This window comes from Kitasatospora sp. NPDC001309 (genome assembly GCF_042896295.1).
In the GTDB taxonomy this organism is placed as follows: Bacteria; Actinomycetota; Actinomycetes; order Streptomycetales; family Streptomycetaceae; genus Kitasatospora.
This window is the reverse complement of the sequence record NZ_JBIAXC010000061.1, coordinates 1-52,185: the sequence shown is the minus strand read 5'-3', so window position 1 is coordinate 52,185 and position 52,185 is coordinate 1. Positions and strand designations below refer to the sequence as shown.

The window sequence follows — 52,185 nt, the reverse complement described above, 5'->3', positions numbered from 1 at the left end:
CTCGTACTGGACGTACTTGGGCGATTCGGGCGTGCGTCCAGGCGGGATGCCCGGCGTCGCGCGCCTGGCAAGATCCGCCGGACAGGCCCTAGCCGTCACCCGCCCGAGTGGGTGCGGCTGGCCCGGCGTGCGGGCCGCTGGCACGCTGCGGCCCAGGAGACGGGAGAGGCCCGGTGGCTCGATGGGAGTGGTGGATGGCCGACGAGCCGGAGCTCGAAGCGAGCGCCGAGTACGGCGGGACGCGCGAACTGGCCGGGGGCCAGCTCATGGACGCCGAGCCGCCGGCCCCGGAGCCGGCGATGATCACCACCTGGCTGCGGCTGCCCAAGCCGGTGATGGACGAGGTGCGACGACGGGCGCAGGAGCGGGAGACCGAGCCGGGCGTCCTCCTCCGGGAATGGGTCGAAGCCACCGTCGTGGACCCGGGCGGGACCGTGCCACTGAGCGTGATCACCGCCGCCGTCGCGCGTCACCAGCAGGAGCATGCGGCCCGGACCGGTCGGCACTTCGAGCGGGCGCGGCACTGGGAAGCCGTCGAGATCGCCGCGTACGTGCACCGGGCGGAGACGGAGGCACGCTGAGCCGGACTCCGGCTCAGGCGCTCAGCGCCGGAACCGTTGCCGCCGCCCGACGGGCCTCGTCGTAGCGTTCCAGCAGCAGAGCGGCCAGCTCCGGGGCGGCGCCGAGGACGTCGGCGACCAGGTCCGCGCCCGCCGCAGCCGCCGCGATGCGGTCCGGCAGCAGGCCCGGGGCCAGCAGGTACGGGGCGACGGCGGTCCGCTCGGCGCCTGCCGCGCGCAGGGCGGCGAGGGCGTCGGGCACGCGCGGGCCCGCCGCCGAGGCGTACGCGACCTCGACGGCGGCCCAGCCGCGGGTGCGGCGCCACTCGGCGGCGACCCGGCGGGTGGCCGCGTCGGCGGCCGGGTCGGAGGAGCCGGCCGCGGCCAGCACCACACCCGTACGGGCGCGGACCGCCGCCGAGCCGACGTCGAGCCCGGCCCCGGCCAGCCGGCGGTCCAGGGCGGCGAGCAGCAGCGGGGAGGGGCCCAGCACGTCCGCCACCGGCAGGCCCGCGCCGGTGGCGCGCAGCGCGGCGGGGATGTCGTGCTTGGCGTGGAAGGCCCGGTTGAGCAGCAGCGGGACGGCCACCGCGTCCGCCGCCCGCCCGAACCGGCCGGACCGCCCGACCAGCTGGGGGATCCGCGGCGCGCAGTGGTCCAGGTAGGCGGTGGCGACCTCCAGGGCGGGCCGCTGGGCCCGCACCTCCCGGACCAGCGCGGCCACGGTCGCGGCGTGCCGCGGGTCGCGGCTGCCGTGGGCGATGAGCAGGAGGGCGGGCACCGGCGGCCGCCTCACTTGCCGGAGGCCAGCAGGCCGCGGTTGCGCAGCACCCGGCGTTCGACCGGGGTGAAGACGAGCAGTTCGATGGCGATGCCGACGAACAGGATCAGGATGATGCCGAGCAGCACCCCGGACATGTCGGAGAACTCGCGCTGGTCCTCCAGGAACCGGCCCAGGCCCCGGCCGAGGTCGGGGGAGGAGGCGACGAGCTCGGCGGCCATCAGGGAGCGCCAGGAGAACGCCCAGCCCTGCTTGAGGCCGGCCAGGTAGCCGGGCAGCGCGGCGGGGATGAGCACGTGGCGGGCGCCGGTCAGGCCGGTGGCGCCGAGGGTGCGCCCGGCCCGCAGGAACAGCGGCGGGACCTGGTCGATGCCGGCCACCAGCCCGTTGGCGATGGACGGGACGGCGCCGAGCAGGATCACCGCGTACATCATCTGGTCGTTGATGCCGAGCCAGATGACCGCGGCCGGCACCCAGGCGACCGAGGGCAGCGACTGGAGGCCCTGGAGGACCGGGCCGATCGCGGTGCGCACCGGCTTGACCCGGGCGACGACCAGGCCGATCGGGGTGCCGATGACGACGGCGAGCAGGAAGCCCGACAGGCCGCGCCAGACGCTGGTCCAGATGATCGAGAACAGCGTGCCCTGGTACCAGAGGTCCTGGAGGGAGTGCCACACGTCGGTGGGGCTGGGCAGCTTGTACGAGGAGGTGAGGTGCAGGCTGTACGCGCCCTGCCACAGTGCCAGCACCACCAGCACGCCGATCAGCGGCGGCAGGGCCTTGCCGCGCAGCACCTCGCCGAGCGAGCTGCGCCGGGCGGTGACGGAGTCGAGGGCGTCCAGGCCGGCGCCGACGTCGGCGCTGTCGGAGACGCCGTCGGAGACGGGGTTCTTGTCCAGGACGACGGGAGCGGTGTCAGTGCTGGCCATGGCGACGGATCTCCCCACGCAGTTCTTCGGTGATCTCGATGGACAGGTCGGCGACGCCGGAGGACTCGATGCGGCGCGGCTGCGGAAGGTCGATCCGCCACTCCCGGGCGACCCGGCCGGGGCGGGAGGAGAGCAGCACGACGCGCTGGGCCAGCCGGACGGCCTCGCGCACGTTGTGGGTGACGAACAGGACGGACAGCTGCCGCTCGGCCCAGATCCGGGTGATCTCGTCGTGCAGGACGTCCCGGGTGATGGCGTCGAGGGCCGCGAAGGGCTCGTCCATCAGCAGCACCTTGCTGCCCTGGGCGAGGGCGCGGGCCATCGCGACGCGCTGGCGCATGCCGCCGGACAGCTCGTGCACCCGCTTGCCGTACGCGCCGTTCAGGCGGACGAGTTCGAGCAGGCGCTCGGCCTCGGCGCGGCGCTCGGGGCGGGGGACGCCGGCCAGCTTGAGGGCCAGTTCGATGTTCTTCCCGGCGGTGAGCCAGGGGAACAGGGCGTGTTCCTGGAACATCAGGGCGGGGCGGCCGCCGGACACCTCGATGCTGCCGCGGGTGGGCGCGTCGAGGCCGGCGACCAGGTTGAGCAGGGTGGACTTGCCGCAGCCCGAGGCGCCGAGCAGGGTGACGAACTCGCCGGGCGCGACGTCGAGGGTGATGTCGTCCAGCACGTGGGTGGCGGCGCCCGGGCGGCCGAAGGACTTGTGCACGTGCGAGATCCGGACGGCGGGGGTGCCGCCGGTGGCGTCGGCGCCGGGGGCGTCCGCCGAGGTGGTCAGTGCCGGGGTCATCCGGGCACCTCCTGCGTGAGTGGTCTGGCGGTCTGGCGGTCTGGCGGGGCTGGCGGGGCTGCGGAGCGGGAGGCCGGGTCCGGCCCCGCCCGGCCCGGTGGGCATCGATCGGGGATCGACCGGGCGGGCGGGGGCCGGACCGCGGAGCTGCGGGGCGCCGGGCTACTTGGCGCCGAGTCCGGCGTCCGCCACGGGCGCCTGGCCCTTGGCCGCGAGGACCTTGTTCAGCAGGGTGAGGTCGTAGATGCCGTTCAGGTTGGGCTTCTTGAGGAGCCCGGCGGTGACGGCGTGGTCGGCCTCGGCCTGGAGGGTGTTCGCCAGCGGGTCGTCCAGGAAGTCGATGTCGGACCAGGCCGGGTCGAGGACGGCCGGCTCCAGCGCGTTGCCGGCCTCCTTCTTGATCGCCTCGTTGGCGTCGGCCTTGGCCTTGTCGGGGTTGGCCTTGATGAAGGCGTTGGTGTTCACCGAGCCGCGCAGCACGGCCTCCACCACGTCCGGGTGCTCCTTGAGGAACTTCTGCGAGACGATGATGTTGGTGATCACGAACTTCTTGTCCGGCCAGACGTCCTTCTCGTTGAGCAGGACCTTCGCGCCGAGGGTGACCAGCTTGGAGGCGGTGGGCTCGGGCACCCAGGCGCCGTCGATGGAGCCCTGCCGGTAGGCGTCGGGGGTGACCTTGTTGTCGGTGCGCACCACCGAGACGTCGCCCGCGCCGGACGCCGCGTCGACCTTGTAGCCCTTGCCGGCCAGGTAGTTGAGCAGCGCCACGTCCTGGGTGTTGCCCAGCTGCGGGGTGGCGATCTTCTTGCCCTTGAGGTCGTCCAGCGAGCCGATCTTCTCGGGGTTGACCACCAGCTTGACCCCGCCGGAGGCCGAACCGCCGATGATCTTCAAGGACTTGCCGTCGGACTTGGTGTAGCCGTTGATCGCCGGGGAGGGGCCGATCCAGCCGATGTCGATCGATCCGGCGTTGAGCGCCTCGATCTCCGCCGGGCCCGCGTTGAAGACCTGGGTCTTCACCTGGGTGGCGCCCAACTCCTTCTGGAATATGCCTTCCTGGAGTCCGACCAGCGGGGTGCCGTGGGTCAGGTTGGCGAAGTAGCCGATCTTCACCGTGTCCGCGGTGAGCTTGGGGCCGGACGCCGAGCTCCCCACGGTGGCCGCGGTGTCGGCCTTGGTGTCGGCCTTGGAGCCGTAGCTGCAGGCCGACAGCAGGGCGACGGCGGTCAGGCCGGCGGCGGCGGCCGCGGCCGTGCGTCTGATCCGGCCGGCGTTGGGGCGGGCGGGCCGATCGGAGGGGGTGCGGTACGAGGGTGCCTGGTGCGGTGCCATGGTGGGTCCTGTTCGCGGACGGACCGTCAGGAAGCGGTCCCGGGCGGACGGTGGGAAGGTGGCGCTTGCGGCAGGGGGTGTGCCGGGCAAGCCGGGCGGCCGTGGGGAGCGGCCCGGTGACGGGGCGTTCTCAGCCCCGTCGGCCCGCACATCGGGTCAAGCCGCCCTGGCCGCTGCCGAGGACGCCGCTGCCGATGCGGCCGCCTTCCTTGTCCATGCCCGAGAACGCCTCGCTGGGCATCAGACCCAGTCCTCCTCTTCGGGCGCGCCGGGCGCGCCGTCGGTGCGTACGGTGGCGAAGGCCTCGCCCGCCATGCCGGCGGTGAGGGTGGTGCCGTCGGCCGGGTCGATCAGCAGGAACGAGCCGGTGCGGCGGTTGTCGGTGTAGTCGTCGAGGGCCAGCGGCTCGGCGGTGCGCAGCTTCACGTGGCCGATGTCGTTGACGTTCAACCCCTCGGTGCCGGAGCGCTGTTCGAGGGTGTCGATGTCGATGCGGTAGGTGATCTCCTTGACGAGGGCGCGCACGGTGCGGGTGGTGTGCTTGAGCAGCACCTTGTCCCCGGCGCGCAGCGGCCGCTCGTTGAGGTGGCTGACGGTGGCCTCGATGTCCTTGGTGGGGGCGGGGGAGGCCCCGGCGGTGATGAGGTCGCCGCGGGAGACGTCGAGGTCGTCGGTGAGGCGGACGGTGACCGACTGCGGGGCCCAGGCGAGGTCGGCGGGGCGGCCGAGGGCGTCGATGGCGGCGACGGTGGTGGTGTGGCCGGAGGGCAGCACGGTGACGGGGTCGCCGACGCGCAGCACGCCGGAGGCCAGCTGGCCCGCGTAGCCGCGGTAGTCGGGGTGCTCCTCGGTCTGCGGGCGGATCACGTACTGGACGGGGAAGCGGGCGGGCTCCGCGCCGGGGTCGCTGCCGACCGGGACGGTCTCCAGGTGCTCCAGCAGGGTCGGGCCGCCGTACCAGTCCATCTGCGCGGACGGCTCGACGACGTTGTCCCCGGCGAGGGCGGAGATCGGGACGGCCAGCACGTCCTTGACCCCGAGCGAGGCGGCGTAGGCGGTGAACTCGGCGGCGATCGCGGCGAACACCGGCTCGGCGTAGTCGACCAGGTCCATCTTGTTGACGGCCAGCACCACGTGCGGCACCCGCAGCAGGGCAGCGACGGCGGCGTGCCGGCGGGTCTGCTCGACGACGCCGTTGCGGGCGTCGACCAGGACGACGGCGAGCTCGGCGGTGGAGGCGCCGGTCACCATGTTGCGGGTGTACTGCACGTGCCCGGGGGTGTCGGCGAGGATGAACCGGCGCCGGGGGGTGGCGAAGTAGCGGTAGGCGACGTCGATGGTGATGCCCTGCTCGCGTTCGGCCCGCAGGCCGTCGGTGAGCAGCGCGAGGTCGGGTGCCTCCTGGCCGCGGCTGCGGGAGGCGTGCTCGACGGCCTCCAGCTGGTCGGCGAGCACCGACTTGGAGTCGTGCAGCAGGCGGCCGACCAGGGTGGACTTGCCGTCGTCGACGGAGCCGGCGGTGGCGAAGCGCAGCAGGGAGGTGGCGCTGGTCCCGACGGTCGTGCTGGTGGTGCTCATTAGAAGTACCCCTCGCGCTTGCGGTCTTCCATCGCGGCCTCGGACAGCTTGTCGTCGGCGCGGGTGGCGCCGCGCTCGGTGAGGCGGCTGGCGGCGATCTCGGCGATCACGGCCTCGATGGTGGTGGCGTCGGAGTCGACGGCGCCGGTGCAGGACATGTCGCCGACGGTGCGGTAGCGCACCAGGCGCCGCTCGACGGGCTCGCTGTCCTTGGGGCCGCCCCACTCGCCGGCGGTCAGCCACATGCCGCTGCGGGCGAAGACGTCCCGCTCGTGGGCGTAGTAGATCTCGGGGAGTTCGATGCCCTCGCGCTCGATGTACTGCCAGACGTCCAGCTCGGTCCAGTTGGACAGCGGGAAGACCCGCACGTGCTCGCCGACGGCGTGCCGGCCGTTGTACAGCGACCACAGCTCGGGGCGCTGGCGGCGCGGGTCCCAGGCGCCGAACTCGTCGCGCAGGGAGAAGACGCGCTCCTTGGCGCGGGCCTTCTCCTCGTCGCGGCGCCCGCCGCCGAACACCGCGTCGAAGCGGTTGGTCTCGATGGCGTCGAGCAGCGGCACGGTCTGCAGCGGGTTGCGGGTGCCGTCGGGGCGCTCGCGCAGCCGGCCGTCGTCGATGAAGTCCTGGACGTGGGCGACGTGCAGGCGCAGGTTGTGCTCGGCGACGGTCCGGTCGCGGTAGGCCAGGACCTCGGGGAAGTTGTGGCCGGTGTCGACGTGCAGGAGGGAGAAGGGCACGGCGGCCGGTGCGAAGGCCTTGAGCGCCAGGTGCAGCATCAGGATGGAGTCCTTGCCGCCGGAGAACAGGATCACCGGGCGCTCGAACTCCCCCGCGACCTCGCGGAAGATGTGCACCGACTCGGCCTCCAGCGCGTCCAGGTGGGACAGCGCGAAGGGCCCCCCTGAATCCTGGCCGGCGTCCTGGGTGCGGACCGGGCTGTCGGTCGCGGTGGTCATGCCAGACCCCTCTCGGTCAGGAAGGCGTGCAGCTCGGCGGCGGACTCGGCGACCGCGCGGCCCTGCGTCTGGAGGCGCAACTCCGGTGCGGCCGGGGCCTCGTACGGGTCGTCGACGCCGGTCAGGCCGGAGATCTCCCCGGCGGCCTGCTTGGCGTACAGGCCCTTGACGTCGCGCTCGGCGCACAGCTCGACCGGGGTGGCGACGTGGATCTCCAGGAACTCGGTGCCGGCCGCGGCGTGCCGCTCGCGTACCGCGGTGCGGGAGTCGGCGAACGGGGCGATCACCGGGGCGAGCACCTTGACGCCGTTGGCGGCGAGCTTCTCGGCGACGAAGCCGATCCGGGTGACGTTGGTGTGCCGGTCCTCGCGGGAGAAGCCGAGGCCCTTGGAGAGGAACTCGCGGATCTCGTCGCCGTCCAGCACCTCGACCTTGTGGCCCTCGGCGCGCAGCCGCCCGGCCAGTGCGAAGGCCAGGGTGGTCTTGCCCGCGCTCGGCAGCCCGGTCAGCCACACGGTGGCGCCGCGCTCGCAGGGGGCGGCCGCGGGGGCCGCCTCTGCGGCTCCGTCGGCGGCCGGGGTGTGAGCTGTCACGGTTCGTTCCTTACGCGGTGGTTGACGGACGGTCAGGAGGCCGGGGGCCTCAGAGGTGGATGCCGCACTCGGTCTTGCCGGAGCCGGACCAGCGGCCGGCCCGGGCGTCCTCGCCCTCGCCCGGCTTGCGGGTGCAGGACAGCGGCGAGCAGCCGATGGACGGGTAGCCCTCCCACAGCAGCGGGTTGAGCAGCACGCCGTTCGCGGCGACGTAGGCGTCCACGTCCTGCTGCGTCCAGCGGGCGATCGGGGCGATCTTGACCTTGCGGCGCTTCGGGTCCCAGGAGACCACCGGCGTGTTCGCCCGGGTCGGGGACTCGTCGCGGCGCAGCCCGGTCGCCCACGCGTCGTAGCCGGCCAGGCCGCGGTTGAGCGGCTCGACCTTGCGCAGCGCGCAGCACAGGTCCGGGTCGCGGTCGTGCAGCCGCGGCCCGTGCTCGGCGTCCTGCTCGGCGACCGTCCTCAGCGGGGTGAGCGTGATGACGTTGACGGGCATGGTCGCGGCCACCGCGTCCCTGGTCCCGATGGTCTCCGGGAAGTGGTAGCCGGTGTCCAGGAACACCACGTCCACCCCCGGGAACACCGAGGACGCGAGGTGGGCGACCACCGCGTCCTCCATCGAGGAGGTGACGCAGAACCGCTCGCCGAAGGTGTCGGCGGCCCAGCGCAGCACCTCCTGCGGGGTGGCCTCCTCCAGCTCGCGGCCGGCCCGGACGGCGAGCTCCTCGTGGTCAGTCGTGGCCCGGTCGGTCATGCGACGCACCCCCGTTGGTCGGTGACAGCAGGCCGAGGAACTTCAACTGGAAGGCGCGGCGGCAGCCGTGGCACTCCCAGGCGCCGTGGCCGGCCTCGGACGGGCGCAGGTCCTCGTCCCCGCAGTACGGGCAGAAGAACGGCGCGGCTCGCTCACTCATCGCCCACCTCGCTCCGCTCGGCGTTCGCTTCGCGAACAACGCCCTGCCTACCGGTTCGCTCGCTGCGCTCGCTCACGACAGCTGCTCCTCGGTGGCGCGGGCCGTCCACTGGGCGAAGCGCTCGCCCTCGGCGCGGTCGGCCTGGTAGCGAGTCAGCACGCGCTCGACGTAGTCGGGCAGGCCGGCGCTGGTGACCTTGAGGCCGCGGACCTTGCGGCCGAAGCCGGCCTCCAGGCCGAGCGCGCCGCCCAGGTGGACCTGGTAGCCCTCGACCTGCTCTCCGTGCTCGTCGGTGACCAGCTGGCCCTTGAGGCCGATGTCGGCGACCTGGATCCGGGCGCAGGCGTTCGGGCAGCCGTTGATGTTGATGGTCAGCGGCTCGGCGAACTCCGGCAGGCGCTGCTCCAGTTCGTCGATCAGGGTGCGCCCGCGCTCCTTGGTCTCGACGATGGCGAGCTTGCAGTACTCGATGCCGGTGCAGGCCATGGTGCCGCGGCGGAACGGCGAGGGGGTGACCCGCAGGTCGAGCTCCTCCAGGCCGGCCACCACCGAGTCGACGTGCTCCTCGGCGATGTCGAGGACCAGCATCTTCTGCTCGGCGGTGGTGCGCAGCCGGTCGCTGCCGTGGGCGGCGGCGAGGTCGGCGATCCGGCCGAGCAGCTTGCCGTCGACCCGGCCGACGCGCGGGGCGAAGCCGATGTAGTAGCGGCCGTCCTGCTGCTTGTGGACGCCGACGTGGTCGCGCCAGCGGGCGGCGGGCTCGGCGGGCGCGGGCCCGTCGACGAGGCGGTACTTCAGGTACTCGTCCTCCAGGACCTGACGGAACTTCTCCACGCCCCAGTCGGCGACCAGGAACTTGAGCCGGGCGCGGTTGCGCAGGCGCCGGTAGCCGTAGTCGCGGAAGATGCCGATGACACCGCCGTAGACGTCGGCGACCTCGTCCAGCGGGACCCAGGCGCCCAGGCGCACGCCGAGCTTGGGGTTGGTGGACAGGCCGCCGCCGACCCACAGGTCGAAGCCGGGCCCGTGCTCGGGGTGGACCACGCCGACGAAGGCGACGTCGTTGATCTCGTGGGCGACGTCCAGCTGCGGGGAGCCGGAGACCGCGCTCTTGAACTTGCGCGGCAGGTTGGAGAAGTCCTTGTTGCCGATGAAGCGGCGCTGGATCTCCTCGATGGCCGGGGTGCCGTCGATGATCTCGTCCTCGGCGATGCCGGCCACCGGCGAGCCGAGGATGACGCGCGGGGTGTCGCCGCAGGCCTCGGTGGTGGACAGGCCGACGGCCTCCAGCTTCTGCCAGATCGCCGGGACGTCCTCGATCCGGATCCAGTGGTACTGGATGTTCTGCCGGTCGGTCAGGTCGGCGGTGCCCCGGGCGTACTGCTCGGAGACCTCGGCGACCGCGCGCAGCTGGGCGACGGTCAGCCGGCCGCCGTCGATGCGCACCCGGAGCATGAAGTACTCGGCGTCCAGCTCGTGCGGGTCCAGGATCGCGGTCTTGCCGCCGTCGATGCCCTCCTTGCGCTGGGTGTAGAGCCCCCACCAGCGCATCCGGCCGCGCAGGTCGGCGGGGTCGATCGAGTCGAAGCCCCGGTGCGCGTAGATCGTCTCAATACGTGTCCGCACATTGAGACCGTCGTCGTCCTTTTTGAACTGCTCGTTGGCGTTCAGCGGGGTGAAGTGCCCCATGCCCCACTGGCCCTCGCCGCGGTGGCGGGTCACCTTGCGAGCCGCGGCGGGGCGGGGCGCGACCGGGCGGTCGGCCGTGGGCTCGGCAGTCTCGGGAGAGGTGGCCATGGTGAAGTCCTTCTGGGCAGGTGGCGCTGGCGCCGGGTGGGTCGCGGGGCGTGCTCGGCCGTGCGATCGCTGCTGTGACCTGCGGGTTTCTCAGGGCCGGGAGAGCAGCTGACCGGGCCGGGCGGGCGCCTGCGCATCCGCTCGTGCGGGGATGGCGGGGTGGACGGCGCCGGGTGCGGTGGTGCGGCGGGGTGGGAGCTCAGGTCACCGGACAGATGGCGCTGGACACGCGAAGGAGATCGACGTGGAGTCGACCTACTAGGGTGGTTCCGGCGCTAGGCATGGCAAGAGATTCGCACGGCGCGGGACTCGCGGTCCACTAACATCCGCATACTGGACTCCGGAGTTTCGGCATCTGGGACACCCGGGCGTTCCCGCCGCTCCCGGCCGGGCCTCCTGACGGGCGCTCGGACCGCGGTCCGGTGCGGCGGCCGACGCGGCGGTGCGCACGTGTCCGGACGGCAGCCCGCACGGCCGGGGCGCACGCGCCCGCACCCCGGGGGAGATCAACCGGAGCGACCCGGCCCGATACCGTTAGCCCTGTGCAAGCAGCAGGCGATACGAGCAGACCGAACCCCGAACGGCCCTCCCGGCGCCGGGGCAAGGGCTCCCGGCGCGCGGCCAAACAGGGCCTGTGGCGCCGCACGGCGTGGGACTTGGTCAAGGACACCACCAACACCTGCGTCGAGTACCGGGTCACCGGCCTCGCCGCCGAGGCGGCCTTCTTCACCCTGCTGTCCATCCCGCCGCTGCTGCTCGGCCTCGCCGCCACCCTCGGCTACCTCGACGGGTTCCTCGGCGCGGGCACCATCGAGCGGCTCAAGCACGACATCGTCTCGGCCTCCGGAACGGTCCTGTCCGACTCCTCCGTCAACGAGGTCGTCAAACCGCTGCTCAGCCAGGTCTTCGACCAGGCCCGGCCCGACCTGATCTCGATCGGCTTCCTGCTGTCGCTGTGGTCCGGCTCCAGGGCCCTCTACATCTTCATCGACACCATCACCGTCATGTACGGGCTGGACGGCAAGCGCGGCATCGTCAAGACCCGGCTGCTGTCGCTCGGCCTCTACCTCGGCGCCCTGGTGATCGGCTCACTGGTGCTGCCGCTGCTGATGGCCGGGCCCGGACTGGTCGAGAACGCCGTCCCCGGCGCCGCCGGACTCGTCGGCGCCGCCTACTGGCCGGTCGCCATCCTGCTGCTGATCGTCTCCCTCACCACCCTCTACCACCTGGCCGTGCCGGTCTCCACGCCCTGGCGCGAGGACATCCCCGGCGCGCTGGTCGCCCTGGTGGTGCTCGTCTTCTGCAGCGTCGGCCTGCGGCTCTACCTGGTCAGCTCGGTCGAGGGCCCCTCGGTGTACGGCTCGCTGGCCGCGCCGGTGGCCGTCCTGCTGTGGATCTTCGTGGTGGCCCTCGCCGTACTCATCGGCGCCGCCATGAACGCCGCCATAGACCGCCGCTGGCCCACCCTGGAGACCGCCGACGCCCGCGCCGAGAACGAGCGCGCCCACGAGGAGGCCGCCGCCGCGGTGGTCCGCGAGGTCGCCGCCCGCCGGGCCGTCGAACGGGCCCGGCGCGCCCGCGAACTCGGCCTGGCCGAGGGCGTCGAGGAGGAGTGGGGCGAGGAGGACGGCGACGACGTCGACGTGCCCGCCGAGTACCCCGAGCGGTGGGCCGACGTGCTGGCCGCCGACAACGTGCGCGCGCGGCTCACCGCCCGGCCCGGGCCGCACCACCGGCCCGCCCCGCCGCCGCCGGACAGCGACCGGCCCTCCCCACCGCCGCCGGAGCCGCCGGGGGCGGGGCCGGGGGCGGAGCAGGTGCCGGGGTACCCGCCCAGGCCGCCGCGGCCGCCGTGGGAGCAGCGGTAGCGGCGCGCTAGTGGCACGGTAGGGGCACGGCCGTGGCGGCGGCGTCGTACGGGCAGGGCCTCCCTCGCGGGTGCGGGGGAGGCCCTCTGCGTTGCCGGTCGCGTTGTCGGTTGCGCTGACGGCGGTCGGCCGGTGTTCGACTTGTGTACGAATCGTGCCGAGGGCGGTCCGGGCCGGTCTGCGGGGGCCTGGGGCACCTTGACGGGATTTTGACGGGAGCTCGGCGGCCGGTCGGTGGGGTGTGCCGGTGGGGCCGGGGTGTGCCGGTGGGGTCAGCCGATCGTCGGGTTCTGCGGGTACGGGGGCTGCTGCGGGTGGCCGTAGCCGTGGGTGGACTGCTCGTTGATCGGCGGGTAGCCGTACGACGCCTGCGCTCCACCGTGCTGCGGACCGCCGAACTGCGGACCGCCGTACTGGGGGGTGCCGGGCAGCGTTCCGCCGTGCTGCGGTCCGTCGGGCCGGGGCGCGCCGGGCGCGTGGCCGAAGGAGGGGCGCAGCTCGGTGGGGGCGCCCGGGTCCGCGTGGCCGGGGCCGGGCGGCGCGGACGGCGCGGACGACGGGCCCGCCGGGTCGGGCCCGGTGCCCGGCAGCGGGTCCAGGCCCGCGGCCAGCGGTTCGCCCGCCCCCAGGGTCCCGCCCGGGGCGGCGGAGGCCGGGGTGCCGGCCGCCGCCCGCTCGGCCGGGACGGCCTGCGCCGGGAGCGGCTCCGGGCTGGTCGGGGCCGGGTCCATGGCGGTGCGTCCCGAGGAGTCGCTCAGCTTGATCAGCAGGGCGACCATCAGCCAGTTCGCCAGTAGGGAGGAACCGCCGGCCGCCAGGAAGGGCAGCGCCTTGCCGGTCAGCGGGACCAGCCCGCTCACGCCGCCGACCACCACGAACACCTGCAGTGCGAGGGCCGCCGACAGGCCGGTGGCCAGCAGCTTGCCGAACGGGTCGGTCAGGCCGACCGCGGTGCGCAGCCCGCGCTGGATCAGCAGCACGTACACCAGCAGGATCGCGGTCACCCCGGCCAGGCCGAGTTCCTCGCCGATGGTGGTGAAGATGAAGTCGCTGCGCCCGGCGAAGCCGATCAGCCACGGCCGGCCGGAGCCCAGGCCGGTCCCGGTCATGTGTCCGGTGCCGAGGCTGAACAGCGCCTCGGCGGGCTGTGCGGAGATCGCCTGGTTGTTGACCGGGGGAAAGTAGTCGAGCGGGTGCAGCCAGGCCTCGACGCGTCCGTGCACGTGCGGCTCCACGGTGCCGACCACGGCCGCGCCGCCGACCGCCATCAGCAGGCCGAGCACCACCCAGCTGGTGCGCTCGGTCGCCACGTACAGCATCACGACGAAGACGCCGAAGAAGATCAGCGAGGTGCCCAGGTCGCGTTCGAAGATCAGCACCATCAGGCTGACCGCCCAGATCGCCAGCACCGGTCCGGCGTGCCGCCCGCGCGGGAGGGTCATCCCCCAGACCTTCCGCCCGGCCAGTGCCAGGGCGTCCCGGGAGGCCATCAGGTAGCCCGCGAAGAAGATCGTGATCGCGACCTTCACGAACTCGTCCGGCTCGAAGGAGGGCAGCCCGGGGAGCTTGATCCAGCGCTTGGCGCCGAAGCTGTCGGTCGGCGAGAAGATCGGCGCGGTCAGCAGGATCAGCGCGCCCGCCATCAGCACGTAGACGTAGCGCTGGAAGAAGCGGTGGTGCTTGACGAAGACGATCAGCGCGAGCGCCGCCGCCACCGCGATGAACGTCCACATCAGCTGGCCCGGCGCGGCCGGGAGCTTCTGGTAGTCGCCCTTGGCGGCGTGCGCGGCCTTGTAGCTGAAGTCCAGCCGGTCCAGCAGCACCAGCCCGAAGCCGGTCAGGAACACGCCCAGCGGCAGGATCAGCGGGTCCGCGTACGGTGCGAACCGGCGCACCGCCAGGTGCGCCACCGCGACCAGCGCGCCGAGGGACAGGCCGTGGACGAGGAGCCCGGGCGGCAGCTTGTCGGTCATCGCCAGCGAGGCGTCGATGTGTCCGGCCAGGCAGACGGCCACCGCGAGCGCCAGCAGGCCCAGCTCGATGTTGCGGTGGCGCGCGGCCAGCCGCCGGCCCTCGCCGCGTGCAGTGCTTTGCACCTCTTGTCGTCCCCTTGCTGTCACCCACGTGGCCGGTATCGCCGACGGTGCATCCTGCCAGACGGGAGCGGGCTCGCGCCGGTTGCGCCTCCGGGGTCGCCATGGGCAGAACTTTGCCTGGGCAAAGCTTTGTTCGGCTTTGGCAAAGCTTTGTTCAGGTCCGGGTATAGAGGTGGGCCCCGGCTGCGGCGGACGGCGTCGGGAAGGCCATCATGGCCGGGCGCCGCGGCCCCTGCGGCGGTAGGGATGAGGTGGGCGGACGGATGAACGGCGCGGTGGACGGCGCGTTGGCCGGCGGGTTGGCCGACGGGGCCCGGGTGCTCGCGTACGGCGGCCCGCCCGCGTGGCAGTGGTCCGACCTGGCCACCTCCTGGACCTTCGAACCGGTGGTGCTCGCCCTGTCGCTGCTGCTCGGCGGCTGGTACCTGGCCGCGGTGCGCACCGCGAACCGCGGCGACGGCGCCCGCTGGCAGCCCACCCGCACCGCGGCCTTCCTCGGCGGGCTGCTGCTGTGGATCTGGTGCACCTGCTCCGGCCTCGGGGTGTACGAGCGCGTCCTGTTCACCGACCGGGCCGTGCAGGTCGTGCTGCTGCTCATGGTCGTCCCGCTGCTGCTCGCGCTCGGCGCCCCCGTCTCGCTGCTGGTCCGGTCCTCGCCGGAGCACCGGCGGGAGCGGATCCTGCGGGCGCTGCGCAGCCGGCCCTCCAAGGTGCTGATGTTCCCCGCCGTCTCCACCGCGCTGCTGATGGCGCCGCCGTGGCTCCTCTACTTCACGCCCTGGTACGAGTGGTCGGTCTCCAGCGGCGTCGGCAACCTGGTGCTGCACCTGGCGCTGGTGCTGCTGGGCCTCGCCTACTTCTGGCCGCGACTGCAGCTCGACCCGGTCGGGCACGAGTACCCGCACCTGGTCGGGCTGTTCATCACCTTCGCCGAGGTGATCTTCGACGCGGGGCTCGGGATCGTGCTGATCTACGGCGGGCACCTCGTCGCCGAGCACTACTACGTGGCGCTCGGGCGGCCCTGGGGGCCGAGCCTGGCGCAGGACCAGACCTGGGGCGGCAACGCCTTCTGGGTGCTGGGCGACCTCGTCGGCCTGCCGTTCCTGGCCGCGCTGGTGCGGCGGATGGTGGTGCAGGGGCGCGAGGAGATCAAGGCCGTGGACGCCGAGCTGGACGCCCGCTTCGAGGCGCAGGCCGCGCAGGACCGGGCGGCGGGGCGGCCGGAGGAGGACGAGGGCGGGATGCGGCCGTGGTGGCTGGACGACCCGAACCTCAAGCACCGCTACGGGGGGTAGCGGCGGGTCGGTGCGTCGTGCGTCGTGCGTCGTGGGTCCTCTGTCGTCCGTCGTGCGTCGTCTGTCGTCCGTCGCGCATCGTCCGTCGTGCGCCGTCCTGCGGCCGGGCCAATGTTGGCCCGCTGCAACCCCTCCCTGCCGCATTTCCGCAGGTCAAAAATAGGTTGGCCCCAACCGCCCGCCCCGCTAGCGTGTGACACATCGGTTCGGGGGCCATTGGGCCGCCCGAGGAGTAGAGAGCAGGAGGTGAACCCCGTGGTCGTTGTCGCCCCGATAGCTGCCCTGGGCAGCACGCGCGTTCACCTCCTCTTCCCGGCCGCCGGCTGAGCCTTCCGCGCCAGCCGTAGCCCGCCGGGACCATCTCCTCCCGAAGGGCCACTGCGTTGTTCAACGCTGCCTCCACTTCGCTGTTCTCCTCCTCCTTCCCCACCGAGAGTTCCCCGCTGGCCCGCTACGGCTGGACGCCCGAGCTCGACGAGCTCTTCGTCCCGCTCGCCGAGGCCGGCCTGCTCCCCGCCCGCATCACCCGGGTCGACCGCGGCCAGTGCGACGCCGTCCTGGCCGACCCGGAGACGGGCGAGCTGCGCACCCTCCGGCTCGACACCCGGCCGGTGGGCGACGCCGACATGATCAACTGCCCCTGCACGGGCGACTGGGCCGCCGTCGACCTGCACGCCCAGCCGATGGCCGCCGTCTCCGCGCTGCTGCCGCGCTCCACCGCGATCATCCGCAAGGTGGCCGGCAAGCGCTCCGACGGCCAGGTGCTGGCGGCCAACGTCGACACCGTACTGATCGCCGCCTCGCTCGCGGCCGATCCCGACCTCGGGCGGATCGAGCGCTTCCTGGCCCTGGCCTGGGAGTCCGGCGCTGAACCGCTGGTCGTCCTCACCAAGGCCGACCTGGTCGACGACGCCGAGTTCATCCGGGCCGACGTCGAATCCGTCGCACCGGGCGTCACCGTGCTGGTGGTCAGCGCGGAGAGCGGCGAGGGCATCGACGTGCTCCGCGCCTGCGCCCCCGGCACCACGGTGCTGATCGGCCAGTCCGGCGTGGGCAAGTCCACGCTCACCAACGCGCTGGTCGGCGCCGACGTGATGACCGTCCAGGAAGCCCGCGAGGTCGACCAGAAGGGGCGCCACACCACGACCACCCGCGAGCTGATACCGCTGCCCGGCGGGGGCGTGCTCATCGACACCCCCGGGCTGCGCGAGGTCGGCCTCTACGGTGGCGAGGGGGTGGACCTGGCCTTCGCCGACATAGCCGAGCTGGCCGAGGGCTGCCGCTTCCACGACTGCAGCCATCACACCGAGCCCGGCTGCGCGGTCCGCGCGGCGCTGGAGGACGGCACCCTGCCGCAGCGCCGGATGGACAGCTACCTCAAGCTCCAGCGCGAGAACGAGTGGATCGCCTCGCGCACCGACGCCCGGGTCGCCAAGGCCCGGCTGAACAAGTGGAAGGCGATCACCAAGTCGATGCGTGCGGCAGGCGGTCCGGTGAAGCGCTGACCGGATCCGTCCTCGGCGCAGCGGTTCAGCAGCTCCATGGCCCAGCGTCCGCCCGGCGAGCCCGGGCGTGACGTCCCGCACTGACCGGTCGGCCGGCGGCCGGCCAGTGCGGGGATGGGCCGAGGCGGAGCCGTGCGAGCCGGGCGGGGCCGGGCGGGGCCCGGTATGGAGCCGGGTTTGGAGCCGGGCCCGGTGGTGGGTGTGTGGGTGGGTGGGTGGTGGGTGGTGGTGGCGGCGGGAGGGTGGGGGAGGGGGGAGGGGAGGGGGAAGCCCCCAACGGCAATGTCCGATTCCCGCCAGTCACCCCTCGTCCGATCCCGCAAACTGGACAACGTGATCGACGACGACATTCGGTACCGAGCCGTGGACAGCCGCGACGCCCGCTTCGACGGCGTCTTCTTCACGGCGGTCACCTCCACCGGCATCTACTGCCGGCCGAGCTGCCCCGCCGTGACCCCCAAACGTGCCAACTGCCGCTTCTATCCCAGCGCCGCGGCCGCCCAGGGCGCAGGCTTCCGAGCCTGCCGCCGCTGCCGCCCGGACTCGGTGCCGGGCTCCCCGGAGTGGAACCACCGCGCCGACCTGGTCGGCCGCGCGATGCGCCTGATCGGCGACGGCGTGGTGGACCGCGAGGGCGTCGCGGGCCTGGCCGACCGCCTCGGCTACAGCGCCCGGCAGCTCCAGCGCCAGCTCACCGCCGAGCTCGGCGCCGGTCCGATCGCGCTGGCCCGGGCCCGCCGCGCCCAGACCGCCCGGCTGCTCCTGCAGACCACCGAACTCCCCGTCACCGACATCGCGTTCGCGGCCGGCTTCGCCTCCGTCCGCCAGTTCAACGACACCGTGCGCGAGGTCTACGACCGCACCCCCAGCGGCCTGCGCGCCGAGGTGGTGTCCGGCCGCCGCACGGCGACCCCGGCCGGTGGGCTCACCCTGCGCCTGGCCTATCGCGGCGCGCTGGACAGCGACCACCTGATCGACTTCCTGGAGCTGCGCGCCGTCCCCGGCGTGGAGGAGGTGGTACCCGGCGCGCGCCCCGGTGTGCGCACCTACCGGCGCACCCTCGCGCTCCCGTACGGGCACGGCATCGCCGAGGTCGACGGCCTGGCACCGCAGGACCCGCGCACCCGCGGCTGGCTCGACTGCCGCCTGCTGCTCGCCGACCTGCGCGACCTGCCGACCGCCGTCCAGCGCCTGCGCGGCCTGTTCGATCTGGACGCCGACCCGGACACCGTGGACGAGCAGCTCGGCGCCGATCCGGTGCTCGGCCCGCTGGTCCGCGAGCGCCCCGGCCTGCGCTCGCCCGGCCACGTGGAGCCGCACGAGCTCGCCGTCCGTGCCGTGCTCGGCCAGCAGATCACCGTCGGCGCCGCCCGCACCCTGGCGGGCCGGCTCGCGGAGAAGTACGGCGCCGCGCTGCCCGAGCCGAGCGGCGGACTGCGGCTGCTCTTCCCCTCGGCGGCGGTGCTGGCCACCGCCGACCCGGAGGACTTCGCGATGCCCGCGGCCCGCCGCCGGGCGCTCACCGGCCTGTGCGCCGCGCTGGCGGAGGGCGTGGTGCGCCTGGACGGCGGCGTCGACCGGGAGGAGGCCGCCACCCGGCTGCTGGCGCTGCCCGGCATCGGCCCCTGGACGGTCGGCTACCTGCGGATGCGCGCCCTCGCCGACCCCGACGTCTTCCTCCCGACCGACATCGGCGTCAAGCACGGCCTCCTCCGGCTCGGCGCCCCCGGCGACGCCAAGGCTGCCGCCCACGCCGCCGAGGCCTGGGCCCCGTGGCGCTCCTACGCCGTCCACCGCCTGTGGGCCGGTCCCGCGAGCGCCGACAGCACCAGCACCATCCTCAGCACCAGCACCAGCACCAGCACCAGCACGAACACCGGAACGGAGAACGACCCGGCATGAGCACCACCGTCTACACCACCATGGAGAGCCCGTTCGGCCCGCTGCTGCTCAGCGGCGTGCTGCCCGAGGACGGCGGTCCCGCGGCCCTGGCCACGGTCACCGCGCCCGGGCAGAAGTACGCGCTGGCCGAGCCCGCCGACGACTGGGAGTACGACCCCGAGGCCCTGGCCGAGCCGGTCGCCCAGCTGACCGCCTACTTCAAGGGCGACCGCACCACCTTCGACTTCCCGCTCGCCCCCGAGGGCACCGAGTTCCGCCGCCGGATCTGGGCCGCGCTGGACGAGATCCCGTACGGCACGACCGTGACCTACGGCCAACTCGCCGAACTGGCCGGGCAGTCGCCGCGGACGGTCCGGGCGGTCGGCGGCGCGGTGGGTGCCAACCCGCTGCTGATCGTGCGCCCCTGCCACCGGGTGCTCGGCGCCGGCGGCGCGCTCACCGGGTTCGCCGCGGGTGTGGACCGCAAGCGCTGGCTGCTGGAGCTGGAGAGCGGCACCCTCTTCTGAGACACCCGTGCCCGGAGGCCTCAACCCCGCAGGCCCCACCCCCCGCAGGTCTCAACCCCGCAGGTCTCAACCCCGCAGGTCCACCCGCCAGTTGTTGCTGCGCATGAACCGACCGGGCGGGAACTCGAACTCCGTCTCGCCGAGCAGCGTGAACCCGGCCTTCGCGCAGACCGCGTTGGAGGCGGGGTTGTCCACCGAGGGGAAGGCGTGCAGGAAGCGGTGCGCGGCCTCGCGCCGGGCGGCGGCGACGGCGGCCCGGGTGGCGGTCACGGCGATGCCGCGCCCCTGGTGCTCGGGCAGCACGTTCCACCCCATCTCGTGCACGGTCCCGCCGTCCCAGCTGCGGGTGCCGTAGCCGACCGTGCCGACGGCCTCGCCCTCGGGCAGCAGCACGATCCGGTACATGCAGCCCAGCCCGGACGGGACGAAGTCCAGGTAGCGCCCGTGCCGGACGAGCAGCTGCTCCTCCGTCTCCGGCCCGCCGACGTGCTTCTTCATCTCCGGGGTGTTCACCCGGCGCAGCAGCGCGAGGTCGGCGTCCGTCCAGGGTTCGAGCTGTACCTCGGTGGTGGTCATGCCGGGGACGGTAGCGCCCGCCGGACCCCGTCCACCAGCGGTTTTCACCCGCCCGCGGGCCCCTCGGGGCCGACCGCCCCGGGCTCGGCGAGGGCGCGGGCGAGCCGGTCCAGCGCGGGCAGGGCGTGGACGACGGTCGTGCGGTCGGCCGGGTCGAGGGTGCCGAGGGCGGTGGCGATGCGGCGTTCGTGGGCGTGCTGCCAGTCGTCGAGCTGGAGCCGTCCGGCGGGGGTGAGGGCGATGCGGGCGGTGCGCCGGTCGCCGGGGTCGGCCTGGCGGTCGACGAAGCCGGCTTCCAGGAGCTTGCCGACCAGGCCGCTGACGGTGTTGGGGGCGAGCCGCTGGCGGGCGGCGAGTTCGCCGACCCGGAGCGGGGCGGCGGCGAGCGTCTGGAGGAGTTCGACCTGCGCCATCGGCAGGGACTCCCAGGGGTAGTCGGTGCGGATGCTGCTGCGCAGGGCGCGGCGCAGCCGGGTGACGGTGTCGGTCAGCCGCCGGGCGTGCTCGACCGCCGGGTCGGGGCTTTCGGTGGCGGGGTCGGGAACGTGTGGTGACGACGGCATGGCGGACAGCGTATCGCCTGGTACGGGGCGTTCCCGGGGCGCTGTCCGGTCCTCGGACGCGGGGTGGGCGCCCTGCGAGATGTTTCGTATCGCAGGGCGAGCAAGTCGTAGCAAGAACATATCTGCATCCGATATATTCGTGGCATGAACGCCACCGCCTTCACCGCGCGCCTGCTCACCGAGCGGGCCCGGCCCCGCGGCATAGCCGGCTGGCGCCACGCCCACTGGCTGGCCGTCGGCACGGTCTGTCTCGGTGCCTTCCTCGGCCAGCTCGACGCCAGCGTCATCGCCCTGGTCTTCCCCGCCCTCGGCCGCCACTTCGGCGCGGGTTTCGCCGCCGTCGAATGGGTCGCCCTCGCCTACCTGCTCGTCCTGGTCGCCCTGCTGGCGCCGGTCGGCTGGCTGTCCGACCTGGTCGGCCGCAAGACCGTGTACATCGGCGGCTTCGCCGTCTTCGGCCTCTCCTCCCTCGGCGCCGGACTCGCCGGCAGCCTGTGGATCCTGGTCGGCTGCCGGGCCGTACAGGCCGTCGGCGCCGCGATGATGCAGGCCAACAGCGTCGCCCTGGTCGCCCGCGGTGTCCCCGAGCACGCGATGCGGCGCGCGCTCGGCATCCAGGCCGCCGCCCAGGGGCTCGGGCTGGCGCTGGGGCCGAGCCTCGGCGGGCTGCTGGTGGAACACGCCTCCTGGCAGTGGGTGTTCTGGGTCAACGTGCCGATCGCGCTGTTCGGCATCGTGGCCGGCTGGTACCTGTTGCCCCGCACCCGGACCGCGGCCGACGGGCCGACCACCGTCCCCACCACCGTTCCCGCACCTCGCGGTTCCGTACCCCGAGGCTCTGCACGCCGCACGTCCTCCGAGCCCCGCTTCGACCTGCCCGGCATGCTGCTCCTCACCGGCGCGACCACCTCGCTGCTGCTCGCCCTCTCCACCGCCTCCGGCCTGCCGCTGCCCGGCTGGGCCGTGGTCGTCCTGCTGGCGGCCGCCGCGGTGCTCACCCTGGCACTGGTGCGCCAGGAGCGGCGGGCGGCCAGGCCGGTCCTGGCACCCGGGCTGGTCAACACCCCGGGTGTGCGGTCCGGGCTGGTGGTCGCGCTGATCGGCTACCTGCTGCTGTTCTGCCCGCTCGTACTGGGCCCGGTGCTGCTCACCGGCGCGGGCGTCTCGACGGCGGCCGCCGGCCTGGTGGTCACCCTGCTGCCCGCCGCGTTCGCGGTCGCCGCGACGGTCGGCGGTGAGTTGCTGCCCCGGGGCTGGTCGGACGTCGCCCGGTGCCGCGCCGGGGCCGGCCTCGCCGCCGCCGGGCTGCTGCTGTTCGCCGTGCTGCCCGCCTCGGGCGCGGCGGTGGCGGCCCCGCTGCTGGTGGCCGGCTACGGGCTGGGGCTGCTGCTGCCGGCCAACAACGCCCTGGTGATGCGGGCGGTCCCGGCGGAGTGCTCGGCCGTCGGCGGCGGCATGGTGAACATGGCGCGCAGCCTCGGTACGGCGCTGGGCATGGCGCTGTCGGTCCTCGGTGTCCACCTGGCGGGCGCGGCGTCCGGTGGGCGGACGGTGCTGGTCGCCCTCGCGGCGGTCGCGGTGGCGGCCGTCGCCCTGACCCGCCCGACCGCGCGCCGGGACGGCCCGGACCGAGCGGGCTTCGACCCGCACGGCCCCGGGCGGAGGGGCCCCGGCGGCCCGGAGGGCCTCAGGGCGCGCTGATGTTCAGGGCATCCTGGGCCCGGTTCAGGCCGAGCCGCACCAGCGTCTCCAGGGCGTTCGCGCAGCGCTCCAACACCTCTGGCATCGCGGCCAGTTCCTCGTCCGTGAACTTCTTGAGCACGTAGTCGCCGACACTCTGTCCCTTCGGTGGGCGGCCGATGCCGAAGCGCAGCCGGATGAAGTCCCGGGTGCCGAGCACGTCACCCACCGAACGGACCCCGTTGTGCCCGCCCGGCCCGCCGCCGCGCTTCAACTTGCCGGAGCCGTAAGCGAAGTCCAGGTCGTCCTGGACGATCACCAGGTGCTCCACCGGCACCCCGTACCGGCGCATCAGGCCGGACACCGGCCGACCGGACAGGTTGATGAACCACTGCGGCTTGGCCAGGAGCACCCGCCGCCCGTCCAGTTCGATCTCCGCGACCGTGCCGCCGATCCCGCGCCGCCGGAACCGGGCGCCGTGCCGTTCGGCCAGCCGGTCCACGGTCAGGAACCCCGCGTTGTGCCGGGTCGTCCGGAACCAGGGGCCGGGGTTGCCCAGTCCGACGATCAGCCAGGGCGCTTGAGGGGTCATGCGGGAACTCCAGGTGCTGTGGAACGGCGGACGGCCGGGGCGCGGTGCGGGCCGGTACGGGACCGCCCGCGCGCCCCGGCCGTCCGGGAGAACGGAGGGAACGGAGGGAACGTGACAACGGGGGAACAGCGGGAACAGCGGAACAGCGGAACAGCGGAACAGCGGGAACAGAGGAACAGCAGCAGGACCAGCGGGTGTCAGGACGCGGGGACGCCGGGGGCGGCGCCGCGCTCCTTGAGCATGTCGGTCATCAGCTCCACCTCGGAGGTCTGGGCGACCACCATCGACTGGGCGAGCCGCTTCTCGACGTCGTTCTTCGCCATGTCGACGTACCCCTGGGCCATCTCGACGCCGCCCTTGTGGTGCTCGATCATCAGCTGCAGGTAGTACACCTCGGCGTCCCGCCCGCTGAGCGAACGCAGCTTCGCCATCTGGGTGTTGGTGGCCATGCCGGGCATCAGCGAACCGTCGTGGGCCTGGTAGTCGTGGCCCATCCTCATCCACGCCATCGGCTTGGCCGGCGAGTGCTGCGACAGCCCCCACTGGTCGATCCAGCCCATCATCATCCCGCGCTGGTTGGCCTGGGTGTTGATGATGTCGAAGGCGAGGGTGCGGGTCGGCTCGTCGCTGGTGCGGTCCCGGACGATGAACGACAGGTCGACCGCCTGCTGGTGGTGGGTCGCCATGTCACGGGCGAACCCGGCCTCGGGCGAGTCGTCGGCCGGGACGGCGACCGAGGAGGAGCCGGAGGCCGTGGTCGAACCCGCCACCAGGGCCGGCACCCCGAGCGCCAGCGCCACCGCGGCGGCCAGCGCGGCCGGCCACCACATCCGCCGACGGCCCGGCCGGCCGGTCGGCTCCGTCGTCCCGGCCCCGGCCCCGGCCCCGGCCGCGTCCGCGACCCCGGCCGATTCGGCCTCCGCCGCCGGGACGTCCTCCGGGCGGGCCCCCTCGGCGGTCACATCTGCCCCATCGTGCAGGAGGCGCCGGGCTCCTGGGTCTGCTTGCCCTGGACGTACTTGGTGAAGAACTGGCTGACCCGCGGGTCGCTGGCGCTGTCCACGATCAGCTGGGTGCTCCAGGCGTTCAGGGTGATGGTGCCCTGCTCGTCCGGGTACGGGCTCATCAGCGAGTACGGGGTGTTCTTGACCTTGTCGGACAGGGTCTTGATGTCGTCCGGCGTGGCCTTGCCGTTGTACGTCACCCAGACCGCGCCGTGCTCCAGCGAGTGGACGGCGCGCTCGTTCTCGACCGGCTGGTCGTAGACGTGGCCCATGCAGTCCAGCCAGACCGCGTTGTGGTCGCCGCCGACCGGCGGGGTCATCGGGTAGTTGACCTTCTCCTTGACGTGGTTGCGGCTCAGGTCGCCGAAGGTCTTCACGCCCGGGATGTCCGCGTTGGCGGCGGCCACGCGGTCCTTCTTCTTCTGGTTCTGGTCCATGACGAACCAGGTGGCGGTGCCGATCGCACCGACCACCAGCACACCGGCGGCCACCGAGGCGATCACCTTGTTGCGGCGGTCGCGGCGCTGCTCGGCGGCGCGCAGCTCGGCGATCCGGGCGCGGCGGTCGACGTTGCCCTTGGCACCGGGCTTGTTGGACTGCTTGGAGGCGGAACCCATGATGGTCGTCCTTGTCCCCGCCGCGCACGGCTGTGGCGGCGGTCGGCTGTAGTGGGGGTAGGGCGGACCCGCCGACGGGAGCGTCGGCGGTGGGTTCCGCTCAGGACCGGTGGACCTGGAGTTCGTGCAGATCCGGCGCGGGGCGCGGACCGTCCAGCAGACCCGCGGGCACCGCCCGGGGCAGCGCCTCGGGCGTCGGCACGGCCAACGGCAGTACGGCGGGCTGCGGATGCGGCGGCGGGTTGGGCAACTGGGCGTCCTGCGGGCAGAACGGGTGGCTGGAGCAGCCGTTGTTGCGCGGTGGCTGGCCGTCGGCGGTGCACAGGATCCAGTGCTCCTGCGGTTCCCCGAACCAGTGGTGGTCGGACGCCCGGACGACGTCGCGGGCGTCGCGGGCGTCGTGGGCGTGCGGTGCCGGCGCGACGGCGTCCGCCGCGCTCACCAGCGAGACGGCGCTCACCAGGGACACGGCGCTCACCGGGGCCGGGCCGGGGCGGACGGGGGCGTCCGCCTTCGCCAGGCCCGAACACGGCAGCGCGGACAACAGCGCGACCAGCAACAGGACCAACAGCACACCCGCCGGGCGGCCCGCCGGTGCGGCCCTCCCCGGTCGGGGCGAGCTCGGGGCCGACGCGGTCATGCGCACATTTAATCAGCCGAACGGGTGAAGCGATGCCCCTCCTCGGACCTCATTTTCGGCCGCCAACACCCCCCAATGTCCAGGAAACGCCCTGCTCGGGGCACATCCGGCAAGCAGGGACGGAACGGGAGCGAACGAGTCGGTGACACCCGTCCCACCCAGCTGCCCGGACGGCCGTGAACCGGCAGGTGAGCGCGGTGGCCGGGATGATCCGATCGGTGACCGGTTGTCGCCGAAACCCGGACACGGTCGTTGCACTTGGAGACAATGACGCCAGTCCGGCCCCGCCGGGGGCGGCGCGACCACGGACCGACCAGGAGCCGCCAGATGAGCAAGCAGGGTGCACCCGCACAGCCGCCCCGGCCCGACGACGGCTGGTGGGACACCGTCTACGACGGTCCGGCGGGCACCCTCCCCGACACCCCGCACGCCGACCCGGGCGACGGCAGCGTCGACGACTGGTTCGACACGGCGGCCGGACTCATCGGGCCGCAGCGCACCGCTCCGCCGGTGCCGGAGCCCGCGGCGGAAGCTGCGGAGGAGCTTGCGGACGAGCCCGTGGAGGCGCCCGTGGACGAACGGGACAGCATCGACGACTGGTTCGACGACGCGCTCGGCGTCATCGAGGGCGCCGGCGGCATCGGGCGCCAGCGCAGCTCGACCGAGACCCAGCAGGCCCCCGAGCCCCCCGCGGCGGAGCCCGAGCCCGAGCAGCCGCCCACCCCGGTCTCCCCGGTCTCCCCGGTCCCCCCGGTCTCCCTGGAAAAGCCCGTCCCCGAGCTCGCCCCCGCCCCCACCCCTCCTCCCGCCGCAACCCCCGAGCCCGAGCCCGACCACGCGCCGCAGCCCGACCCCGAACCCGTGGCCCCCGTCCCCGTCCCCGTCCCCGCCTCGGTCCCCGACCCGCGCCTCGCCATCCGCACCCCGCTCGCCGAGACCCCTCCCACCGTCCCCCACGTCGGCGAACGCCCCCCGACCTACGGCCCCGAGCCGACCGCCGTACCGGAGGCCGACCCCGACACCCTCGACGCCGTCGTGCCGGACACCGCGCTCGAAGGCGCCCAGTACGGGGCGACCGTGCTGCGCGCGGTCTCCGTCCGCGGCGACTCCGCCCGCTACCGCGGCGAGCCGCGCCGGGACAGCCTGCTGGTCACCAGGTTCGGCGACGGCCCCGACGGGCTGCTGCTCGCCGTCCTCGCCGGCTACGAGCGCACCGGCGGCGCCGAGGACGAGTCACTCACCCCGCAGGCCGTCGCCGCGGGGACGGGCGAGGCCTGCCGCCAGCTCGCCGCCACCATCGGACGCAGCCGGACCGGCCTCGCCGCCGACCTGCGCGACGGTGCCCGCGACCGGCTGCGCTACGGCCTCCAGCGCCTGGCCACCGGCGCGGCCGCCCCGCTGCGGGCCCTCGCCCCCCAGACGGAGGGGGACGACAGCCCGTCCCCGGCCTCGCTGCACTGTCTGCTGATGTCGCTGGACCCGGCGGCCGGCTACCGCGCCGCCTTCGGCGTCGGGCCCGGCGGGCTCTACCTGCTGCGCTCGGGCCACTGGATCGACGCCTACGCGGCCCGGCTGCTCCACCACCCGGACGGCCAGCCGCCCGTCCCGGAGGCCCCCGTGCCGGACTCGCGCCCGTTCCGCTTCCGGCTCGTCCCCGCCACCCCGGGCGACATCCTGCTCCTCTGCACCCCGGGCCTGTCCCGCCCCATCGCCGACGAACCGGCGGTCGCCCACTTCCTCTCCTCCCACTGGGCCCACCCCCACCCCCCGGGCACCGTCGACTTCCTCCGCCAGGTCCAAGTCCGCGCCAAGGGCTACGCCGACGACCGCACCGCCGCCGCCATCTGGACCGAATGACCAAGCCCCATCGCACCAGAAGTCGGCCCGCCCGACTTCCAGCGCAGCCCCCCACGGCGCCCGCCGCCCGTCGGGCCGCCCCCTTCCCGACCCGGAGCCGGCCGGGCGGGGCAGCAAGCCCCGCACACCAGAAGTCGATCCGCCCGACTTCTGGTGCACAGTCCCCGTGCGAGTGCTCGGTGCTCATCGGGGGCGTGGCACTCTCGGGCAGGCGGGTCGGGCTGAGAGAGCAGGCCCCGCGTAGCCAGAAGTCGACCCGGCCGACTTCTGGCTCAACCGGATCTGTGTTCGCCCCCCGGTGCACCGGGTGCCGTGGTGCCGTGGCCCTCCCGCATCTGGTCGGGCGAGGGCCGAGGACCGAGGGGCGAACGCCCTGCCGGCGGGCCGCAGCTCAGTTCTCCCGGCCCCGGCCCTGGCCCTGGCCCCGGCCCCGGCCCTCCGGACACCAGAAGTCGGCTGGGCCGACTTCTGGTGCGGGAGCGGCGAGTGCGCTGGGGAAGAAATCTATAGACCGGTCGGTCTACTTCTGCGCGCGCTGCATGGGAAGTCGGCTGGGTCGACTTTTGGTGCGGGCGGGGTGGCGGCGTGGTCGAGAAGCCCGATGAATCTGTAGATCGATCTACATATTCTCCGGGATGGCCAGCCAGTAGATCGGTCTACATATTTCCCCCGAGAGGCACGCCGCGCGCGGGGCCCGACCCCCGGCGGGCCGGGGGTGCTGCACCGGAAGAGGCGGCCAGGGCTCAGTGGCCGGGGTGCCTCAGGTGCGGAGCAGGATGGTGGCGACGGCGGTGGCCTGGGTGAGGGCGGTGGGGTGGTGGGCGCCGGGGAGGCCGATGGCGATGGGGACGGCCAGGCCGTCGAGGAGGGCGCGGAGTTGGCCGGCGCGGTCGGCGGCCGGTCCGGGGGTGAAGTGGCCGGTGCTGGTGCCCTGCTCGATGAGGGTGACCAGGTCGGCCTGCCAGGGCGCCTCGATCTCCTGCTGCCCCTGGCGGAGTTCGGCGCTGGCCGGGGAGCGGCCCCAGACTTCCACCCAGAGGATCCAGCGCGGGTCGCCGGGGCCTTCGGCCAGGTAGAGCCGCAGGTAGGCGTCGAGGCGCTGCCAGGGGTCGAGGGCCGGGTCGGTGAGGGCTGCGCGCCGGCGGGCCCCCAGCTGGTCCTCGCTCCAGCGGAGGGTTTCGAGCAGCAGCTGGTCCTTGCTGCCGAAGTAGTAGAGCAGGTGTCCAGCGCTCATCTGGAGCTGTTTGCCGAGTCCGGCCATGGTGAGTTTGGCGAGTCCGTGTTCGGCGATCGCGGCCCGGGCGGTGGCGTAGACCTCCTCGCGGGGGCGCGCCGGGCGGCGCGGGCGGGGGTCGGCCATGGTGGGGCTGCTTCCTGACGCGGGAGACGGGCGAGACGGGCGAGACGAGACGGGGAGACGGCGGCGCTGGTGGAAGTCCGAACGGTACCGGAGCGGGGGAGGCTCCCCGCTCCGGTACCCCCGGCGTCAGGCCTTGGGCTGCTGCTGGGTGATGCAGTGGATTCCGCCCCCGTTGGCGAAGATCCCGCGGGCGTCGACGAGTTCGACGGTGCGGCCGGGGTAGGCCTTGGCGAGGATGTCGGCGGCCTCCTGGTCGCGCGGGTCGTCGAAGGCGCACAGGACGACGGCGCCGTTGGCCACGTAGTGGTTGATGTAGGAGTAGTCGACCGGTTCGCCGTCCTCGTCGAACAGGACGGTGGGGGCGGGCAGTTCGATGACCTCCAGCTGTCGGCCCTGCGCGTCGGTGGCGGCGCGCAGCACGGCGACGAGCTCCTGGCAGACCTCGTGGTCGGGGTGGGCCGGGTCGGGCTGGACGTGGGCGACGACGACGCCGGGGCGGACGAAGGAGGCGACGATGTCGATGTGGCCGCGGGTGCCGAACTCGTCGTAGTCGCGGGTGAGTCCGCGGGGCAGCCAGATGGCCTTGGTGGTGCCGAGGTGGGCGTGCAGTTCGGCCTCGACGTCCTCCTTGGTCCAGTCGGAGTTGCGGCCCTCGCCGAGCTGGACGGTCTCGGTGACGAGGACGGTGCCCTCGCCGTCGACGTGGATGCCGCCGCCTTCGTTGATCAGCCGGGAGGCGAAGCGCTGGACGCCGGTGAGTTCGCTGATGTGCTCGGCGACGTGCTGGTCCTTGTCCCAGCGGGCCCAGGACTGGGCGCCCCAGCCGTTGAAGATCCAGTCGGTGGCGGCCAGCGAGCCCTTGCCGTCGATCACGAACGAGGGGCCGATGTCGCGCATCCAGGCGTCGTCGAGCGGGCGTTCGACGATCTCGACGGCCTCGGAGACGTACCGGCGGGCGTCGGCGGTCTCGCCGGTGTTGACGATCAGGGTGAGCGGCTCGTACCGGACGATGGTGTCGGCGACGGCGGCCCAGGCCTCGCGGCCGGCGTGCAGCTGCTCGGGGGTCTCGAAGGTGGGGTTGGTGGTGGGGAAGGCCATCCAGGTGCGCTCGTGGGGGTGCCACTCGGCGGGCATCCGGTAGCCGAGGGAGGCGGGCGTGGGGGTGGTCATCATCGGGTCCTTGAGGAAGAAGTGAGCGACGGGGTCAGAGGAAGTAGAGGCGGCTGAGCGAGACGCTGTCCGCGGGTTCGGAGCGCAGGGGTGCGCCGTCGAGCGAGACCAGTCCGGTCTCGGTGACCTCGACGTGGCCGGTGCGGGCGTTGCGGACGAGGTCGCGCGGCCCGATGCCGCGGGTGCCGCGGACGCCGACCCGGCGGCGGCGGGTGGGGAGTCCGTCGGCGGCTCGGTGGGGGTGGGCGCCGTCGGCGGCGGCCTGGGCGACGAAGGCCACCGAGAGGTCGGCGGCGGTGGCGCCGTGGGCCCCGAACTGGGGCCCCAGGACGAGGGGTTCGCAGCGGTCGGTGGCGGCGTTGGGGTCGCCGGTGACGCCGTACGCGGGGAAGCCGGCCTTGAGGACGAGTTGCGGTTTGGCGCCGAAGTGGTCGGGGCGCCAGAGCACGATGTCGGCGAGCTTGCCGATCTCGATCGAGCCGACCTCGTGGGCGAGTCCGTGGGCGATGGCGGGGTTGACGGTGAGTTTGGCGATGTAGCGCAGCACGCGCTCGTTGTCGTCGCCGCTCTCGGTGGTCCCGTACGAGCCGTTGCCGTCCATCGGTCCGCGTTCGGCCTTCATCTTGCCGGCCATCGCGAAGGTGCGGCGCACCGTCTCGCCGGCGCGGCCCATGCCCTGGGCGTCGGAGGAGGTGATGCCGATGACGCCGAGGTCGTGCAGCACGTCCTCGGCGCCCATGGTGCCGGCCCGGATGCGGTCGCGGGCCATGGCGGCGTCGCCGGGCAGGTCGGTCTTGAGGTCGTGGGCGGAGACGATCATGCCGAAGTGTTCGCCGAGGGCGTCCCGGCCGAAGGGCAGGGTGGGGTTGGTGGAGGAGCCGATGACGTTCGGCACGCCGGCCAGCTTGAGCACGTTGGGGACGTGTCCGCCGCCGCAGCCCTCGATGTGGAAGGCGTGGACGGTCCGGCCCTCCAGCACCCGCAGGGTGCCCTCGACCGCCAGGCACTCGTTCAACCCGTCGGTGTGCAGGGCGACTTGGACGTCGTACTGTTCGGCGACGCGCAGCGCGGTGTCCAGTGCGCGGGTGTGGGCGCCCATGTCCTCGTGCACCTTGAAGCCGCAGGCGCCGCCCTCGGCCAGCGCCTCCACCAGCGGGGCCTCGTCGGAGGACGAACCGCGGCCCAGGAAGCCGATGTTGACGGGCCAGGCGTCGAAGGCGTTGAAGGCGTGGCGCAGCGCCCAGGGCGAGTTGACGCCGACGCCCCAGACCGGGCCGAACTCCTGGCCGATGATCGTGGTGACGCCGGAGGCCAGCGAGGCCTCCATGATCCGCGGCGAGAGCAGGTGGACGTGGGTGTCGACGGCGCCGGCGGTGGCGATCAGGCCTTCGCCGGAGACGATGGTGGTGCCGGTGCCGACGACCACCTCGACGCCGTCCAGGGTGTCCGGGTTGCCGGCCCGCCCGATCGAGGCGATCCGGCCGCCGATCAGGCCGATGGACGTCTTGCGGATGCCCTGGATCGCGTCGATCACCAGGACGTTGCTGATCACGACGTCGCAGGTGTCGCGGACGGCGGCGGGCTTGAGGTGGAGGCCGTCACGGGCGGTCTTGCCGAAGCCGGCCAGGAATTCGTCGCCGGGGGCCTGGGAGTCGGATTCGACGCGGACGATCAGTCCGCTGTCGCCGAGCCGGATCCGGTCGCCGGCCCGGGGGCCGTGCACGGAGATGTAGTCGTGGGCGGTGAGGGAGCTCACGAGGGCACCTCCTGGTCGTCGAAGTCGGTGAGGTAGCCGGTGGCGCGGGCTTTGGCGAGGGCGGCGTCCTTGGCGCCGGGGGCGTCCAGGGGGCCGTCGACGAGTCCGGCGAAGCCGATCGCGACGCGTGCGCCGCCGATCGGGACGAGGCCGACCTCGACGGTGGCGCCGGGGTCGAAGCGCACCGAGGAGCCGGCCGGGACGGCCAGGTGGGTGCCGTAGGCGGCGGCCCGGTCGAAGGCCAGGCGCGGGTTGGCCTCGAAGAAGTGGAAGTGGGAGGTGACCGAGATCGGCACCCGGGAGGTGTTGTGGACGGGGATGAGCAGGGTCTCCTCGACCGGGTCGTAGCCGGCGCCGTCGCCTGGCAGCGCGCGGCCGGGGGCCTCGTCGCCGAGCGAGCCGGCGCCCCGGAAGGGGTCGTCGACGACGGCGAGCCGGGTGCCGTCCTCGAAGACGGCCTCGACCTGGACGACGGTGACCACGTCGGGCACTCCGGGCAGGACGTCGGCGGCGGTGAGGACCGAGCGGCCGGCCTCGACGGCCTCGGCGAGGCGGCGGCCGTCGCGGGCGGCTTCGCAGACGGTGTCGGCGATCAGGGCGGTCGCCTCGGGGATGTTGAGGCGCACGCCCCGGGCGCGGCGGGCGCGGGCCAGTTCGGCTGCTGTGAAGATCAGCAGCCGGTCCCGCTCGGTGGGGGTCAGTCGCACGGTTCCTCGCTCGCGGTCGCCGGGGAGGGGGTGGGTTCGGGGCCCTGGGCTTCCGGATGATGTTAGAACGGCGTTCAAACATCTCGGTTCATTGAACCCGCACCGGGGCTCTGTGTCCAGCGTTGCCGCTCCCGGAGCCTTCGGCCCCTCGGGCGGGCGGCGGGGCGGGCGGCGGGGTGAGAAGCGGGACGGGCGGCGGGGCGAGCAGCGGGGCGGGTGGCGGGGGCGAGCGGGCCTGCTCGCCGGGCGGCGCACGGCGGTGGTGCGGGTAGGGGCGCGCGGCCCCGCGCACGGTCCGTACGGGCGCAGGGTGTGCGCGGGATCGGGTGGGGGCGGTCTCGAAAACAGCCTCTGCGCTTCGCAAACCTGTCCGGCGCGGGCAGTTGGATCACGTGAACCTCCCCGTGCCCCTTTCACCCCACGTGATCGGACGCACACTGTTGCAAACGCCGTCAACTGGGCATGAGGATGGTGGTTCAGTACGAGGGGGCCACCCGGCCGGCGGGGGATCCGGAGGCGGGGGCCCGGATTTTGAGGGCGGGGGCATCTGTTGATGGACGGTCAGTCGCGATTCCCGCGGCAGCGGACGAGTTCGGGCGACGCCTACCGGTCCGGGCCGGTCCAGGGCCCGGTCGTCGGCGCCGGAACGGCCCTGCCGGGTGCGTCGGCCCCGGGGTGCGCGCTGCACCGCCGGCTGCACCTGACGCTCGAACCGGCCGACCTGGTCGGGGTGGGCGCGGTGCGGCACCGGCTGCGTACGGCGCTGAGCCACTGGGGGGTGCCGGAGCTGTCCGACACCGCCGAGCTGCTCTCCTCCGAGCTGGTCACCAACGCGTTGCAGCACACCGGCAAGGGCGCGGTCTTCGACGCGGTGCTCGGTACGGACAGCCGGCTGCGGGTCGAGGTGCAGGACGGCGCGAGCCGGCTGCCCGGGCGGCGGCGCGAGCCGGACGCCGAGTACGCGACCTCGGGGCGCGGGCTGCTGCTGGTGGAGGCGCTGGCGGACTCCTGGGGCGTGCAGCTGCGCGGCGACGGCAAGGTCACCTGGTTCGAGCTCGCGATGCCGTGACCCGCCGAAGTCCGCCGAAGTCCGGCGGAGCCCGCCAACGTCCGCCGAAGCCCGCCCATGTCCGCCAACGTCCGCCGAAGCCCGTCGGCGAACCCGAACGCGACACCCGTACGATTGTTCGTCTCCGATTGATCCGTTCCCGAAGCAAGCCCTGAACACAAGGCGGAGCGCAAGATTTCCGGCCCGTTGCCATTGCCGCTCGGCCGAACATTGGACAGGATGGTGGGAATGTGTGTCCACGTGCGGGAAGCAGCGGGGAGACCGAACCTCGACTGACCACCGCCCGTCGGCACCGCCCGATCCAGCACGACCCATCACACCGCCACGCGGCCCGTCCGGACGGTCGGCGCGGTCCGCCACGGCAGCGGCAGGAGCAGCATGCCCACTGAGCCCGAGTCGCCGGGGCCGACGCTTCCTCCCGGCGTGTCCGCCGCGGAGCGGCACCTGCCCGCCGCGGAGCCGCACCCGCCCGCTCCCCGCACGCCCGCGCAGGCCACCCGCCGCAACTCCGTCCGCACACCGCCGGTGCTCGCCTCCGGGCGGCTGGCGCCCGTGCTGTCCGGCGGCCTGCCGCCCTCCTCCGCCGACTCCATGCCGGACTGGCTGGAGCCCGCGATGGCCGCCAACGGCATCGGCTCCTTCGACTGGGACATCCGCCGCGACGTCCTGGAGGGTGACCAGCGGGCCTGCGCGATCATCGGACTGGACTCCGTCGAGCGGGACCGCTTCGACCGCACCGCCGCCTCCTTCCTGTCCCTGCTGCACCCCGAGGACGCGCCGGTGGTGCGCCGCCGGGTCGAGCGCGCGGTGGCCGAGCTGGGCCAGTGCGGCGCCTACTACCGCACCGTCGGGCCGAACGGCACGATGCGCGCGGTGCGCTTCCGCGGCCGGGTGCTGGCGGACGCCTTCGGCCGGGCCTCGCGGATGGTGGGCTTCGTCTGGGACGCCACCGTCGAGCTGCACAAGCGCGACCACGCCGACCGGATGGCCCTGCTGCGCGAGGAGCGCTCCCGGTTCATCAAGGAGGCCGCGCGCGCCCTCTCCGAGGCGGTCACCGTGCGTGACGTGGCCCGGGTGTTCACCGAGCTGCCGCTGCCCGGACTGCCGCCGGACGGTCTGGTGCTGGCCTCCTTCGAGGCCGGCCGGGCCCGGATCCTCGGCGCCTCCGGCTACCGTTCGCAGGCCCTCGCCGTCTGGGACCGCGCGGTGCTGCCCGCCGGCCACCCGGCCGCCGAGGCGCTCAGGCACCGCACCCCGGTCTTCATCTCCAGCCGGGAGGACTTCCGGGACCGCCACCCCGACGTGTGGGAGCAGACCAGCCGCACCGGCCGCGGCTCCTGGGCGTACCTGCCGCTGGTGGCCAGCGGCCGGGCGATCGGCGTCTGCGTGGTCAGCTTCGACGACGAGCGCGAGCTGGACGCGGACGAGCGCACCCTGCTGTCCACCCTGGGCGGGCTGGTGGCCCAGTCGCTGGCCCGGGCCCGGCTGCACGACGCCGAGCACGAGCTGGCGGCCGGCCTGCAGCGGGTGATGCTGCCCCGCACCGTCCCGTCCGTGCCCGGGGTGACCACCGCGGTGCGCTACCTGGCGGCCGGCTCCGGGCTGCAGATCGGCGGCGACTGGTACGACGTGGTGCCGCTGCCCGGCGGGCACGTCGGCCTGGTGATCGGCGACGTCCAGGGCCACGACGTGCACGCGGCCGGGATCATGGGTCAGCTGCGGATCGCGCTGCGCGCCTACGCCGCGGAGGGCCACCCGCCCGCCGCGGTGATGGCCCGCGCCTCCCGCTTCCTCGCGGACCTGGACACCGACCACTTCGCGACCTGCACCTACGCCGAGGTCAACGTGGACTACGGCGTGGTCTACGCCGTCCGGGCCGGCCACCTGGACCCGGTGGTGCGCCGCGCGGACGGCACCGCCGCCGTCCTGCCGGTGGCCGGCGGGCTGCCGCTGGGCATCGACCCGGACCAGGAGTACCGGGTGACGAGGTTCAGCCTGGACCCGGGCGAGACGGTGCTGCTCTGCACCGACGGCCTGGTCGAGGCCCGCGGTACGGACCTGGACGAGGGCATCGGCCGGCTCACCCGGACCATGGCCCGGCCGCTGCCGGTGGCCGGCGAGGCGGCCCGCGACCCGCTGGAGGAGCTGGCCGACCGGATCACCTCCCAGGCCGCCGACTCCAGCGAGCGCGAGGACGACATAGCGCTCCTGCTGCTGCGCTGGGACGGTCCGGAGGGCGGCCTGGCCGCCCAGCAGCTGCGCCGCCGGATCGGCCAGGCCGACCTGGCCAGGGTCGCCGAGGTGCGCGCCGAGCTGCGGGACGCGCTGCGCCGCTGGGGCGTCGCCGAGTTCATCGACACCGCCGAGCTGCTCTCCTCCGAGCTGGTCACCAACGCGATCCGGCACACCGACCGGGACGCCATGTTCACCGCCCGGCTCTACCGGGAGACGGTCTCGGACGGCGGCCGGGCCCGGCTGCGGGTCGAGGTGGAGGACGAGTCGGACCTCTGGCCGACCCGCCGGACCCCGGGGGAGCAGGCCTCCTCCGGGCGCGGGCTGATGCTGGTCGAGGCGCTGGCGGACGCCTGGGGCGTGGAGCCGCGCGGGTCCGGCAAGCGGATGTGGTTCGAGCTCAGCGGGACGAGCGCGGCCTGACGGTTTCCCGCCCCCGCCCCCTGGGGCCCGGGTGACGCGGGGCCCCAGGGGAACGGTCGGGCCGGGGCCCGGTGACGGGTCAGCCGAACTGCTGCTCCAGGTCCTTCAGTTTGCGCTCCAGCGAGTCCAGCCGGGGGAGCGTGACGGTGTCCTCGTCGGCGGTGAGGTCGATGGTGCGCCGCTCCGGACGGGCCGGCAGGCCCGGCTGGGCGACGGTGCCCTCGGCGGCCTCGACCTCGCGCGCGCGCGTCCTGGCCCCGCGCGCGCCCGACCCGGCCTCCCGGGCGCCCGCCGGGAGCTCCGCCCCGGGCCCGCCGGCTATCGCGGACTCCGGGCCGGCCGACTCCAACTGCCGTGCGGCGCCGCCGCGTCCGCGCCAGTGGCCGCTGCTGCGGTTGATCGCCCGGATCTCGGCCCGTTCTCGGCGCCCGGCGAGCTTACGGCGCTCCTTCTCCATGGCGCGCTCGCGCTTCTCGTCGCGGACCTCGTCCACCGCCTCGTCCAGGCTGCGGACACCCTCCAGGAGCATCAGCGACCAGGCCGCGTAGGTCTCGCGCGGGGCGCGCAGCCAGCGGACGATGCGGATCTGCGGCAGCGGACGGGGCACCAGGCCCTGTTCGCGCAGCGCGGCCCGGCGGGTCTGCTTGAGCGCGCGGTCGAACAGGATCGCGGCGGACAGCGACATGCCGGAGAAGAACTGCGGGGCGCCGGCGTGGCCGAAGCCGCGCGGGGCGTGCACCCAGTTGAACCAGGCCGAGGCGCCGGCGAAGAGCCAGACCAGCAGCCGGGAGCCGAGCGCCGCGTCGCCGTGGCTGGCCTCGCGGACGGCGAGCACCGAGCAGAACATCGCGGCGCCGTCCAGGCCGAACGGGACGAGGTACTCCCAGCCGCCGGACAGTCCGAGGTTCTGCACGCCGAAGCCGACCAGGCCGTGGAAGGAGAGCGCGGCCGCGACACCGGCGCAGCAGAACAGCAGCGTGTAGGAGGCAGCGCCGTACAGGGATTCCTTGTTGCGGCGCCGTTCCTCGGAACGCTCCCAGGAATCCGCGCCGGCGGCGGATCCCCGGCTTCGGGCCAGGGCCACCAGGAGGGCGCTGACCAGCAGCCCCACGACCCCGGTGACGGCCCAGCCGAGCGGTATGTCGGACAATTTCATTGCCGGAACCAGCCTCGCTTTCTGCGTCGCGTTCCTGCGCCGGTCGCTGCGTTCCAGCAGCGCGGCGGGGACCATCATGACGGATGCCCGGCGGGAGAAAGGCGGATTCGCCGTCAATGCGCTGAGGAGAGGGATTTCTGACCCGTCGCCAATCACATGGTCATATGAATTCGGCGCTGGACATTCCCGGAATCACGGGCTTTTCGAATCCCGGGTCGTACGGATTTCCGTCAACGTCGCGTGACGCGGGGGCAGCCGTTGCACATTTCCGCGGATTCCACGGTGTAGACGAGGCAACAGCTGGCCCGAGCCCGGTCCGTACCCGAAGCACCGCCGCACCCGGGCGCCGGGGGTGCGAAACCGGCGCCCGGGGTGAAGGGGGCCGGGGCGGGAGCGGGGCCCCGGCCCGCGCCGGGCGTGCGCGCCGGTCCGGAGGGGGATGGCCCGGAGGAGGGCTCCCCGGGCTCCCCGGGTGCCAGTAGGGCGGACAGCTCGTCGCGCGCCCGTTCCTGCTCCCCGAGCAGCCCGCCCGCATACCAGAGCCCCTCCACCACCGCGTCGGTGGCCATCGCCCACAGCACCCGGGGCCCGCGCCGCGCCTCCGGCCCGAAGGCGGCCAGCACCGGGGTCAGGAACTCGGCCAGGGCGCACCGCAGTTCGGCGCCGAGCGCGTCCTCGTCCGGCACCGTGCGGGCCCCGGCCGTGCGGGCCGCGGGGTCGTCCGGCAGGCAGACGAAGGCCTCCGGGCGCACCGTCAGCCCCATCGAGGCCGGGGTGCGGTGCACCGAGACGTCGCCGGGGCCGAGCAGCGGGACGCGCCGCTCCAGGAACCACGGCACGGTGAACAGCAGCGAGACCGGCCAGACGAAGCGGTGCAGTCCGAAGCCGGCCGCCACGTCCGGGCGCAGCGGCCGCCCGTAGCGGGTCAGGCCCTGCCGGGCGTCGTGGGCGACCAGTTCGCGCAGTGCCGCCGGGTCGGTGGTGAGGGTGGCGACCGGCAGCCAGCCGTCGCCGTGCCGGGGTGGGGCGCAGCGCAGGTCCAGCATCGGGGCGAGCGCGGTCAGCCGGTGGTACGAGGGGGCGCAGGGGGTGGGGGTGTCCGGTGCGTGGGCGGGGTCGTGCGCCTGGGCGTGGTCGTGCGCCCGGGTGGTGCGGGGGGCGCGCGGCGCGGGGCCGGGCCGGGTGCTGCTCGCGGTCATGGGCGGGCCCCATCGGGTCGACCGGGGCCGCCGGTGGACCGCCCGGCAGGGCCGGTCGCGGACGGTCCGCCGCGGCCGGGCCCGGCCGGTCCGGGGCGTGGCGGTGCCCGGGGAACAGCAAGGCGACCTGTCCGGGGCGCTGCTCACCCCGGACAGGTTAGGCTCACCTTAGCTGATAGTTCCCCGGGTCTCGCTGGTGATGCGTCCGTCCGGGGGAGGCCCCGGCGCGCGTCCGAGCTGGCGTGCGAGCCAGACCGGCACCCCGCCCAGGGCGTGCACCAGGCGGGTGGCCTCGGCGCGCAGCCGCACCGCCTCGGCGGGTTCGGACACCTCGGCGAGCGCCGCGAGCGCCGGCGCCACCCCCACCGTGAAGCCGAGTTGCTCGCGCAGCCGCAGTGAGGCGTCGAAGCCCTCCCGGGCGTTGCCGCGGTCGCCGCGGGAGAGCGCGAGCGCGCCCAGGTGCCGCCAGGTGTAGGAGCGGAGCAGTTCGTCCCCGCGTTCCCCGGCGCCCTCGTGCGCCCGGCGGTAGGCGATCCAGGCGGCGCTGCGGTCGCCCAGCAGGTTCTCGGCGACCAGTCCGCGCCGGAAGTCCAGCAGGGGCCGGCCCGGCGCGTCCGGCGGCAGCAGCGCCGAGGTGCGGCCGAGGGCGGCCTGGGCCTCGTCGAGGCGGTCGCGCGGGCCGAGCACGCTGGCCAGGTAGGCGAGGAAGCCGCGGGCGCAGCCGGCGGCCGCGCGCTGCTCGGTGCCCTCCGCCAGGGCCTCGGCCAGCCGTAACGCCTGTTCCGCCTGGGTCCAGTGCGCGGCGGTGAACAGGCATTTCTCGATGAGGAGTTCGGCCCGTGCGAGGGCCGCGGCCGGGTCGTGTTCGGCGGCGGGTCGCAGTAGTTCGGCGGCCTCCTGCCAGCACCCCCGGGATCGCAGCCGCCACACGGTGTCGCCCGGTTCCTCCGCTGCCGCCCGCCCCCGTTCGTCCGGGCCGCTCGGGCTCCATCCGTGCTCCGACAACGCCACCTCCTTGTGTGCGCCATCCAGCAAGGGCGCGGACCTGCCTGGGAGCCCTGCCGTCACGGCCCGTTCGCATGGCGGCGGCAGGGTGAACGGCACGGCGAAAGGCCCGCGCTGTGGCGGCAATTCAACACGGGGGTGAGCTTGTGCACCAGATCACGAGCGGAGGTTGTTGCTTTTGTCGGGGAGATGATCTAGTGGGGCGCCGGGTGTGCGGCGCCGGGCTCCGGGTGTTGGGGCGCCGGGGTGTCGGGGGAGGGGCGGGGCAGGGGCGGGTCGGGTCAGGAGGTCCAGCCGGTCTCCATCAGGGCCTCGGCGGCGCCGTTGGCGGGTTGGGGCACGCCGGCCAGGTCGAGGCTGAACAGGGCGACCAGCAGTTGTTCGCCGCGCACGGTGGCCTGGTGGGAGTAGCCGGCCAGGGTGAACATGGCGGCGGCCATCTCCTCGGCGTGCAGGGTCTGCAGCCAGAGGCACTCGACCGACTTCACGTCGGCGGGCTCGGTCCAGGTGTCGACCTGGGCGACCATCCGGCCGCCCAGCAGGGTGACCCCGTCGCGTTCCTGGGCCTCGGTCAGCTCCAGGTCGTCGAAGCCGAGCCACTCCAGGTAGCGGGCGGCGGTGAACACCGCGTCCTGGGAGGTGCGCACCGGGTGGGGGCGGAACGGGGCGCGGTGGCGGAACGGCCTGGGGCGTCCGACGGGGCCGCCGCCCTGCGCGGGCGGGGCGGGCACCGGGGCGTTCACCGGGTGCGCCGGGTAGGGGCGGGCGCTCTGCGGGCCGGGGGCGGCGAGCGGGCCGGCGGTGCCGCCGCCCAGCCGGGTGGTGCGGTCCACCGGGAGGCGGACGGTGGCGCCGCAGTTGCAGGTGAACTCGGGCTGCGGCCACTGGTCGGAGCGGCCGCAGTGCGGGCAGCGCATGCTCAGCCAGGAGTCCTCCCAGGAGCGGAACCGCACCTGGACCGGCACCCCGCCGCGCAGCAGCGGGACCTTCAGCGAGGCGCCGCACGGACACGGCAGCGACGGCGGCTCGTACAGGTGCTCGCGGCGGCAGGCGGGGCAGCGGATCGCCCGGGCGCCACCGCCCGCCCCCGGCCCCGACCGCGCGGGGTCGTGTCCGGTGAAGTCGTCGGGCAGTCCTGCCATCGCGGGCTCCGTCCGTCGGTGTCGGGTCGGGGTGGTTGGTTCCCATGCTCCCCGAAACGTCCGGCTTCGGGCGCGGAATGGGGCAATCCTCAGGGACGGATCAGGGACGGATCAGGGGCCGGTCGCCGGTACGGGCGAGGCCGGGCCCCTCCGCGGGGAGGATGCGCGGCCGGCGTCAGCGGGGCGGTCGGTCGACGGACCAGCGGGCCAGGTCGGCGGGGGTGTCCAGGTCGTCGGGGACGGCGACGTCCGCGCACTCGACCAGGACGAGTTCCCCGGCGTGCGCCGCCAGCAGCGCGCGGGCCCCGGCGTCCCCGGACGCGCCCTCGGCGGCCTCGGCGAAGTGCCGCGCGCCGATCAGCACCGGGTGTCCGCGCCGTCCGCCGTACGCCGCGGCGGCCAGGTCGGCGCCGGCCCGGTGCGCGGCCAGCAGCCGGGCGACCGCGGCCGGGGTGACGCCGGGGGTGTCCACCAGCATCACCAGCACCGCCGGGGCCCGCGGCGGCAGTGCGGCCAGTCCGGCCCGCAGTGAGGAGCCCATGCCCTCGGCCCAGTCCGGGTTGGCGACCAGCCGGCAGCCCGGCAGGTGCGCGGTGGAGCGCACCCGCTCGCGGTCCGCGCCCAGCACCACGGTGACGTCGGGGCAGCCGCCGGCCCGGACGGTGGCCACCGCGTGCTCCACCAGCGGCCGGCCCGCGTACCGGATCAGCGCCTTGGGCCGCCCGCCGAGCCGGCGTCCGCCCCCTGCGGCGAGGACGAGGGCCGGGACGGCGGGCGGTGTGGTCTGCATGCGCCCAGCCTGCCCGGTCGGGGCCCGGTCGCGCAGCCGTTCGGCGCTTGTACGAATCCACAAGGCGAAGGCGCAGGTCGCGGGCGGTCCCCGGCGGTTCGGCCGCTGGTCCCGCGGCCCGCTTGCCCCTGTACTGGGGCGATGAACACCGCACCGCGCCCGCTGGTGGACCGCTTCGGACGGGTCCACACCGATCTGCGGGTCTCCCTGACCGATCGCTGCAACCTGCGCTGCACGTACTGCATGCCGGCCGAGGGGCTGGACTGGCTGCCCCGGGCGGACACGCTCGGGGACGACGAGGTGGTGCGGCTGGTGCGGATCGCGGCGCAGCGCCTGGGGGTGCGCTCGGTGCGGCTGACCGGCGGGGAGCCGCTGCTGCGGCGGGGGCTGCCGGGCCTGGTCGGGCGGCTGGCCGCGCTGGGCGTGGAGCTGTCGCTGACCACCAACGGGATCGGTCTGGCCCGGACCGCGGTCGCGCTGCGGGAGGCCGGGCTGGGGCGGGTGAACGTCAGCCTGGACACGCTGCGCGCGGACCGGTTCGCGGAGCTCACCCGGCGGGACCGGATCGCCGACGTGTTCGCGGGCCTGGCGGCGGCCAAGGCGGCCGGGCTGGACCCGGTGAAGGTCAACGCCGTGCCGGTGCGCGGCGTGAACGACGACGAGATACCGGAGTTGGCGGCCTTCGCCGTCGAGCACGGCTACCGGATGCGCTTCATCGAGTCCATGCCCCTGGACGCGCAGGGGAGTTGGGACCGCGCCGCGATGGTGACGGCCGAGGAGGTGCTGGCCCGGCTCGGCGAGCGCTTCGACCTGGTGCCGGTCGGGCGCAGCGGCAACGCCCCGGCGGAGGAGTGGCGGGTCGCCGGGACGGACACGGTGATCGGGGTGATCGCCTCCGTCACCCGGCCGTTCTGCGGGGGCTGCGACCGGGTCCGGCTGACGGCCGACGGGCAGTTGCGCAACTGCCTGTTCGCGACCGAGGAGTCGGACCTGCGCGCGCTGCTGCGCGGGGGCGCGGACGACGGGCGGATCGAGGAGGCCTGGCGGGCCTCGGTGACGGGCAAGGGGCCCGGACACGCCATCGGCAGCGCCGGGTTCGTCCGGCCGGACCGGCCGATGTCGGCGATCGGGGGCTGAACTCCCGGGCGCGGACGGGGATGTGGGCGGGGATGCGGGCGGGGACGGGGACGGGGACGCGGATGGGGCCCGGGCGGCCGGAGTCGACGGAGTGTGAGCTTCGACATGCTCCTGGGCTCCCCGTGGCGTCGGCTTGACCTTCTCTTGGGGTGGCTGGTCTGCTGGTTCGCCGTCAACCCGCCCCTGATCCCGGGAGTTCTCCGTGCCCGCCCGCCGTACCTGGCTGTCCGCCGCCACCGTGTTCCTGATATGCCTGCTCGCCCTGGTCGGCTGGCTGGTCGAGGGCCGCGGCGGGAAGTCGCCGGGCGGGTCCGGACCGTCCGCCGTCGGCACCGGCACCAGCCCGCTGCAGAACCCGGACGGCACCAAGCCCGGCCTGGCGCCGCTGACCACCCCGGAGGAGCAGAAGGCGGGCCGGGAGCTGATCGCCAAGGTGGCCACCGCCCGTACCGGTCCCAAGGACGGCTACGACCGCAACGAGTTCGGCCCCGCCTGGACGGACAGCGTCGAGGGCGTCCCGTACGGCGGCAACAAGTGCGACACCCGCAACGACCTGTTGGCCCGCGACGGCAGCGGTGTCGAGCGCAAGGACGGCTCGGACTGCGTGGTCACCGCGATGACCATCCACGACCCGTACACCGGCCGGACCGTCGAGTGGACCAAGCAGCAGGCGTCGAAGATCCAGATCGACCACGTGATGCCGCTGTCCTACGACTGGCAGATGGGCGCCGCCACGTGGGACAAGGCCAAGCGGGTCCGGATCGCCAACGACCCGCTCAACCTGATCCCCGCCGACGGCTCGCAGAACGCCTCCAAGGGCGACTCCGGCCCGGCCGACTGGCTGCCCGCCAGCACCGAGATCCGCTGCTCGTACGCGGTGCGCTTCGCCCAGGTCTCGCTCAAGTACCAGCTGCCGGTCACCGAGGCGGACAAGAAGGCGATGCTCCAGCAGTGCGGCGGGTGAGGAAACGATCCTCCTTCGCCGGTCGTACCGCGAGGCGGCGAGGCCTCGTGGCGGCGCAGCGGCGCGGCGGCGCGGCGGCGCTAAGGAAGTGCCAAGGAGGCGGCCGGGGGCAGCGGGCGAGATGCCCCGGCGGTGCCCCGGATGGTATTCGTGGGCGGTGCCCCCGATGACCCCCCGCCTGCGGCGACGCGCCCTGCCCGCCCTCGCCGCCCTGCTCCTCGCCCTGGCCGCCGGCTGCTCCGGCCCCGGCGGCGCACGCCCCGCGGCCGCGCCGACCAGCCGCCCGCCGCTCGCCGAGCGGGCGCCCACCAGCGCCTCCCCGGCCCTGCAGGCGTACTACGACCAGCGGCTCGCCTGGGCACCCTGCGACGGCGCGGGCGGCGACGCGGGCGCCGACGGCGCGGAGGCGGCCGCAACCGCCGTCCAGTGCGCCACCCTCAAGGCCCCGCTGGACTACGCCGACCCCGGCGGCCGCAGCATCGACGTCGCCGTCGCCCGGGTGCCCGCCGCCGACCCCGCCCACCGGATCGGCGCCCTGCTGGTCAACCCCGGCGGGCCCGGCAACTCCGGTGCCAACATGGCCCGGGGCTGGAAGGACGGCCAGGGCCCGATGCGCGACCGCTTCGACGTGGTCGGCTTCGACCCGCGCGGCTCCGGCGCCACCCTGCCGATCGACTGCCTGGACGACCGCACCCGCGAGCAGTCGATGCGCACCGACGACCCGGCCTACGACCGAGGCCGGGTCCTCGCCGACGCCTGCCGGGCCAAGTACGCCGACATCCTGCCGTTCCTCGGCACCCGCAACAGCGCCCGCGACATGGACGTGCTGCGCAGCGCCCTCGGCGAGCGCAAGCTCGACTTCCTCGGCCTCTCCTACGGCACCTACCTCGGCGTCCTCTACGCCGAGGAGTTCCCCGACCGCACCGGTCGGCTCGTCCTCGACGGCGCCGTCGAACGCAGCACCGACCTGATGCACCTCGACGTCGAACAGGCCGCCGCCACCGAGGCCGGCTTCCGCGCCTTCGCCACCGCCTGCACCGCCGAGGGCGCCGACTGCCCGCTCGGCACCGACCCGGCCGCCGCCCCCGGGCGGCTCGCCGACTTCCTCGACGGCCTCAAGGACCACCCGCTGCCCACCCACGACGGCCGCACCGTCACCGCCTCCCTCGGCTGGGGCGTCGTCATCGACACCCTCGCCGACGGCCACGGCAGCTGGTCCCGGCTGCGCTCCGCCCTCGACCCCGCGCTCACCCGCGGCGAGGGCGACGAACTGCTCCGGTTCTCCGACGGCAACGCCGGCCGCGACGACGACGGCCACTACGAGAACTCCGCGGACGCCTTCGCGGCCATCCACTGCGCCGACGCCCCGCTCGCCCCCAGCGACGCCGACCTGCGCACCGCCCTCGCCGACCTCGCCGCCCGGGCCCCGCTCACCAGCCGCCACGACACCCGGATCACCCTGCTCGAACCCGACTGCCGCCCCTGGCCGTACCGGTCCACCGAGCGGCCGCACACCGTGACGGCGCCCGGCAGCGCCCCGGTCCTGGTGATCGGCGGGACGGAGGACCCGATCACCCCCTACGTGTGGGCGCAGCGGATGGCGGCCGGGTTGCAGCACGGCGTGCTGCTCACCCGCGACGGCGACGGGCACATGTCCTGGTACCACAGCTCCTGCGCGCGCGACGCCGCCGAGGCCTACCTGGTGGACGGGGTGCTGCCGGCCGCCGGGGCGCGTTGCGGCTCCGACTGACGGGGCGTCGGGCCGGGCCCGGGGGGCCCGTGGGACGGGTCCGTGAAAGGGACCCGTGAGAGGGGCAGGCGAAAGGGGCACGCGAAAGGGGGCGTACCGCGCGAACGCGGCACGCCCCCTGGGGAGTTCGGGCTCCGGGTCAGGGTTCCCGGAGCCCGGGTCGGACCGACCGGATCAGGCCTTCGGGGCCGTCAGGTCGTAGAAGGTGGTGCCACCGACCGTCTTGGCGGTGAAGTGGCTGGTCACCCAGGCCTCGATCTGCGCCGACTCGGTCTGCTGGTCGCCCTCGGCGCCCTCGCCGCCCGCCCCGCCGGCGCCGCCGAAGCCGCGGTGCGAGCCGCCGCCGATGAACCAGTGCACCTTGCCCTCCTGGACGTACTTCTGGAAGCCCGCCAGGCTGAGCGAGGGGTCCGTGCCGTTGAAGCCGCCGAGCGCCATCACCGGCTTGCCGGTGGCGAGTTGGTAGCTCGCGGCGTTCTGCGAACCGGTGGTGGCGGCCGCCCAGGTGTACTGGCCGGAGTCCTGCGAGAGCAGGGACTTCGCCTCGTCGCTCACCTTGGTGCCGCCGAGCAGGCCGCCCATGCCGCCGCCCATGCCGCCGCCCATGCCGCCGCCGAAGTTGCCGGGGCCGCCCGCGCCCTCGGGGTCCTGGCCGCCGCCGGGGAACCCGGGGAAGCCGGGCGTACCGGAGGCGCCGCCGGAGCCGGTGGACCCGCCCGCGCCGCGCTCGTGGCGGCCGCCGGGGGCGGTGCCGTCGGCGCCCCGGCCGGAGCCGCCGTTGAAGCCGCCCTGACCGCCCTGGCCGTTCTGACCGCCCGGGAAGCCGTGGCCGCCCTGGCCACCCCGCCCGCCGAAGCCGCCCTGACCACCCGGACCGCCCTGACCACCTTGGCCGGCCTGGCCGCCCTGACCCTGGCCGCCCTGGCCGCCGCCGAAGCCGCCCGGGAAGCCCCGGCCGCCCTTGCCGCCCTTGCCGAAGGAGCCCGGCCCGAAGCCCGCGCCCTTCACGGACGGACCGGCCGTGATGATCGAGCCGTTGTGCGCGGTGCCCACGGTGTCCACCGCGTACGCGGCCGGACCGCCGAGCGCCGCCGCCAGGCCCACCAGGCCCGCCACCGAGGCGATCCGCGCGCCCGTCCGTCCGGAGACCCGGCCCGCCACCTGCCCGGCGACCAGCGCCCCCGCGGCCGCCAGTCCGCCGACCAGCACCGCCCAGCGCAGCCAGGGCAGGAAGTCGGAGCTGCGCCCGAGCAGGACGAACGCCCACCCGGCCGTCACCGCGAGCACGCCGGCCAGCAGCAGTGCGTACGGCAGCCGGTGCCGGGCCCGCCACAGGCCGTCCACGCCCATGCCGAACAGCGCCGCGACGGCCGGGGCCAGCGCCACCGTGTAGTACTGGTGGAAGATCCCGGACATGAAGCTGAAGATCAGCGCGGTGGAGACCAGCCAGCCGCCCCAGACCAGGAAGGCCGCGCGGGCCGTGTCCGGACGGGCGTAGCGGCGGGTCGCCCACAGGCCGACCACCAGCAGGATCAGCGCCGCCGGCAGCAGCCAGGCGATCTGCCCGCCGATGTCGCTGCCGAACAGCCGGGTGATGCCGGTCTGGCCCCAGCCCCGGCTGTGCCCGGCGCCGCCCGGCAGGTCGAGCCCGGCGGGCATCCGGCCGCCGCCGCCCACGCTGCCGCGCTCGTTGCCGTCGACCCGGCCGAGGCCGTTGTAGCCGAAGGTCAGCGACAGGAAGTCGTTGTCCTGCGAGCCGCCGACGTACGGGCGGGCCGAGGCCGGCAGCAGCTCCACGACCGCCACCCACCAGCCGCCGGCGACCACCACGGCCACGCCCGCGAGCAGGGTCTGCCGCAGCCGCCGCCAGAAGCCGGTGGGCGCCACGACCAGGTAGATCACCGCGAACGCGGGCAGGATCAGGAAGGCCGCCAGCGTCTTGGTGAGGAAGGCGAAGCCGAACATCGCGCCGGTGAACAGCAGCCAGCGGGTGCTCGCCGTCTCGACCGCCCGCACCATCCCGTACGCGGCCAGGGTCAGCAGCAGCACCAGCAGCGCGTCCGGGTTGTTGAAGCGGAACATCAGCGCCGCGACCGGGGTGAGCGCCAGCGCGGCGCCCGCCAGCAGGCCGCCGAGCGGGGAGAAGCGGCGGCGCACCGTCGCGTACAGCGCGCCCACGGTGGCGGCGCCCATCAGCGCCTGCGGGGCCAGGATCGACCAGGAGGAGAGGCCGAACAGCCGCACCGACAGCGCCATCGGCCACAGGGACGCCGGGGGCTTGTCGACGGTGATGAAGTTGCCGGCGTCGGAGGAGCCGAAGAAGAAGGCCTTCCAGCTCTGGCTTCCGGCCTGCACGGCCGCCGAGTAGAAGGCGTTGGCCCAGCCGGAGGCGCCCAGGCCCCACAGGTAGAGCACGACCGTCGCGGCCATCAGCGCCAGCAGGGCCGGGCGCACCCAGCGCGGGTCGTCCGCGCGCCCGCGCCAGGCGCGGGCCGGGAGGGTGCGCAGCCGTCCGGACCAGGAGGCCGGGCCCTTGGGGCCGGTCGTCGGCAGGGGCTGCTCGGGGAAGAGCGGCGCCGGGTCCGGCCGCGGCGCCTCCGGTGGCGGGTAGTTCGCGGCCTCGGGCCACGGATCGCCGGCCGGAGGGGAGTAGCTGCTCGTGGTCATGCGCCATACCGTGCGTGGCGTGGCTGAGAGAACCGTGAGATACGGCTGTGAGGCGGGTGTGATCTGCCCGGTTTCACCCGTCCGGAGGCGGAGTCAGGGGGCTCTCGTCCGGTCGGGCTCGGGCGGTCGGGCCGCTGGTCCCGTCGGGCCGCTCAGGCGGCGGCAGGCATGGTGATGTGCTTGCCCAGCCACTCCAGGGCCGGGGGGATCTCCCGGGTCCAGGTGTGGAAGTTGTGGCCGGCGGTGTCCAGGGTGATCGTGGACATCTTGGTGGGCGCCTTGAAGGCGGCGACCATGGCCTTGGTGTCGTCGTAGTTGTTCTCGTCGTTCGCGGTGGTCAGCAGCAGCGAGACCGGGGCGGCCGGCTGGTTCTTGAGCCGCCACAGCAGGTCGTTCTCCTGCTTGAGCTTGTCGTTGCCGCCGAACAGGTCGCCGGTGGTCGGGTCGTGGGCGGCGCTGTAGTAGCCGGAGAGCGCGACCGCGGCCGGGTAGGAGTCGGGCTTGCGCAGGGCGAACTTGAGCGCGCAGTAGCCGCCGGTGGAGTTGCCGATCACGGCCCGGTTGGAGGGGTCGGTGCCGATCCGGTAGGTGGTGGCGAGGGCCTTGGGCAGGTCGCTGGTGAAGAAGGTCTCGACCTGGGGGCCGTTCGGCACGTCGACGCACTCGGTGTCCCGGTTGTCGACGAGGGTCGGGCGGGTCATCACCAGGATGGTCGGCGGCAGCTTCTTCTGCTCGATGGCGTCGAGGGTGGACGCCGGGTACTGCATCAGCGAGATCAGCTTCTCCGGGGTGCCCGGGTAGCCGGTCAGCACCACGGCCATCGGGAAGCGCTGCTTGGCGAAGCCCGGCTGGAAGTACTGCGGCGGCAGGTAGACGTACGCCTCGGTGCTCAGGCCGGTGCCGGCCCCTTTGACGTCGACCTTCTGGATCATCCCGGAGCGGTCCGGCTCCGAACCCTGGGACGAGTAGAACTTCTGCTCGCCGGTGACGGACACCCCGGAGGCGTTCGGCTGGTGGTCGACCACCGTGCCGAGGCCGCCGCTGGTGCCGAGCAGGTCGGTCCAGGAGCTGTAGAAGCCGAAGTAGCTGTTGGCGATCAGGCCCATCGCGGCCAGCACCGACAGCTGGGTGGCCAGGAAGGCGCCGATCCGGCCCAGCCAGGACTTCCAGCCCTTGCCGCCGAACTTGGGCCAGAACCACATGGTGGCGGCGAAGACGACGATCGCGATGACCGACGTGATGACCTGGAGGGGGAGTCCGGTGAGGCTGAGCACGTGCCCGATCGTAGTTGACCCCGGCGTCGACCCCGCCGGGCGGGGCGGGACGGCCCCCGCAGGTGGTCGCCGGAAACGGATTGACCGGGGTGGTTCGTACTCGGGACCATGTCGCGGGGTGTGCGCGCGGTGCGCGTGCCGGGTGACATGGGGTGGGGTCATGAAGTCCATCGGCAAGGCCGGTCTGGCCATCGGTTCGGCGCTGCTGCTCGCGGCGTGCTCGGGCGGAACGACGGCGGGCAGGCCCGGGCCCGGGGCCACGACGAGCGCGGTGGCGTTCGGCCCGGTGCTCAGCAAGAACATCGAGCCGGTCGACAACGCGCTCGCCCGGATCCCCGGGGCCAAGAACCTGAGCGACCTCGAGGCCGTGATGAGCGCCCTCAGCACCGCCGCGCACGACGCCTCCAGGGCGCTGAACGTGGCGGACGCCCCCGCTGCGGTCACCGGGGACCGGCACGACCTGGCGAACGCGCTGAGCGTGCTCCAGTCCGACGCGACGGATGTCCGTCTCGGCATCAAGTCCCGGAACGTCTGCGCACTGGACTCGGCCGAGGCCCAGCTGGGCGCGGGCGAGGGCTTGAAGTCCGTACCGGCGGTCCTGGCGAAACTGACGGCGGCCGGCTACGCGGCGAACCTCACCGTCCCCCAGCTGCCCAAGCAGCAGTCCCGCTCGCTGGACAACGGCACGATGATCAGCAAGGGGAAGCTGCACGGCTACGGCGAGTTCAAGGTCGACAACGGCAGCAAGGCGGACGCGGTCGTCTCGCTCGTGCTGGGCGGCAAGGCGGTGCACTCGATGTTCGTGGCCAAGGGACAGAAGGCCGCCGTCCAGGGCGTGGAGGACGGGACGTACGACGTCTACGTCTCCCAAGGGGCGGACTGGGACTCCGCGGCCAAGTCCTTCACCCGGAGCTGCGCGTTCACCAAGTTCGAGGACACCTTCCCGTACGAGACCGGCCGCACCTCGACGTCCTGGTCGATCACCCTCCAGCCGGTGGTCGACGGCAACGCCGAGACCAACGACGTGGACCCGAACTCCTTCCCGCAGCTGTAGCGTCCGGCCGGACGGCCCCTTCCGGCGGCCGTCCGAAACCGCTTGACCAGGGCGGTTCGTGATCGGCACCATGGCGCCCCGTGTGCGCGCGGAGTGCGCGCCCGGCAGCGTTGAGGTGGGGTTGTGAAGTTCTCGGGGTCCGTGGGCAGATCCGGTCTGGCCGTTGGTGCGGCGCTGCTGCTGGCGGCGTGCTCGGGCGGGGGCGGCGGCGCGGCTGTGTCGAGCGCCTCGCCGTCCGCCGCGGCGACGCCGTTCGGGACGGCGCTCGACCAGGCCCTGGCGCCGGTCGGAGCCGACTTCGGCAAGGCGGCCTCGGCCAAGAGCGCCCTCGACCTCGACACCGCGCTCACCCACCTGGCGTCCGACACCAACCGGGCCGTGCGGAACGTGAACGCCACCACCGCGCCCTCCGGCGCCACGGCGGCGCGGGCCGACCTGGCCACCGCCCTGGCCACGCTCGCCACCGACACCGAGCCCGTCCGGAAGGACATCTCGGAGCACAAGGTGTGCTCCGCCGGTGGCGGACTGGCGCAGTTCGGCGCCGCCCAAGGGGTGGCCGGGGTCTCGGCGGCCCTCGCCAAGCTGGCGGCGGCCGGCTACCGGACCGCCTTCGCCGTGCCGGAGCTGCCCAAGCCGCAGACGCAGGCGCGCAGCCTGGACAACGGCACCGTGGTCCAGGAGGGCGGCAAGGGCGGCAAGGGCGTGGTGAAGGTCGACAACACCGGGCAGACGGACGCGGTCTTCACGCTCGCCGCCAATGGCACCGCGGTGGCCTCGGTGTACGTGGCCAAGGGGCAGCAGGCCACCATCGAGGGCATCGCGGACGGCGTGTACGACTTCTACTACACCACCGGCGTGGACTGGGACTCCGGCGCGAAGCAGTTCACCCAGGGCTGCGCGTTCGCCAGGTTCACCGGCACGCACGACTTCACGCCGGACCGGGGCGGCACGATCTGGACCCTCACCGTGATCTCGCCGGACGGCAAGGATCGGCGCGACGTCCAGTGGATGAAGTCCGATCCCCTCGCTCAGCCGTAGCGTTCATGGGTTCGTCCCGTAACGGGCATACCAGGACGGGTTGTTGCCAAACGATGGCACAACCCGGCCCCTGGGGTGGCGAGTTGTGCGGGAACTGTTGACCGCTTGAAGTGACCATGGCACTTTCGTGCGGGCGTGGGCCTCGGCGACCAGCCGGGCGGCCCGCGATCCCCCACAAGGAGAGCCATGTTCAAGAGACTTGTCGCGATGGCCGGTGCGAGCGCCGTCGTCGCCGGAGGGCTGGTCCTCGCCGCCGCCCCCGCCCACGCCGTCCAGGCCGCCGACCTGACGTCGACCATCGCCCTGGACGACTGCTCCGCCTCGCTCGTCCGGTTCCCCACCTCGGCCTCCGGCGACCGGGCCATGATGCTCACCAACGGGCACTGCCTGCCGTCCATGCCCCCCTACGGCCAGGTCATCCAGAACGTCAGCGCCAGCCGCAGCGGCACCCTGCTGGACGGCGCGGGCAACAGCCTCGGCACCGTCCAGGGCGACAAGGTGATCTACGCGACGATGACCGGCACCGACGTCGCCCTCTACGAACTCACCGACACCTTCGCCTCGATCACCTCCAAGTACGGCGCCACCGCCCTCACCATCAACGACGCCCACCCGGTCGACGGCTCGTCGATGTACATACCGTCCTCGTACTGGAAGCAGGTGTGGAACTGCTCCGTCAACGGGTTCGTGCCCACCCTGCGCGAGGACCAGTGGAGTTGGCACGACTCGCTGCGCTACAGCTCCGGCTGCAACACCACCCACGGCACCTCCGGTTCGCCGATCATCGACTCCGCGAGCGGGCGGATCGTCGGCATCAACAACACCGGCAACGACGACGGGGAGATGTGCACCCTCAACAACCCCTGTGAGGTCGCCGCCGACGGCTCCACCAAGGCCTTCAAGGGCCAGAGTTACGGCGAGGAGACCTACTGGTTCACCACCTGCGTCAACTCCGCCCGGACCGTCGACCTCACCGTGCCCGGCTGCCTGCTCACCAAGCCGGCCGGCGCCGCCGTCTCGGTGGGCAACCCCGGTGACCAGTCCACCGCGGTGGGCGGCTCGGTCAACCTGCAGATCAACGCCTCCGGCGGCACCGCCCCGCTGTCCTACAGTGCGACCGGCCTGCCCGCCGGCCTGTCGATCAACTCCTCGACCGGCCTGATCTCCGGCACCGCCTCCGCCGCGGGCAGCTCCAATGTGACGGTCACGGTGAAGGACTCGGCCGGCAAGTCCGGTACGGCCAGCTTCGCCTGGACGGTCACCGGTGGTGGCGGCGGTTCCTGCACCCCGGCGCAGCTGCTCGGCAACCCGGGCTTCGAGACCGGGACGGCGTCGCCGTGGACGGCTTCGAGCGGTGTGAT

At 74.0% G+C, this 52,185-nt stretch carries 45 protein-coding genes; 16 read left to right on the top strand and 29 right to left on the bottom strand.

Features of this window, described 5'->3' with window-relative positions:
- The first annotated feature begins 194 nt into the window (after positions 1-194).
- A complete protein-coding gene (locus ACFY2K_RS38850) occupies positions 195-581 on the top strand; it encodes a hypothetical protein (RefSeq protein WP_380522783.1) in 387 nt (128 codons plus the stop codon).
- 13 nt (positions 582-594) lie between these two features.
- Here the strand turns inward: ACFY2K_RS38850 and ACFY2K_RS38845 are convergent, their stop codons facing one another.
- The 11 genes from ACFY2K_RS38845 to ACFY2K_RS38795 form a co-directional block, all read right to left on the bottom strand.
- Positions 595-1,341, bottom strand: coding sequence for a sirohydrochlorin chelatase (locus ACFY2K_RS38845; RefSeq protein WP_380522782.1), 747 nt, complete (start codon positions 1,339-1,341; stop codon positions 595-597).
- An 11-nt stretch (positions 1,342-1,352) separates the two neighbouring features.
- Positions 1,353-2,270: an ABC transporter permease gene (locus ACFY2K_RS38840; RefSeq protein ID WP_380590838.1), complete on the bottom strand. Its 918-nt coding sequence runs from the start codon at positions 2,268-2,270 to the stop codon at positions 1,353-1,355.
- Positions 2,257-3,060 (bottom strand): ABC transporter ATP-binding protein, encoded by an 804-nt coding sequence (locus ACFY2K_RS38835; protein ID WP_375890137.1) that lies wholly within the window; start codon positions 3,058-3,060, stop codon positions 2,257-2,259. Before ACFY2K_RS38835 ends, ACFY2K_RS38840 begins: the two co-directional genes overlap by 14 nt.
- A 162-nt stretch (positions 3,061-3,222) precedes the next feature.
- Positions 3,223-4,392, bottom strand: coding sequence for an aliphatic sulfonate ABC transporter substrate-binding protein (locus ACFY2K_RS38830; RefSeq protein ID WP_375890139.1), 1,170 nt, complete (start codon positions 4,390-4,392; stop codon positions 3,223-3,225).
- Between the two features lie 240 nt (positions 4,393-4,632).
- Positions 4,633-5,970 (bottom strand): sulfate adenylyltransferase subunit 1, encoded by a 1,338-nt coding sequence (locus ACFY2K_RS38825; protein ID WP_387717345.1) that lies wholly within the window; start codon positions 5,968-5,970, stop codon positions 4,633-4,635.
- A complete protein-coding gene (gene cysD / locus ACFY2K_RS38820) occupies positions 5,970-6,926 on the bottom strand; it encodes a sulfate adenylyltransferase subunit CysD (RefSeq protein WP_375890142.1) in 957 nt (318 codons plus the stop codon). The genes ACFY2K_RS38825 and cysD overlap by 1 nt, the downstream gene beginning before the upstream one ends.
- Positions 6,923-7,519 carry an adenylyl-sulfate kinase gene (gene cysC / locus ACFY2K_RS38815; RefSeq protein ID WP_375890144.1) on the bottom strand — a complete coding sequence of 199 codons (597 nt, stop codon included), beginning with the start codon at positions 7,517-7,519 and terminating at the stop codon, positions 6,923-6,925. The genes cysD and cysC overlap by 4 nt, the downstream gene beginning before the upstream one ends.
- 49 nt (positions 7,520-7,568) lie before the next feature.
- Complete coding sequence (locus ACFY2K_RS38810) at positions 7,569-8,273, bottom strand: phosphoadenylyl-sulfate reductase (protein WP_375890145.1); 705 nt, start codon at positions 8,271-8,273, stop codon at positions 7,569-7,571.
- The gene (locus tag ACFY2K_RS38805) at positions 8,251-8,433 is read right to left on the bottom strand and encodes a hypothetical protein (protein WP_375890147.1); all 183 of its coding nucleotides are present in this window, start codon (positions 8,431-8,433) and stop codon (positions 8,251-8,253) included. The genes ACFY2K_RS38810 and ACFY2K_RS38805 overlap by 23 nt, the downstream gene beginning before the upstream one ends.
- Positions 8,434-8,505: 72 nt before the next feature.
- Entirely contained in the window at positions 8,506-10,230 is a 1,725-nt protein-coding gene (locus tag ACFY2K_RS38800; RefSeq protein WP_375890149.1) for a nitrite/sulfite reductase, read from the bottom strand.
- Positions 10,231-10,429: 199 nt separating this feature from the next.
- Complete coding sequence (locus ACFY2K_RS38795; protein WP_310593185.1) at positions 10,430-10,513, bottom strand: putative leader peptide; 84 nt, start codon at positions 10,511-10,513, stop codon at positions 10,430-10,432.
- 259 nt (positions 10,514-10,772) lie between these two features.
- Here ACFY2K_RS38795 and ACFY2K_RS38790 point away from each other — a divergent pair, with 259 nt between their 5' ends.
- Positions 10,773-12,098, top strand: coding sequence for a YihY/virulence factor BrkB family protein (locus ACFY2K_RS38790; protein ID WP_387717342.1), 1,326 nt, complete (start codon positions 10,773-10,775; stop codon positions 12,096-12,098).
- Between the two features lie 272 nt (positions 12,099-12,370).
- On the opposite strand, the gene ACFY2K_RS38785 is transcribed toward ACFY2K_RS38790, so the two are convergent.
- On the bottom strand, positions 12,371-14,194 hold the full coding sequence (locus ACFY2K_RS38785; RefSeq protein ID WP_387717340.1) for an FtsW/RodA/SpoVE family cell cycle protein: 1,824 nt from the start codon (positions 14,192-14,194) through the stop codon (positions 12,371-12,373).
- Positions 14,195-14,457: 263 nt separating this feature from the next.
- Between ACFY2K_RS38785 and ACFY2K_RS38780 the strand changes: the two genes are divergently transcribed.
- The 4 genes from ACFY2K_RS38780 (at position 14,458) to ACFY2K_RS38765 (ending at position 19,402) form a co-directional block, all read left to right on the top strand.
- Entirely contained in the window at positions 14,458-15,489 is a 1,032-nt protein-coding gene (locus ACFY2K_RS38780; RefSeq protein ID WP_375890154.1) for a cytochrome c oxidase assembly protein, read from the top strand.
- 383 nt (positions 15,490-15,872) lie between these two features.
- Entirely contained in the window at positions 15,873-16,994 is a 1,122-nt protein-coding gene (rsgA, locus tag ACFY2K_RS38775; RefSeq protein ID WP_387717338.1) for a ribosome small subunit-dependent GTPase A, read from the top strand.
- Positions 16,995-17,276: 282 nt separating this feature from the next.
- Positions 17,277-18,896 carry a DNA-3-methyladenine glycosylase 2 family protein gene (locus ACFY2K_RS38770; protein WP_380641309.1) on the top strand — a complete coding sequence of 540 codons (1,620 nt, stop codon included), beginning with the start codon at positions 17,277-17,279 and terminating at the stop codon, positions 18,894-18,896.
- On the top strand, positions 18,893-19,402 hold the full coding sequence (locus ACFY2K_RS38765; RefSeq protein ID WP_380398302.1) for a methylated-DNA--[protein]-cysteine S-methyltransferase: 510 nt from the start codon (positions 18,893-18,895) through the stop codon (positions 19,400-19,402). Before ACFY2K_RS38770 ends, ACFY2K_RS38765 begins: the two co-directional genes overlap by 4 nt.
- Before the next feature lie 66 nt (positions 19,403-19,468).
- Here the strand turns inward: ACFY2K_RS38765 and ACFY2K_RS38760 are convergent, their stop codons facing one another.
- Complete coding sequence (locus ACFY2K_RS38760) at positions 19,469-19,978, bottom strand: GNAT family N-acetyltransferase (protein WP_380522772.1); 510 nt, start codon at positions 19,976-19,978, stop codon at positions 19,469-19,471.
- Between the two features lie 44 nt (positions 19,979-20,022).
- On the bottom strand, positions 20,023-20,541 hold the full coding sequence (locus ACFY2K_RS38755) for a MarR family winged helix-turn-helix transcriptional regulator (RefSeq protein WP_380522771.1): 519 nt from the start codon (positions 20,539-20,541) through the stop codon (positions 20,023-20,025).
- A gap of 144 nt (positions 20,542-20,685) precedes the next feature.
- Here ACFY2K_RS38755 and ACFY2K_RS38750 point away from each other — a divergent pair, with 144 nt between their 5' ends.
- Complete coding sequence (locus ACFY2K_RS38750; protein ID WP_387717335.1) at positions 20,686-22,242, top strand: MFS transporter; 1,557 nt, start codon at positions 20,686-20,688, stop codon at positions 22,240-22,242.
- Here the strand turns inward: ACFY2K_RS38750 and pth are convergent.
- The 4 genes from pth to ACFY2K_RS38730 all read right to left on the bottom strand — a co-directional run bounded on the left by pth (position 22,229) and on the right by ACFY2K_RS38730 (position 25,074).
- Positions 22,229-22,813, bottom strand: a complete 585-nt coding sequence (pth, locus tag ACFY2K_RS38745; RefSeq protein ID WP_380522769.1) for an aminoacyl-tRNA hydrolase — start codon at positions 22,811-22,813, stop codon at positions 22,229-22,231. The genes ACFY2K_RS38750 and pth overlap by 14 nt on opposite strands.
- Positions 22,814-23,010: 197 nt before the next feature.
- Positions 23,011-23,643, bottom strand: a complete 633-nt coding sequence (locus ACFY2K_RS38740) for a DUF305 domain-containing protein (RefSeq protein ID WP_375890287.1) — start codon at positions 23,641-23,643, stop codon at positions 23,011-23,013.
- Positions 23,644-23,771: 128 nt separating this feature from the next.
- Positions 23,772-24,434, bottom strand: a complete 663-nt coding sequence (locus ACFY2K_RS38735) for a DUF3105 domain-containing protein (RefSeq protein ID WP_375890169.1) — start codon at positions 24,432-24,434, stop codon at positions 23,772-23,774.
- Between the two features lie 100 nt (positions 24,435-24,534).
- On the bottom strand, positions 24,535-25,074 hold the full coding sequence (locus ACFY2K_RS38730; protein WP_380522767.1) for a hypothetical protein: 540 nt from the start codon (positions 25,072-25,074) through the stop codon (positions 24,535-24,537).
- 327 nt (positions 25,075-25,401) lie between these two features.
- Here ACFY2K_RS38730 and ACFY2K_RS38725 point away from each other — a divergent pair, with 327 nt between their 5' ends.
- Positions 25,402-26,931, top strand: coding sequence for a hypothetical protein (locus tag ACFY2K_RS38725; protein ID WP_387717333.1), 1,530 nt, complete (start codon positions 25,402-25,404; stop codon positions 26,929-26,931).
- 760 nt (positions 26,932-27,691) lie between these two features.
- Here the strand turns inward: ACFY2K_RS38725 and ACFY2K_RS38720 are convergent.
- The 4 genes from ACFY2K_RS38720 to ureA form a co-directional block, all read right to left on the bottom strand.
- The gene (locus tag ACFY2K_RS38720) at positions 27,692-28,291 is read right to left on the bottom strand and encodes a TetR/AcrR family transcriptional regulator (RefSeq protein ID WP_375890175.1); all 600 of its coding nucleotides are present in this window, start codon (positions 28,289-28,291) and stop codon (positions 27,692-27,694) included.
- A 126-nt stretch (positions 28,292-28,417) separates the two neighbouring features.
- Positions 28,418-29,464 carry an agmatine/peptidylarginine deiminase gene (locus ACFY2K_RS38715; RefSeq protein ID WP_380641317.1) on the bottom strand — a complete coding sequence of 349 codons (1,047 nt, stop codon included), beginning with the start codon at positions 29,462-29,464 and terminating at the stop codon, positions 28,418-28,420.
- A 31-nt stretch (positions 29,465-29,495) separates the two neighbouring features.
- On the bottom strand, positions 29,496-31,217 hold the full coding sequence (locus ACFY2K_RS38710) for an urease subunit alpha (RefSeq protein WP_387717330.1): 1,722 nt from the start codon (positions 31,215-31,217) through the stop codon (positions 29,496-29,498).
- Positions 31,214-31,924 (bottom strand): urease subunit gamma, encoded by a 711-nt coding sequence (gene ureA / locus ACFY2K_RS38705; protein ID WP_380590807.1) that lies wholly within the window; start codon positions 31,922-31,924, stop codon positions 31,214-31,216. Before ureA ends, ACFY2K_RS38710 begins: the two co-directional genes overlap by 4 nt.
- A gap of 553 nt (positions 31,925-32,477) precedes the next feature.
- On the opposite strand from ureA, the gene ACFY2K_RS38700 reads away from it, so the two are divergent.
- Positions 32,478-32,993 carry an ATP-binding protein gene (locus ACFY2K_RS38700; RefSeq protein ID WP_375890181.1) on the top strand — a complete coding sequence of 172 codons (516 nt, stop codon included), beginning with the start codon at positions 32,478-32,480 and terminating at the stop codon, positions 32,991-32,993.
- Positions 32,994-33,371: 378 nt separating this feature from the next.
- Entirely contained in the window at positions 33,372-35,648 is a 2,277-nt protein-coding gene (locus tag ACFY2K_RS38695) for a SpoIIE family protein phosphatase (protein WP_375890183.1), read from the top strand.
- Positions 35,649-35,727: 79 nt separating this feature from the next.
- On the opposite strand, the gene ACFY2K_RS38690 is transcribed toward ACFY2K_RS38695, so the two are convergent.
- The 5 genes from ACFY2K_RS38690 to ACFY2K_RS38670 form a co-directional block, all read right to left on the bottom strand.
- Complete coding sequence (locus ACFY2K_RS38690) at positions 35,728-36,804, bottom strand: DUF2637 domain-containing protein (RefSeq protein ID WP_387717327.1); 1,077 nt, start codon at positions 36,802-36,804, stop codon at positions 35,728-35,730.
- 230 nt (positions 36,805-37,034) lie between these two features.
- Positions 37,035-38,003, bottom strand: coding sequence for a (2Fe-2S)-binding protein (locus tag ACFY2K_RS38685; RefSeq protein WP_387717325.1), 969 nt, complete (start codon positions 38,001-38,003; stop codon positions 37,035-37,037).
- A 168-nt stretch (positions 38,004-38,171) separates the two neighbouring features.
- Positions 38,172-39,008, bottom strand: a complete 837-nt coding sequence (locus ACFY2K_RS38680) for a hypothetical protein (RefSeq protein ID WP_375890188.1) — start codon at positions 39,006-39,008, stop codon at positions 38,172-38,174.
- A 281-nt stretch (positions 39,009-39,289) separates the two neighbouring features.
- Positions 39,290-40,150 (bottom strand): hypothetical protein, encoded by an 861-nt coding sequence (locus ACFY2K_RS38675; RefSeq protein WP_380522761.1) that lies wholly within the window; start codon positions 40,148-40,150, stop codon positions 39,290-39,292.
- Between the two features lie 175 nt (positions 40,151-40,325).
- Complete coding sequence (locus ACFY2K_RS38670; RefSeq protein WP_375890192.1) at positions 40,326-40,940, bottom strand: NTP transferase domain-containing protein; 615 nt, start codon at positions 40,938-40,940, stop codon at positions 40,326-40,328.
- A 141-nt stretch (positions 40,941-41,081) separates the two neighbouring features.
- Between ACFY2K_RS38670 and moaA the strand changes: the two genes are divergently transcribed.
- The 3 genes from moaA (at position 41,082) to ACFY2K_RS38655 (ending at position 44,791) form a co-directional block, all read left to right on the top strand.
- Positions 41,082-42,077, top strand: a complete 996-nt coding sequence (gene moaA, locus ACFY2K_RS38665) for a GTP 3',8-cyclase MoaA (protein ID WP_380522759.1) — start codon at positions 41,082-41,084, stop codon at positions 42,075-42,077.
- Between the two features lie 247 nt (positions 42,078-42,324).
- On the top strand, positions 42,325-43,041 hold the full coding sequence (locus ACFY2K_RS38660) for an HNH endonuclease family protein (protein ID WP_380522786.1): 717 nt from the start codon (positions 42,325-42,327) through the stop codon (positions 43,039-43,041).
- A gap of 166 nt (positions 43,042-43,207) precedes the next feature.
- Complete coding sequence (locus tag ACFY2K_RS38655; RefSeq protein ID WP_387717322.1) at positions 43,208-44,791, top strand: alpha/beta hydrolase; 1,584 nt, start codon at positions 43,208-43,210, stop codon at positions 44,789-44,791.
- A 174-nt stretch (positions 44,792-44,965) separates the two neighbouring features.
- Here ACFY2K_RS38655 and ACFY2K_RS38650 read toward each other — a convergent pair whose 3' ends face one another.
- Both ACFY2K_RS38650 and ACFY2K_RS38645 read right to left on the bottom strand, forming a co-directional pair.
- Positions 44,966-47,458, bottom strand: a complete 2,493-nt coding sequence (locus tag ACFY2K_RS38650) for an ArnT family glycosyltransferase (RefSeq protein ID WP_387717320.1) — start codon at positions 47,456-47,458, stop codon at positions 44,966-44,968.
- Positions 47,459-47,610: 152 nt separating this feature from the next.
- Complete coding sequence (locus ACFY2K_RS38645) at positions 47,611-48,732, bottom strand: alpha/beta hydrolase (RefSeq protein ID WP_375890200.1); 1,122 nt, start codon at positions 48,730-48,732, stop codon at positions 47,611-47,613.
- 160 nt (positions 48,733-48,892) lie between these two features.
- On the opposite strand from ACFY2K_RS38645, the gene ACFY2K_RS38640 reads away from it, so the two are divergent.
- The 3 genes from ACFY2K_RS38640 to ACFY2K_RS38630 form a co-directional block, all read left to right on the top strand.
- Complete coding sequence (locus tag ACFY2K_RS38640) at positions 48,893-49,786, top strand: hypothetical protein (RefSeq protein WP_375890201.1); 894 nt, start codon at positions 48,893-48,895, stop codon at positions 49,784-49,786.
- 141 nt (positions 49,787-49,927) lie between these two features.
- A complete protein-coding gene (locus ACFY2K_RS38635; RefSeq protein ID WP_380522754.1) occupies positions 49,928-50,824 on the top strand; it encodes a hypothetical protein in 897 nt (298 codons plus the stop codon).
- A gap of 186 nt (positions 50,825-51,010) precedes the next feature.
- The coding region (locus ACFY2K_RS38630; RefSeq protein ID WP_380590789.1) for a putative Ig domain-containing protein at positions 51,011-52,185 on the top strand (1,175 nt) is incomplete at its 3' end.

Coding starts and splice junctions, on each gene's coding strand:
- ACFY2K_RS38655 (WP_387717322.1), top strand. CDS start 43,208: ATGACCCCCCGCCTGCGGCGACGCGCCCTGCCCGCCCTCGCCGCCCTG.
- pth (WP_380522769.1), bottom strand. CDS start 22,813: ATGACCCCTCAAGCGCCCTGGCTGATCGTCGGACTGGGCAACCCCGGC.
- cysD (WP_375890142.1), bottom strand. CDS start 6,926: ATGACCACCGCGACCGACAGCCCGGTCCGCACCCAGGACGCCGGCCAG.
- ACFY2K_RS38720 (WP_375890175.1), bottom strand. CDS start 28,291: ATGGCCGACCCCCGCCCGCGCCGCCCGGCGCGCCCCCGCGAGGAGGTC.
- ACFY2K_RS38805 (WP_375890147.1), bottom strand. CDS start 8,433: ATGAGTGAGCGAGCCGCGCCGTTCTTCTGCCCGTACTGCGGGGACGAG.
- ACFY2K_RS38725 (WP_387717333.1), top strand. CDS start 25,402: ATGAGCAAGCAGGGTGCACCCGCACAGCCGCCCCGGCCCGACGACGGC.
- ACFY2K_RS38690 (WP_387717327.1), bottom strand. CDS start 36,804: ATGAAATTGTCCGACATACCGCTCGGCTGGGCCGTCACCGGGGTCGTG.
- ACFY2K_RS38685 (WP_387717325.1), bottom strand. CDS start 38,003: ATGACCGCGAGCAGCACCCGGCCCGGCCCCGCGCCGCGCGCCCCCCGC.
- ACFY2K_RS38795 (WP_310593185.1), bottom strand. CDS start 10,513: ATGCCTAGCGCCGGAACCACCCTAGTAGGTCGACTCCACGTCGATCTC.
- ACFY2K_RS38740 (WP_375890287.1), bottom strand. CDS start 23,643: ATGTGGTGGCCGGCCGCGCTGGCCGCCGCGGTGGCGCTGGCGCTCGGG.
- ACFY2K_RS38800 (WP_375890149.1), bottom strand. CDS start 10,230: ATGGCCACCTCTCCCGAGACTGCCGAGCCCACGGCCGACCGCCCGGTC.
- moaA (WP_380522759.1), top strand. CDS start 41,082: ATGAACACCGCACCGCGCCCGCTGGTGGACCGCTTCGGACGGGTCCAC.
- ACFY2K_RS38765 (WP_380398302.1), top strand. CDS start 18,893: ATGAGCACCACCGTCTACACCACCATGGAGAGCCCGTTCGGCCCGCTG.
- ACFY2K_RS38770 (WP_380641309.1), top strand. CDS start 17,277: ATGTCCGATTCCCGCCAGTCACCCCTCGTCCGATCCCGCAAACTGGAC.
- ACFY2K_RS38750 (WP_387717335.1), top strand. CDS start 20,686: ATGAACGCCACCGCCTTCACCGCGCGCCTGCTCACCGAGCGGGCCCGG.
- ACFY2K_RS38780 (WP_375890154.1), top strand. CDS start 14,458: ATGAACGGCGCGGTGGACGGCGCGTTGGCCGGCGGGTTGGCCGACGGG.
- ACFY2K_RS38715 (WP_380641317.1), bottom strand. CDS start 29,464: ATGATGACCACCCCCACGCCCGCCTCCCTCGGCTACCGGATGCCCGCC.
- ACFY2K_RS38810 (WP_375890145.1), bottom strand. CDS start 8,273: ATGACCGACCGGGCCACGACTGACCACGAGGAGCTCGCCGTCCGGGCC.
- ACFY2K_RS38735 (WP_375890169.1), bottom strand. CDS start 24,434: ATGGGTTCCGCCTCCAAGCAGTCCAACAAGCCCGGTGCCAAGGGCAAC.
- ACFY2K_RS38640 (WP_375890201.1), top strand. CDS start 48,893: ATGAAGTCCATCGGCAAGGCCGGTCTGGCCATCGGTTCGGCGCTGCTG.
- ACFY2K_RS38825 (WP_387717345.1), bottom strand. CDS start 5,970: ATGAGCACCACCAGCACGACCGTCGGGACCAGCGCCACCTCCCTGCTG.
- ACFY2K_RS38675 (WP_380522761.1), bottom strand. CDS start 40,150: ATGGCAGGACTGCCCGACGACTTCACCGGACACGACCCCGCGCGGTCG.
- ACFY2K_RS38840 (WP_380590838.1), bottom strand. CDS start 2,270: ATGGCCAGCACTGACACCGCTCCCGTCGTCCTGGACAAGAACCCCGTC.
- ACFY2K_RS38700 (WP_375890181.1), top strand. CDS start 32,478: ATGGACGGTCAGTCGCGATTCCCGCGGCAGCGGACGAGTTCGGGCGAC.
- ACFY2K_RS38850 (WP_380522783.1), top strand. CDS start 195: ATGGCCGACGAGCCGGAGCTCGAAGCGAGCGCCGAGTACGGCGGGACG.
- ACFY2K_RS38760 (WP_380522772.1), bottom strand. CDS start 19,978: ATGACCACCACCGAGGTACAGCTCGAACCCTGGACGGACGCCGACCTC.
- ACFY2K_RS38650 (WP_387717320.1), bottom strand. CDS start 47,458: ATGACCACGAGCAGCTACTCCCCTCCGGCCGGCGATCCGTGGCCCGAG.
- ACFY2K_RS38755 (WP_380522771.1), bottom strand. CDS start 20,541: ATGCCGTCGTCACCACACGTTCCCGACCCCGCCACCGAAAGCCCCGAC.
- ACFY2K_RS38835 (WP_375890137.1), bottom strand. CDS start 3,060: ATGACCCCGGCACTGACCACCTCGGCGGACGCCCCCGGCGCCGACGCC.
- ACFY2K_RS38695 (WP_375890183.1), top strand. CDS start 33,372: ATGCCCACTGAGCCCGAGTCGCCGGGGCCGACGCTTCCTCCCGGCGTG.
- ACFY2K_RS38730 (WP_380522767.1), bottom strand. CDS start 25,074: ATGACCGCGTCGGCCCCGAGCTCGCCCCGACCGGGGAGGGCCGCACCG.
- ACFY2K_RS38830 (WP_375890139.1), bottom strand. CDS start 4,392: ATGGCACCGCACCAGGCACCCTCGTACCGCACCCCCTCCGATCGGCCC.
- ACFY2K_RS38670 (WP_375890192.1), bottom strand. CDS start 40,940: ATGCAGACCACACCGCCCGCCGTCCCGGCCCTCGTCCTCGCCGCAGGG.